At 67.3% G+C, this 52217-nt stretch carries 32 protein-coding genes and 3 pseudogenes; 23 read left to right on the forward strand and 12 right to left on the reverse strand.

Translation table 11 applies throughout. The features are described 5' to 3' along the window. The 4 genes from EJK91_RS13300 to EJK91_RS13315 form a co-directional block, all read left to right on the forward strand. Positions 1-3493, forward strand: a 3493-nt coding sequence (locus EJK91_RS13300; protein WP_125079172.1) for an SDR family NAD(P)-dependent oxidoreductase, incomplete at its 5' end; no start/stop codon positions are given. Continuing rightward, a complete protein-coding gene (locus EJK91_RS13305; protein ID WP_125079173.1) occupies positions 3493-8919 on the forward strand; it encodes a type I polyketide synthase in 5427 nt (1808 codons plus the stop codon). The genes EJK91_RS13300 and EJK91_RS13305, both read left to right, overlap by 1 nt. Beyond that, a complete protein-coding gene (locus EJK91_RS13310; protein ID WP_277424727.1) occupies positions 8916-13319 on the forward strand; it encodes a type I polyketide synthase in 4404 nt (1467 codons plus the stop codon). Before EJK91_RS13305 ends, EJK91_RS13310 begins: the two co-directional genes overlap by 4 nt. A 26-nt stretch (positions 13320-13345) precedes the next feature. Then, positions 13346-14602 carry a phthiocerol/phthiodiolone dimycocerosyl transferase family protein gene (locus EJK91_RS13315; protein WP_024440374.1) on the forward strand — a complete coding sequence of 419 codons (1257 nt, stop codon included), beginning with the start codon at positions 13346-13348 and terminating at the stop codon, positions 14600-14602. Here EJK91_RS13315 and EJK91_RS13320 read toward each other — a convergent pair. Then, positions 14595-15425, reverse strand: a complete 831-nt coding sequence (locus EJK91_RS13320) for a class I SAM-dependent methyltransferase (RefSeq protein ID WP_024440375.1) — start codon at positions 15423-15425, stop codon at positions 14595-14597. The genes EJK91_RS13315 and EJK91_RS13320 overlap by 8 nt on opposite strands. A 274-nt stretch (positions 15426-15699) precedes the next feature. Between EJK91_RS13320 and EJK91_RS13330 the strand changes: the two genes are divergently transcribed. The 5 genes from EJK91_RS13330 to EJK91_RS13350 all read left to right on the forward strand — a co-directional run bounded on the left by EJK91_RS13330 (position 15700) and on the right by EJK91_RS13350 (position 21180). Then, positions 15700-16398, forward strand: coding sequence for a flavodoxin family protein (locus EJK91_RS13330; RefSeq protein ID WP_125079174.1), 699 nt, complete (start codon positions 15700-15702; stop codon positions 16396-16398). 13 nt (positions 16399-16411) lie between these two features. Next, complete coding sequence (locus EJK91_RS13335) at positions 16412-16915, forward strand: DUF2505 domain-containing protein (protein WP_024440377.1); 504 nt, start codon at positions 16412-16414, stop codon at positions 16913-16915. Further along, positions 16908-17627, forward strand: coding sequence for a nitroreductase family protein (locus EJK91_RS13340; RefSeq protein WP_024440378.1), 720 nt, complete (start codon positions 16908-16910; stop codon positions 17625-17627). Before EJK91_RS13335 ends, EJK91_RS13340 begins: the two co-directional genes overlap by 8 nt. 426 nt (positions 17628-18053) lie before the next feature. Beyond that, complete coding sequence (locus EJK91_RS13345) at positions 18054-19589, forward strand: hypothetical protein (protein ID WP_125079175.1); 1536 nt, start codon at positions 18054-18056, stop codon at positions 19587-19589. Positions 19590-19830: 241 nt separating this feature from the next. Beyond that, on the forward strand, positions 19831-21180 hold the full coding sequence (locus EJK91_RS13350; protein WP_125079176.1) for a hypothetical protein: 1350 nt from the start codon (positions 19831-19833) through the stop codon (positions 21178-21180). 122 nt (positions 21181-21302) lie between these two features. Here EJK91_RS13350 and EJK91_RS13355 read toward each other — a convergent pair whose 3' ends face one another. Beyond that, positions 21303-22385, reverse strand: coding sequence for a PE-PPE domain-containing protein (locus tag EJK91_RS13355; protein ID WP_241178696.1), 1083 nt, complete (start codon positions 22383-22385; stop codon positions 21303-21305). 142 nt (positions 22386-22527) lie between these two features. On the opposite strand from EJK91_RS13355, the pseudogene EJK91_RS13360 reads away from it, so the two are divergent. Continuing rightward, a pseudogene (locus tag EJK91_RS13360) lies at positions 22528-23328 on the forward strand (SDR family NAD(P)-dependent oxidoreductase); the annotation flags it as partial. A gap of 87 nt (positions 23329-23415) precedes the next feature. Beyond that, positions 23416-24201 carry an alpha/beta hydrolase gene (locus EJK91_RS13365; RefSeq protein WP_024440390.1) on the forward strand — a complete coding sequence of 262 codons (786 nt, stop codon included), beginning with the start codon at positions 23416-23418 and terminating at the stop codon, positions 24199-24201. Between the two features lie 37 nt (positions 24202-24238). Here EJK91_RS13365 and EJK91_RS13370 read toward each other — a convergent pair whose 3' ends face one another. The 5 genes from EJK91_RS13370 to EJK91_RS13390 form a co-directional block, all read right to left on the reverse strand. After that, positions 24239-25051: a phthiotriol/phenolphthiotriol dimycocerosates methyltransferase gene (locus EJK91_RS13370; protein ID WP_024440382.1), complete on the reverse strand. Its 813-nt coding sequence runs from the start codon at positions 25049-25051 to the stop codon at positions 24239-24241. Between the two features lie 71 nt (positions 25052-25122). Further along, a complete protein-coding gene (locus tag EJK91_RS13375) occupies positions 25123-25947 on the reverse strand; it encodes an SDR family NAD(P)-dependent oxidoreductase (protein ID WP_024440383.1) in 825 nt (274 codons plus the stop codon). Continuing rightward, entirely contained in the window at positions 25944-27302 is a 1359-nt protein-coding gene (locus EJK91_RS13380; protein WP_125079178.1) for a cytochrome P450, read from the reverse strand. Before EJK91_RS13380 ends, EJK91_RS13375 begins: the two co-directional genes overlap by 4 nt. Before the next feature lie 184 nt (positions 27303-27486). After that, positions 27487-28254, reverse strand: coding sequence for a phthiotriol/phenolphthiotriol dimycocerosates methyltransferase (locus EJK91_RS13385; protein ID WP_046300145.1), 768 nt, complete (start codon positions 28252-28254; stop codon positions 27487-27489). A 97-nt stretch (positions 28255-28351) separates the two neighbouring features. Continuing rightward, positions 28352-29338, reverse strand: coding sequence for an AurF N-oxygenase family protein (locus EJK91_RS13390; RefSeq protein ID WP_024440386.1), 987 nt, complete (start codon positions 29336-29338; stop codon positions 28352-28354). A gap of 336 nt (positions 29339-29674) precedes the next feature. Here EJK91_RS13390 and EJK91_RS13395 point away from each other — a divergent pair, with 336 nt between their 5' ends. From EJK91_RS13395 to EJK91_RS13405, 3 genes and pseudogenes are all read left to right on the forward strand, one after another. Then, a complete protein-coding gene (locus tag EJK91_RS13395; RefSeq protein ID WP_046300133.1) occupies positions 29675-31162 on the forward strand; it encodes a flavin-containing monooxygenase in 1488 nt (495 codons plus the stop codon). Between the two features lie 75 nt (positions 31163-31237). After that, a pseudogene (locus EJK91_RS13400) lies at positions 31238-34075 on the forward strand (MMPL/RND family transporter); the annotation flags it as partial. A 327-nt stretch (positions 34076-34402) separates the two neighbouring features. Next, positions 34403-34876: a hemerythrin domain-containing protein gene (locus EJK91_RS13405; protein ID WP_024440389.1), complete on the forward strand. Its 474-nt coding sequence runs from the start codon at positions 34403-34405 to the stop codon at positions 34874-34876. A 135-nt stretch (positions 34877-35011) separates the two neighbouring features. Here the strand turns inward: EJK91_RS13405 and EJK91_RS13415 are convergent, their stop codons facing one another. Beyond that, entirely contained in the window at positions 35012-35770 is a 759-nt protein-coding gene (locus tag EJK91_RS13415; RefSeq protein WP_024443150.1) for a lipase family protein, read from the reverse strand. A 281-nt stretch (positions 35771-36051) separates the two neighbouring features. On the opposite strand from EJK91_RS13415, the gene ileS reads away from it, so the two are divergent. The 4 genes from ileS to EJK91_RS13435 all read left to right on the forward strand — a co-directional run bounded on the left by ileS (position 36052) and on the right by EJK91_RS13435 (position 42623). Next, positions 36052-39216: an isoleucine--tRNA ligase gene (gene ileS, locus EJK91_RS13420; RefSeq protein WP_125079180.1), complete on the forward strand. Its 3165-nt coding sequence runs from the start codon at positions 36052-36054 to the stop codon at positions 39214-39216. 391 nt (positions 39217-39607) lie between these two features. Continuing rightward, the gene (locus EJK91_RS13425) at positions 39608-40870 is read left to right on the forward strand and encodes a PPE family protein (protein WP_125079181.1); all 1263 of its coding nucleotides are present in this window, start codon (positions 39608-39610) and stop codon (positions 40868-40870) included. An 18-nt stretch (positions 40871-40888) separates the two neighbouring features. Then, positions 40889-42232, forward strand: coding sequence for a PPE family protein (locus tag EJK91_RS13430; RefSeq protein ID WP_024443147.1), 1344 nt, complete (start codon positions 40889-40891; stop codon positions 42230-42232). A 46-nt stretch (positions 42233-42278) separates the two neighbouring features. Then, the gene (locus tag EJK91_RS13435) at positions 42279-42623 is read left to right on the forward strand and encodes a DUF732 domain-containing protein (RefSeq protein ID WP_024443146.1); all 345 of its coding nucleotides are present in this window, start codon (positions 42279-42281) and stop codon (positions 42621-42623) included. 7 nt (positions 42624-42630) lie between these two features. On the opposite strand, the gene EJK91_RS13440 is transcribed toward EJK91_RS13435, so the two are convergent. Then, a complete protein-coding gene (locus EJK91_RS13440; protein WP_125079182.1) occupies positions 42631-43197 on the reverse strand; it encodes a class I SAM-dependent methyltransferase in 567 nt (188 codons plus the stop codon). A gap of 57 nt (positions 43198-43254) precedes the next feature. On the opposite strand from EJK91_RS13440, the gene EJK91_RS13445 reads away from it, so the two are divergent. Continuing rightward, positions 43255-44610, forward strand: a complete 1356-nt coding sequence (locus EJK91_RS13445) for a DNA polymerase IV (RefSeq protein WP_046300128.1) — start codon at positions 43255-43257, stop codon at positions 44608-44610. Between the two features lie 85 nt (positions 44611-44695). On the opposite strand, the gene EJK91_RS13450 is transcribed toward EJK91_RS13445, so the two are convergent. Then, positions 44696-45634 (reverse strand): asparaginase, encoded by a 939-nt coding sequence (locus tag EJK91_RS13450; protein ID WP_082105628.1) that lies wholly within the window; start codon positions 45632-45634, stop codon positions 44696-44698. Between the two features lie 33 nt (positions 45635-45667). On the opposite strand from EJK91_RS13450, the gene lspA reads away from it, so the two are divergent. Both lspA and EJK91_RS13460 read left to right on the forward strand, forming a co-directional pair. Further along, entirely contained in the window at positions 45668-46315 is a 648-nt protein-coding gene (gene lspA, locus EJK91_RS13455; RefSeq protein WP_125079183.1) for a signal peptidase II, read from the forward strand. A gap of 7 nt (positions 46316-46322) precedes the next feature. After that, entirely contained in the window at positions 46323-47243 is a 921-nt protein-coding gene (locus EJK91_RS13460) for an RluA family pseudouridine synthase (protein ID WP_046300143.1), read from the forward strand. A 1-nt stretch (position 47244) separates the two neighbouring features. Here EJK91_RS13460 and EJK91_RS13465 read toward each other — a convergent pair whose 3' ends face one another. Both EJK91_RS13465 and EJK91_RS13470 read right to left on the reverse strand, forming a co-directional pair. Beyond that, the gene (locus tag EJK91_RS13465; protein WP_024443140.1) at positions 47245-48006 is read right to left on the reverse strand and encodes a class I SAM-dependent methyltransferase; all 762 of its coding nucleotides are present in this window, start codon (positions 48004-48006) and stop codon (positions 47245-47247) included. 8 nt (positions 48007-48014) lie between these two features. Then, the gene (locus EJK91_RS13470) at positions 48015-48251 is read right to left on the reverse strand and encodes a dodecin family protein (RefSeq protein ID WP_024443139.1); all 237 of its coding nucleotides are present in this window, start codon (positions 48249-48251) and stop codon (positions 48015-48017) included. A 138-nt stretch (positions 48252-48389) separates the two neighbouring features. Here EJK91_RS13470 and dnaE point away from each other — a divergent pair, with 138 nt between their 5' ends. Both dnaE and EJK91_RS13480 read left to right on the forward strand, forming a co-directional pair. Beyond that, entirely contained in the window at positions 48390-51941 is a 3552-nt protein-coding gene (gene dnaE, locus EJK91_RS13475) for a DNA polymerase III subunit alpha (RefSeq protein ID WP_024443138.1), read from the forward strand. A 142-nt stretch (positions 51942-52083) separates the two neighbouring features. Next, a pseudogene (locus EJK91_RS13480) lies at positions 52084-52217 on the forward strand (leucine zipper domain-containing protein); the annotation flags it as partial.

Below are 52217 nucleotides of genomic sequence, written 5' to 3' on the forward strand. Positions count from 1 at the left end.
GGATGCGGATGCGGTGATCGGGCATTCGATGGGGGAGGTGTCTGCGGCGGTGGTGGCCGGGGCGCTGACGCCGGAGCAGGGTTTGACGGTGATCGGGGTGCGGTCGCGGTTGATGTCGCGGCAGGCCGGTCAGGGTGCGGTGGCGTTGTTGGAGTTGGATGCCGTTGCTGCCGGTGAGTTGCTGGCGGGTTATCCCGGTGTTGAGGTGGCGGGGTATTTGTCGCCGCGGCAGACGGTGGTGGCCGGTGCGCCCGCGGATGTGGATGCGGTGATCGCTGCGGTGGCTGCTGCGGAGCGGTTTGCGCGGCGGGTGAACATGGAGGTGGCCTCGCATACCGCGTTCATGGATCCGATCCTTGATGAACTGCGCGCCGAACTGGCCGACATCACCCCCCAAACACCACAGATCCCGTTCATTTCGACGGCGGTGGATCCCGCGGGGCCCACACCGCGACTGGACGCCGACTACTGGGTGGCCAATGTGCGCAAGCCCGCGCTGGTCAGCCAGGCCGTGACGGTGGCAACGGCGGACCACGACACATTCATCGAGATCAGCCCCCACCCGCTGTTGACGCACTCCATCATCGAGACGGCCGAGGCCGCCGACACGCCAGTGACAGTGGCCTCAACCCTGCGTCGGGGCGACGACGAAACGCTGAGCTTCCACGTTTCGCTCACCGAACTCGGTGGGCAGCACAGCGGCACCGGGGGCGCCAGGGCCGGCGGATTCGCCGAACTGCCCACCACCCCCTGGCAGCACAGCCGGCATTGGCTCTCCGGGCCCGGACGGGCCGGCCAGGCACCGGACGTGCACCCGCTGCTCGGCGTACACGTCGAGCAGCTCACCGGCGACCACCTCTGGCAGAACGGCCTTCTTGCCGAGGCCATGCCGTGGCTGGCCGAGCAGCCGGCGCACGGTCAGGCCATTGGGTCGGTGGCGGCACTGATCGAGATGGCGGTGGCGGCAGGCAGCCAGGCCCTCGGCAAGCCCGCCGAGTCGATCGTGGTGACCGGCCTGCAGAGCGAACAGCCGCTGGTACTCCACAACGGAATGCAGGTCACCACCCAGTTCAGCGGGGCGGATGGCCAGAGCAGAGTTGAGATCCACGCCCGCACGGCCGGCGGGGCCTGGACCCGGTATGCGGTCGCAGACATCGCAGCGGCGCCGGCGGATCAGGCGGCCTCGGAGCCTGACGAGGGGACCGAGCACGGTGTGCTCACCCTGCCCGACACCGTGGCCACTCACCCCGCCTACCGCCTGCACCCGGCATTGCTCGATGCCGGGCTGCGGCAGCTGGCGGCGGGCATCGGTGCCGATGACGCGGAGCACAGCGGTTACGTGCCGGTGGCGGTGGCCGGGGTGCGGGTGTTCGCACCGGCCGGACGTCAGGTGCGCTGCCACACCGAGGTGAGCCGTCCCGAAGACAAGATGGCCCTCGGCCGGGTCGTTCTGAGCGATGACACCGGCACCGCCATCGCTGAACTCACCGGTGTCGAGCTGCGGCCGCTGGATCCCCGCGCGCTGCGGGTGCCGCTGGACCAGAAGCTGTTCGCCACCGAGTGGACGCCCACGGAACTCGTCCCGACGTCCGAGGGCACCGGTGCGGCCGCCGGCAGCTGGCTGCTGCTCACCGAAACCGACCCCGAGGGTGTGGCCGCGCAGTTCGCCGCACGGCTGTCCGCGCAGAACCGCACGGTGCTCACCGGCCCGTTCGCCGATGGCCCTGCCCTGATCGACACGGTGCGGCAGGCCGGCGCCGACCCGGCGCATCCGCCGGCCGGCATCGTCGTCTTCCTGGACCGGGTCGGGTTCGACAGCTCGGACCCCGACGCCGCATTGGCCCGCGCCCGCGAACTCGTCTGGACAGCGTCGTCGACGGCCCGCGCCGCGGTCGACGGTTGGTCCGGCGTATCTGGGGCAACCAAACCGCGACTTTGGCTGGTCAGCCGGGGCGGTCTGGCGTTCGGCAGCGATGAGCCCGGCGACCCGGCTGTCGGTGCGCTCAAGGGCGTGGTCCGCACCTGGCGGTTCCCCGGCGAACTCGCCCGGGTGCTGGCCGATGAACCGGACCTGGGCGCCACCCTGGTCGACCTGGAGGCCTCGGCCGACGCCGCAGCCCTGGCCGACGACCTGATGGCCGAACTGGGCGCCCCGCTGCGCGACGACGTGGTCGCCTGGCGCGGTGGACGGCGCTACACCGAACGCCTCACCCGGGCCACCCTCGACGGTGCCGCTGACGCAGCCCAGGCTCCCCGGGCCAAGGTCCGCGCCGACGGCTCCTATCTGCTCACCGGAGGTCTGGGCGGATTGGGCATCGTGGTGGCCCGCTGGCTGGTGGCCCGCGGCGCGGGGCGAATCGTGCTCAACGGCCGCAGCGAGCCCGCCGAACAGCAGCGCGCCGTCCTCGACGAGCTGGCCGCCGGCACCGAAGTGGTCTTTGTCGCCGGCGACATCAGCTCGCCGGGGGTCGCCGACCGTCTGGTGGCTGCCGCCCAGGAGACCGGCAAGCCGCTGCGCGGCGTGGTGCACGCCGCCGGTGTGCTGGGCGACGGCCTGGTGACGGCGGTGACGCGGGAGAGCCTGGAGGGCGTCTGGTCGGCCAAGGCCCTCGGCGCCGCCCGGCTGCATGCGGCCACCGCAGCCTCCCAGCTCGACTGGTGGGTGGGCTTCTCCTCGATGGCCGCACTGCTGGGCCTGCCCGGCCAGCTCGGATACGCCACCTCCAACGCCTGGCTGGACGCACTGATGGCTTGGCGGCACGCTTCGGGCCTGCCCGCGACCGCCATCAACTGGGGTCAGTGGTCTGACGTGGGTCTGGGCCGGTCGATGACGCTGAGCGTTCTCGACCCGATCAGCCCCGACGAAGGCGTCGAGGCGCTGGACGCCGTGCTTGGTGCGGACTCCGGGCTGATCGGCGCTCGGATCGGGGTGGGACGACTGCGCATCGACCGTGCGGTCGCCACCTCGCCGGAGTTCCGGGATCTGACCTTCTTCGAAGACCTCGTCGGTGAGGCCTCTGAAGCCGGAGCGACGCTCGGGGCCGCGGGCACTGGTGAGCAGGCAAGCACCGGCGCGTCGGCGGCAGGCGCGCCGGACTGGGCGACCATCCCCGCCGATCAGCGGCGCGAGGAGCTGGTGGTCCGGCTGCAAGCTATCCTGGCCCGCGAACTTCGGACATCTGCGTCAGCGGTCGATGTGGATCAGCCCTTCCCGGAGATGGGGCTCGATTCCATGATCGCGATGACGGTTCTGAAAGAGACACAACAGTTAGTGGGGGTGGATTTGTCGGCGTCAATGCTGTGGAATCACCCCAGCATCTCAGCGTTGACGACGCACCTGGTGGGACTGCTGGCGTCGCGTTATGCCGAGCCGGACAGCACCGCGGGGCAAGACGACGATGATTTGGAGTTCGGCTCATCCGGCGGCGTGCTGGATGAGTTGTTCGATCAGGTCGAGTCGGCTTCGACCGGTAGCGAGAGCGGTATTTATTGATGACGGGAATCTCGACGACGTCGATCTTCAACAGGATGTCGGCGATGGGTGCCGACAAACGGGGGGCGCTGACCGAGCAGTTCGACAAGGCGTCGCGGATCGCCGCCGCCGAACCGATCGCGGTCGTCGGGATCGGCTGCCGCTTCCCGGGTGGCGCTTCGGGCCCGGACGCCTACTGGGAGCTGTTGGAGACAGGCCGCGACGCCATCACCGAGATCCCCTCGGATCGCTGGGACGCCGACGAGTACTACGACCCGGACCCGCTGGCCCCGGGCCGGATGTCGTCGAAGTGGGGCGGGTTCATCTCCGACGTCGCCGGATTCGACGCCGACTTCTTCGGGATCTCGCCGCGCGAAGCCGAGGCCATGGACCCGCAGCAGCGGCTGATGCTCGAGGTCGCCTGGGAGGCCCTCGAACACGCCGGCCTGTCGCCGGAAACCCTGACGGGCATCCGCTCCGCGGTGATGATGGGTGTGTATTACACCGAATACCAAGGGATTTCGGCGGCCAACCCGGACGCTATCGACGGCTACTCGGCCACCGGTAACGCTCATGCCGTCGCCGTCGGCCGGATCGCCTATCTGCTGGGTCTGCGCGGTCCCGCGGTCGCGATGGACTCGGCCTGCTCGTCGTCGCTGGTCACCATCCACATGGCCTGCCAGAGCCTGCGCATGCGCGAAAGCGACCTGGCCCTGGCCGGCGGCGTCAGCCTCATCCTGCGGCCGGAAACCCAGATCGCCATGGCCAAGTGGGGCATGCTGTCTCCGCGCGGCCGCTGCCACACCTTCGACGCCGGAGCGGACGGATTCGTGCGCGGCGAGGGCGCCGGGATCGTCGTGCTCAAGCGCCTCACCGACGCCATCCGCGACGGCGACCGGGTGCTGGCGGTGGTGCGCGGTTCGGCGATCAATTCCGACGGCAAGTCCAACGGACTCACCGCCCCGAACACCATTGCCCAGATCGACGCGATCAGCCGGGCGCTGCGCAGCGCCGACGTCGCGGCGAATTCGGTGAACCTGATCGAAACTCACGGCACCGGAACAGCTTTGGGTGACCCGATCGAATTCGAGGCGCTCGCCGACGTCTACGGGCGCGGCGCTGACAAGTGTGCGCTGGGCGCGGTCAAGACCAATATCGGCCACCTTGAGGCGGCCGCCGGGATCGCCGGCTTCATCAAGGCTGCGTTGTCTGTGCAACGCGGAAAGATCCCGCCGAATCTGCACTTCACCAAGTGGAACCCGGCGATCGACCCGTCCCCGACGCGGCTGTTCGTCCCCACCGAGGTGACGCCGTGGCCGGCGGCCGAGGGACCGCGGCGTGCCGCGGTGTCATCGTTCGGGCTGGGCGGAACCAACGCGCACGTGGTGCTCGAACAGGGTCCTGACCCGGTTCCCGCGCCGGCATCGGCCGAGCCGGTCGCAACCCTGGTGATCTCGGGCAAAACCGAGCAGCGAGTGGCGGATTGGGCTGCCACCCTGGCCGACTGGATCGCCGGGCCGGGCGCCGCTGTACCGCTGACCGACATCGCGCACACCCTCAACCACCACCGCAGCCGCTACGCCAAGTTCGCCACCGTCTGCGCACGCGACACCGAGCAGGCGTTGACCGGGCTGCGGGCGGTCGCCGGCGGGTACCCGGCCCCCGGCGTGGTCGGCACACGCGCCGCGTTGCGTGGCAAAGGAACCGTCTTCCTGTACTCGGGCCAGGGCTCCCAGTGGGCCGGCATGGGCCGCCAACTGCTGGTCGATGAGCCGGCGTTCGCCGCCGCCGTCGACGAACTGGAGCCCGATTTCGTTGCGCAGGTCGGGTTCTCGCTGCGTCAGGTCCTCGAATCCGGCGAGCCGGTGGTCGGCATCGACCGCATCCAGCCGGTGCTGGTGGGCATGCAGCTGGCATTGACCGCGCTGTGGCGATCCCACGGCGTCGAGCCGGACGCAGTGATCGGGCACTCGATGGGGGAGGTGGCCGCGGCCGTGGTCGCCGGCGCGCTGAGCCCCGCGGACGGCCTGAAGGTGATCGCCACCCGGTCCAAGCTGATGGCCCGACTGAGCGGCCAAGGCGCGATGGCACTGCTGGAACTGGATGCCGACGCCGCCGAGAAGCTGGTCGCCGAGCACCCCGACATCACCGTGGCGGTGTACGCGGCACCGCAGCAGACCGTGATCGCGGGCCCGCCCGACCAGGTCGATGCCGTGGTCGCGATCGTCGACGCCCAGGGCAAGCTGGCCCGCCGCGTCGAGGTGGACGTGGCCTCGCATCACCCGACCGTCGACCCGATCCTGGGCGAACTGCGGACCGCGCTCGCCGGGCTGCAGCCGTCGGCGCCGAAGATCCCGCTGATCAGCACTGTCGGCCAGACACCGTCGGCATTCGACGCGGACTACTGGGTACACAACCTGCGCAACCCGGTGCGGTTCGCCCAAGCCGTGACCGCGGCCGCCGCCGGGCACGCGACCTTCATCGAGGTCAGCCCGCATCCGCTGCTCAGTCACGCCATCAACGGCAACCTGGAAACCGCGCGGCCCGCCGGTGACAGCGTGGTGACCGGCACCCTGCTGCGCGACCAGGCCGAAGCGCTGAGCTTCCACACCAATCTGGCTACCGTGGCGCCGCCGTCGGCGGAGGCGCCGCAACCCGACGGTGGGATCGGCCGCGCCGACCTGCCGCCACGGCCGTGGCAGCACGTCCGGTACTGGGCTGCCCCGGTCGCCGCGAACCGCCACAGCGCCGACGCGCATCCGCTGCTGGGTATCCACGTCGAGCTGCCGTCGGGTCACGGCCACGTCTGGCAGGCCGACGTGGGCACCGACCTCGTCGCGTGGATGGCCCACCACAAGGTGCACGGCCAGGTCGTGATGCCCGCCACCGGCTTCGCCGAGATGGCGTTGGCCGCGGCCGGCGAGGCGTTGGGGCTGCCGCCCTCGGCTGTTGCTGTGGACCGGGTCGAAGTCGAGCAGATGCTGCGCGTCGACGAACGCACCGAGGTCACCACCCGGCTGCTGCACGACGCGGACGGATCCGATGAACTGCGCATCGAGATCCATTCCCGCCCGGCCGGCGGCAATTGGTCCCGGCATGCGGTGGCCCGCGCGGCCGCGGCACAGCCCGCTGCCGCGGCGCAACGCCCGGCCCCCAGCGGCGGCGGAACCGCGCTGTCGCCGACGGACCTGTACACCGCACTGCGCCGCACCGGTCTGCAGCACGGGCCGGCGTTCGCCGCTCTGACCCGTATCGTCCGCAAGCCCGGCGGCGCCTCGGAGGCCGAGATCGTGCTGCCCGACGAGGCGACCGCGCACCGCGGCTACCGCATCCACCCGGTGATGCTCGACGCCGCCCTGCAGTGCCTGGCCGCGGCGCTGCCCGACGAGTCGTTGATGGGCTCGGCCGGGATGGAAGAGGCGACCTATCTGCCGGTCGCGGTCGAGAACATCCGGATCTTCGGCGACGTCGGCCGCCGGGCCCGCGGGCACGCCGAACTGGTCAGCCACGACGACGGCGGAATCCTGGGCCGGGTCACCCTGACCGACGACGCCGGCACGGTCACCGCCGAACTGTCCGGAATCTATCTGCAGCGGGTGCAGCGCCGTACCGTGCCGCTGCCGTTGACGCAGAAGATCTTCGACACCGAGTGGGTCGACGCTGCCGCTCCCGCGCAGCCTCCGGCCGCCGCCGACGGCAGCTGGCTGGTGCTGACCGAGCCTGGCGAAACCGAGTCGCTGGCAGCCGATTTCGCCGCCCGCTTCGGCTCGGACAACCGCCGGGTGATCACCGCGGACCTGACCAGCGAACCCGCGGTGCGGGAGGCGTTCGCGCAGACCGCCGACGACCCGGACCGGCCCCCGGTCGGGGTGATCGTGTTGGCCGCCCACAGTGCCTTCGACGGGACCGAGACCGGTGACGCGCCGGCCCGCGGTCGCGACCTGGCCTGGTCGGTGGCCTCCACGGTGCGCACCATCGTCGGCGGCTGGCACGGCACCGCGCCGCGGCTGTGGCTGGTGGGCCGCAACGGCCTGACGGTGGGGGACGAAGCGGGCGACCCGTCGATCAGCGCCCTCAAGGGGCTGGTGCGGGTGCTGGCCTACGAGCACCCGGACCTGCGCACCGGCGTGGTCGACCTGGACGCTTCGGCAGACCCGGCGGCGGCCTTGATCACCGAGTTGGGGCTGGCGAGCACCGACGACGTCGTCGCCTGGCGCGGGGAGAACCGCTACGCCGAACGGCTCAAGCGCGCGACCCTGACCCCCACCGGCGCCCCGGCCGTGCGATCCGACGGCGCCTATGTGCTGACCGGCGGCCTGGGCGGTATCGGGCTGGTCGTCGCCCGGTGGCTGATCGAGCACGGTGCCGCGCGGATCGTGCTCAACAGCCGGTCACAGCCGTCGCAGGAGCAGCGCGCTGTGCTGGCCGAGCTCGAGGCTCGAGCCCAGATCGCGGTCGTCTCGGGTGATCTCGCTACACCCGGTGTGGCCGAAAGCCTGGTGGCCGCCGCGGAACAGACCGGCTTGACGCTGCGCGGTGTCATCCACGGCGCCGCGGTCATCGATGACCAGATCGTGGTCGGCATCGACAAAGAGACCCTGGGCCGGGTGTGGGCGCCCAAGGCGGCGGCGGCGCTGCGACTGCACGTCGCAACCGTCGGCAAAGAGCTGGACTGGTGGGTCGGCTTCTCTTCGACCTCGTCGCTGCTGGGGGCACCCGGTCAGGCGTCCTACGCCGCGGCCAGTGCCTGGCTGGACGGCCTGGTGGCGTGGCGGCGGGCGGCCGGACTGCCGGCCATCACCATCAACTGGGGCCAATGGTCGGGTGTCGGTGTCGCCCAGGAGCTCAAGTTCAGTGCGCTGGACCCGATCAACCCCGATGAAGGCATGGAGGCGCTGGAGGCCATCCTCAGCGGTGACCTTTCCCGGGTCGGCGTCGCGCGACTGCGCCTGGACCGGGTGGCCGCGGCCTTCCCCGAACTGCAGCAGCTGGGGTACTTCGCGACGCTGGCCGAAGAGCTCGACCTCGACGACGAGGACGACGACTGGCCCGGTCCAGAAGGACTGAAGCAGCTCAGCGCCGCCGAAGCCACCAAAGCCGTTGTCGCACGGTTGGGTTCGCGGATCATGGCCATCATGGGCTACCCCAAGGGCAGCGTCATCGACCCGGCTCGGCCGTTGACCGAGCTGGGTATGGACTCACTGATGGCGGTGCGCATCCGCAACACCGTTCGGGGCGACTTCGGCGCGGAGCCCCCGGTGGCACTGCTGCTGCAGGGTGCCTCACTGACCGACCTGGCCGCCGACCTGGCCCGCCAACTCGGCCTCGCCGGACTGGAGGGGGCGGACGGCGCGGGCGACGTCGGCGGTGTTCGGAGCCGAGCCCAGCAGCGTGCCGCGGCACGTCAGCGGGCCGCGGCACGGCGAAAAGTAGGAGATCGTTCGTGACCAACAATGAAGTGCCGCCTAACGCGATCGCGATCGTCGGCATGGCGGGGCGCTTTCCGGGCGCCCGCACGCTGACCGGATTCTGGAACAACCTGCGCAACGGCGTCGAATCCATCGTCACGCTGTCCGAAGACGAGCTGCGTGCCAGTGGTGTGAGCGACCAGGCGCTGGCGAACCACAACTATGTGCGGCGCGCTGGATTGCTGGAGGGCATCGACGAGTTCGATGCAAGCTTCTTCGGCTTCACCCCGCTGGCTGCTCGGACCATGGACCCGCAGCACCGGCTGTTCCTGCAGACCGCCTGGCACGCGTTGGAGGACGCCGGATACCGGCCCGGGGAGATCGAGGGATCGGTCGGCGTCTACGGCACCAGCACCACCAGTGGCTACCTGCTGCACAACCTGATGTCGCACTACGACCCGAACCTGATCATCGGGCAGGGCGTCAGCTTCGAGATGGTCAACCTGTCGTTGCAGAACGACAAGGACTATCTGGCCACCCGGGTGGCCCACCAGCTCGACCTGCACGGCCCGGCGCTGTCGGTGCAGACGGCCTGCTCGTCGGCGTTGGTCGCACTGCACCTGGCCTGCCAGAGCATCCTCAACGGGGAATGCGACATGGCGCTGGCCGGTGGGGCGTCCCTGCGGGTACCGCATCACGTCGGATACTGGCACGAGCCCGGCTCGATGGTCTCGGCGAGCGGGCACTGCCGGCCCTTCGACGTGCGCGCCGACGGCACCATCTTCTCCAGCGGTGTCGGTGTCGTGGTGCTCAAGTCGCTGGACGCGGCCGTCGATGACGGTGACCAGATCCATGCGGTGATCCGGGGTTCGGCGCTGAACAACGACGGCGGCACCAAGATGACCTACGCCGCGCCCACCGCTGCCGGCCAGGCCGACGTGATCGCCGAGGCCCACGCGGTCGCCGAGGTCGATGCGTCCACCATCAGCTACATCGAGTCGCACGGCACCGCCACCCCGCTGGGTGACCCCATCGAGATCGAAGGCCTGCGACAGGCTTTCGCCGTCTCCGACGAACAGCGTTCCGGCCCCTGCTATGTGGGCTCGGTCAAGTCCAACATCGGGCACCTGGAGTCGGCGGCCGGTATTGCCAGCCTGATCAAGACCATCCTGTGCCTCAAGCACCGGGCGATTCCCGGCACGCTGCACTACACCAGCCCGAACCCCGAGTTGCACCTCGAGGACGGGCCGTTCCGCATCCGCGGCGAGTACGGGCCGTGGGAAGCCGACGGCATCCGCCGCGCCGGGGTCAGCTCGTTCGGCGTCGGCGGCACCAACGCCCACGTCATCGTCGAGGAATGGCCCGAGGAAGACGCTGTGGCGGCGACGCCCAAACCCGGCCCCGAGGTGCTGCTGCTGTCGGCACGCACCGCCGAGGCGCTGGCGCAGGGCCGCCTCGATCTGGCTGCTGAGCTCGCCGGCGGAGGCGACGCCGAGGCGCCCAGCCTCCCCGACGTCGCCTACACACTGGCCAACCGGCCCCCGCACAACCTGCGGCTGGCCGCGGTCGTCGCCGATCGCGCGGACGCAGCGGCAGTGTTAGGCGCCGAGGAGAGCGAGAACGTCTTCATCGGCGAGGGCATCGACCTGAATGACGTGGGCGAGGACGCCGCCGACCGGGTGGTGTTCCTGTTCCCGGGCCAGGGCGCTCAGCACATCGGGATGGCCCGCGGGCTCTATGACAGCGAGCCGGTGTTCGCCGAGTACTTCGACCGCTGCGTCGCCGGTTTCGAGGCGGAGTTGGGCTACGACCTGCGCGCGATGATCTTCGAGGGCACCTCGCGTGACCTCGAGCGCACAGACCGCACCCAGCCGGCCCTGTTCACCGTGGAATACGCACTGGCGAAGCTGGTCGAGAGCTACGGCGTGCGTCCGGCGGCGCTGGTCGGTCACAGCATCGGCGAATACGCCGCGGCCACCGTCGCCGGCGTCTTCGACCTCGACACCGCGATCACGGTGGTGGCGATGCGCGCCCGGCTGATGCATGCCGCGCCACGCGGCGTCATGGTGGCCGTCCCGATCAGTGCCGACGCGGTCGCTGCTTACCTGACCGGTGATGTGGACCTGGCCGCGGTCAACGACCCGGACGGCTGCGTGGTCGCCGGGACCGAAGCCGACATCCGCGAGTTCTCCGATGCGCTCAAGCAGGCCGGCATCAACGCGCGCCGGGTGCGGACCTCGCATGCGTTCCACTCCCGCCTGATGGACTCGATGATCTCGGAGTTCACCGCATTTTTGTCTCGGCAGACGCTCAACGAACCGCAGATCCCACTGCTGTCGAATCTGACCGGCACCTGGCTGGCGCCCAGCGAGGCGACCAACCCGGCGACGTGGGCGCGCAGTGTGCGGGCCACTGTACGTTTCGCCGACGAGATCGACACCGTGCTGGCCGACCCGCACCGGGTCCTGGTCGAGGTCGGGCCGGGCGCCACGCTGACCGCGTCGGCGGCCCGCAACCCCAAGTTCGCCAGTGGACATCGGGCCGTCCGACTGATGCGCCACCACGCCCAGAACCGCGACGACCGCGACACCTTCCTGCTGGCGCTCGGCCAACTGTGGGCGGCCGGCGTCGAAGTGGACTGGTCTGCGCTCCGCGGCGACTACCAGCCCAAGCGCGTCACTGTCCCCGGCTACCCCTTTGAACGCCAACGGCATTGGCTTGAGCACAATGCCGGTGCTACCTGGGTGTCCGGCTCGGGCACCGGTGGTGGCGGTGCAGCGGACGGGCAGCGCAACGGACAGGCGGCCGGCGGCGGCGAGTCCATGGAAGCGACGCTGCAACGGATCTGGGCGGTCTGCCTGGGGGTCGGCTCGGTGGACCGCACCGCCAACTTCTTCGACGTCGGCGGCGACTCACTGGTGGCGATCAGCGTCGCCATGGCCGCCTCGCACGAGGGCCTGGACCTCACCCCGCAGGACCTCTACGACAACCCGACCGTCGCGGCCCTGGCCAAGGCGCTGACCGCCCGCTACGCCGCCGGCGGGCTGGGCCGCCAGTCGCTCGGTGAGGTCGAGCACCCGCCGATTCCGCCGAACATCACCTACTTCCTGGAGAACGGCGTCCGCGAACACGGTCGCTGGCGCATCCCGTTGATCCTGCGGCTGCGGCCCGACGTCTCGGTCGACGACGTCGCCGCCGTGCTGACCGCCGTGGTCAATCACCACGAAGCGCTGCGGGTGCGCATCACCGAGCGGGCCGGTACCTGGGAGCAGCGGATCGCCGAACCCGGCGAGTTCGGGGAGATCAGCACCCACTCGCTGCCCGAGGGGCTGACCGCCGAACATGACGCGGTGCGCACGTTGCTGACCGAGCACATCCGTGACCAGGATCTGTCCAGCCCACCACTGACGGCGCTCTACATCCGCGGCGCGGCGGGGGACCTGTGCTACCTGGCGCTGAGTCTGCACGCAGGGGTCGGCGACGAGGCCTCCCGCGACATCCTGGTCACCGACATCTTCACCGCGTTCGGCCAGCAGCTGGGCGGCAACGACATCGAGCTGCAGCCGGTCGGGGCCGGATGGACCGAGTGGTCGCAGCGTTGCGCCGGGCTTGCGACCCACCCGGCGGTGCTGGAAAGCCGCGAATACTGGCTGAAGACAACGAAATCGGCGACGCTGCGGCTGGCCGCAGATGCCGCCGAGCCTCCTGCTGCGGCCGATCTGTCCAAGCTCACCACGACGTTGCCCGCCGCCGACACCAGCGAGATCGACGATGCCCGTCGGCGGCTGCGGCTGCCGATCAACGAGATCCTGCTGGCCGGGCTGAGCCGGGCGGTGGCATCGGTGGTCGGCGAGGGCACTCTGGCCGTCGAGATGGGGGGAGCGGGCCGTTCGGTGCTCAAGCCGGAGGTCGACCTGCGCCGTACCGTGGGCTGGTTCACCACGCTCTACCCGGTCGCGCTGGGCTGCTCCGCCGACGGCCAGCAAAGCGCCCGGCAGCTGTTGGACTCGATCCACGAAACATTGGACGGCGTGCCGCATTACGGGATCGGCTACGGCCTGCTGCGTTACCTGTACGCACCGACTGCGCGCCTGTTCGGCGCGGTCGCTCCCGCTGATGTGCACTTCTCCTACGTCGGGGCGATTCCCGAGCCGCCGGCGCTCGGCGATTCTCCGGTGCAGTTCGACCCCGATACCGCGATGCCGGTGCGCGAGGCGATCCCGGGGCTGGGGCATGCACTGGAGCTGCGGGCCTACCGCACCGGCGGTGTGCTGTACCTGGATTGGTGGCATGACAGCCGCCGGATCGAGGAGTCTGTGGTGCGCGCGATAGCCGACGGGTTCTCCGCGGCGGTGATGGATCTGGTCCGCGCGGCCCTCGCCGAAGAGGACATGGCCTCGCAGGGCGAGGACGAAATGACCTTGGTCGAGCTGTCGTAGTCCGTTGATTTAGGAGAGAGCCGAAAGTGTTTGCCACGTCGGTCATTCGGAAGCTGGCGATCAGTGAGGAGATGCTGGCCGAGACCCACAATTTCGTGGGTTTGGCCGCGCACGTCACCGGTCCGGTCGACATCGACCTGCTCTCGGAGGCCTACGAGGCGCTGCTGGAGGCGCATCCGATCCTCACCGGCCGGCTGGAGCGACTGCCCGACGGGCGGCATCAGTTCGTCACCGACGACCTGATGCCCGACGGCATCGAGGTGATCGAACTCGACGGGCCCGACGCGCAGCCGCCTGCTCCGCGCTTCGACCAGGCGGAGTCGTTGGTGGCGATGCGGGTGATCATCCGCGACGGGCAGGCTCAGCCGACCCTGTACGTGCACCATGCCGTGGCCGACGGTCACCACATGTATGCGCTGATCGAGGAGATGCTGTCCTTCTACACCGACCTGGTCACCACCGGCCGGATCGGTGCGATCAACGTTGAGCCCGCTCCGCTGTCCATTGAGGCGGTGCTGGCCGATCGGGGGATCGAGAAGCAGCAGCGCTCCGGGATCGAGCGGTTCATGCCGGCGCTGTTCGCCTACGACCTGCCGCCGACCCGGCGGGCCGTCGGGCAGGAGACGCCGGAATCGCCGATGCTGGTGCCGATGGCGTCGACCCGGTTGACCGAAAGCCAGACCGACAACGTGGTCGCGTTCGGCCGGGCCCACGACCTGAGCCTGCACGCGGTGCTCTCGGCAGCGGTGCTGATGGCCGAATGGCAGCTGCGCGGCAAGCTGAGTATTCCGGTGCCCTACGTCTACACCGTCGACTTGAGATACTTTCTGTCACCGCCCGTTTCGGCCACCGGATGCACCAACCCGATCGGGCTGGCCACCTACCTGGCCGAGGTTGATGCCAAGACGGACCTGGTCGAGATCGCTCGGGACATCGCCGCGAACTTCCAGAAGGACCTCGACGAAGGTGTCATCCAGCAGTCCCGGTTGCACTTCAGCCCGCAATACGTCGGAAACCCGCCAGGACTGCCCGACGTCGTCGTGCTGAGCAACAACGGTCTGGTTCCGCCGGTGCGGACGCCGCCGGGTGTCGAGGTGACCACAACACATGGCGAGCTGTACTTCGCCGTGAGCGCGGGCATCGACATCTACTTCACCCAGATCTTCTCCGGGCAGCTCAACATCGAGTACCACTCCCACGGACCGGCGCCGGAGCGCTCGGTGGAGACGATTCGCGCGCTGCTGTGCGATATCGCCGATCGGCACGCCGCCGGCGTCAGCTGACCGGGCCGAAGGCGTAGCGGTGGTACTGCAGCATTTCGCGCAGCGGCCGCACCGCCCGGGCCAGCCGACTGGATCGCCGGAACCCGGCCGGGACCCGACTGAAGGTCTCGGCGTCGAAGAGATTGGCGGCCGCCAGCAACCGAATGCCGGTGACCTTCTCCAGAATGTCGGAGGGATCGTTGACCGCCCAATGCAGCGTTGCGCCGGACTGACGCTGCAACCGGTGGGTCTTCTGGGTCTTGATGCCGAACCAGTTGTAGAAGTCGATCTGCAGTTCGCCCGCCGGGAACTTCTCGACGATGCTCTGCAGCAATGCCACACCATCGTCTTCGGACAGGTACATGCTGATGCCCTCGGCCAACAGCAGGACCGGGCGGTCGGTGGGAATCTCGTCCAGCCACGACGGGTCGGTCGCCAACGTCGCCACCAGGTGGTAACCCGGGCGGTCGGGGTACACCTGCTTGCGCAGCGCGATCACCGGCGGCTGATCCACGTCGTACCAGGCGACTTCGGGGCCGGGATCGATCCGGAAGACGCGGGCGTCCAATCCGCAGCCGAGGTGAATGACGGTCGCGTTCGGGTGGGCGGCCAAGAACTGACGCGCCCAGATGTCGTACTGGGCGGTGCGTACCGTCACCAAGGGCGCCCAGCGGCCGGGAGCCTTGAGTGCGTCCCAGTCGAAGTCGATACGGTCGACCGCCTCTCTGGCGTACCGATCGCCCAGCACCGGCTGGTCGAAATCGGCGTCAAGTGCCTTGAGGTAGAGCGTCGTCAGCATGGTTGCCGCGGCGCCGTGCAGGTCGACGGGGATCTTGTCTGCCACGTCGGCGAGCCTAATACGCTGAACGGGCAGTCGATGCACCGCACGGTCGGACCCGGCGGTTCAGCGAGGCTCGACGTAGGAGAGCCGAAGCTGGGACCGCCGCATGAAACCGGCGGTTCAGCGAGGCTCGACGTAGGAGAGCCGAAGCTGGGACCGCCGCATGAAACCGGCGGTTCAGCGAGGCTCGACGTAGGAGAGCCGAAGCTGGGACCGCCGCATGAAACCGGCGGTTCAGCGAGGCTCGACGCAGGAGAGCCGAAGCTGGGACCGCCGCATGAAACAGGAGGAACAGATGGCGATTCAGGCCAGCGATCGCAACGGACGAGCGCCGCGGATCCTGTTGTTGTACTACAGCTTCTCCGGGCAGTCGCTGAAGGTGCTCGAGGCCGCCGGGGAGGTGTTCGCGCAGCGTGGCTGCGAGGTAGTCAAGGCCGGTATCGAGTTCACCGACCCGCGCTACTCGCAGCGTTTCGCGCAGTTCCCGCTGCGGCGGGTCTGGCCGGACATGCTCAGCGTGCTCAAGGCGCAGCAGCGGGGCGAGACGGGGGAGATCCGCACGCCCGACGCGGTGCGCGATGGTGAGTACGACTTGATCTGCATCGGCTCGCCGACCTGGTGGAAGGCGCCCGCCATGCCGATCAGGTCGTTTCTCCAGACCGATGAGGCCCGAAAGCTTCTGGACGGCAAGCCGTTTGTGGTGTTCACCGTGTGCCGCGAGTTCTGGCAGGAGAACTACGCTGAGGTCTGTCGGCTCGCCGAGGGGTGCGGTGGTCGCTACCAGGACGAGATTCACCTCAGCTACCCCGGCGACCCGCTGCGCTCGATGCTTGCGCTGACCAGTTACCTGGGCAGCGGCCGCTACCGGGAGCGCTACCTGGGCCTGCGCCTGCCACCCACCAACGTTCAGCCCGAGCAGCTCGACCGGGTCCGCAAGTTCGCCGCGGGCCTGGTGAGCCGGTTGTTCGGCAAGTGAGAGGTCAGCGGTAATGCCTCGTTCCTTTGAGGTGACATTCTCCTCACCTGCCTCGGTCGAAGAGGTCCACCGTGCCTTCGGTGACCGGTCCTACTGGCAGGCCCGGCTGGAGGCCTTCGGCGGAAGCAAGACCCTCGACTCCCTGGATGTCGATGCCGATGGCCGCATTCGGGTCGCTGTGACCGAGGACCTGCGCCACGGCGCATTGCCCGGCATGTTGGCCAAGGTGTACCGCGGCGACCTCAACATCGTCACCACCGAGGTGTGGACGCCGGCCGGCGACGGACGGGTCAACGGTGAGATCGCGGTCGCGGTGACCGGTGCCCCGGGGTCGGGGAGCGGCATCGCGGTGCTCGAACGTGACGGCGCCGGATCGAAGCTGGCGCTCAATGGCACGATCCGGTTCAAGGTGCCATTGGTGGGTGGCCCGATCGAGAGCTTCCTTGCCCGGGAATTCTCGCAAGGAATTCCGGAAATTCAACGATTCACCACGACCTGGCTGGGAAAGAATGCCTGAATCCGAGTTCACTTACAGTCACGTGCCGACCACGGCCGAGGCGTTGTCCCGGTTGGAGATGCCGCTGGCCGAGGCCATGATGACCCAGCGCGCGATCCGGCGGGTGTACTCCGACCCGGTCGACGACACGGTGGTGCTCAAGTGCATCGAGTTGGCGCTGCGTGCGCCGACTGGTAATGACGGGCAGAACTGGGAATTCATCGTTGTGAAGGATCGCCGCGTCAAAGAAGAATTGGCCAAACGTTATCGGCAGGCTTGGAAAATTCAGCGCGGCGTGGTGTTGCGGAGAAAAATCAAGACCGACGAAGCTATCGCCGGTATCGCGCGGGCGATGGAGTGGCAGATCGACCATTTCGCCGAACTTCCGGTGCTCGTGGTGGCCTGCCTGCGCCTGGGTGCGCGGGAGGGCCGGTTGCCGGTGGTGCGCATGCCGCATATCGCCGAATCCGCCTACTGGGGGTCCATCTATCCCAGCGTTCAGAACCTGCTGCTGGCTGCCCGCGCCATGGGCTTGGGCGCATCGCTGATCACGCTTCCGCTGTGGAATCAGCGCGCCGTGCGGCGCGTCCTGCGCCTGCCGCACGAGGTCACGCCGTGTTGCATCGTGCCGCTCGGTTGGCCCCGGGGGCGCTACGGTCCCACCACCCGCAAGCCGGTCGGAGAGGTGGCTCATCTCGATGCCTATGGCGATCTCGCGTGGCTGGATAACTGAATGGCACCCTGGGATCCAGCTTTGCCGAAGTTTACGTGGAACTTAGCGGAAAACATTCCTCCAGTGATGTAAGTTAATCACCACTCGCTTAGACACTCGGCTGTAACACCTATATGCTGTCACGGTTCGTGGGGGACACAAGGGGGATTTGTGATTGGTGGGGGGGCGCGTCAGCGTCGGTATACAACTGGGGGAGCGCATCGAGCGGTTCCGGGGCGTCGGTTTGCCATTGCTGGGGGGCCGGTAGCCGTCCCGCAGGGCCGGTCTGCGACTTCCGGTGCACACCGTGCAGCGCCACAGCGTCGCGCTGCGAACGCTGGTACGCGCCTTACGGCGTCGCAGCGGCGGTACACCACAGCCAGCGCCGCCGTCGCCGCCGCGACAGCCGTCGCGGCCGTCAGCCCGGTCTCTCCGGTCGCCCCGTGGGTGCCGGAGCTGACCGCTGCCGAGCGCGCGGTACAGCTGGCGGCCGAGGCGTCATTCCTCAACATCCCGTTCAACCTGTTCCAGGACTTCGTCAACATCCCGTTCAACGAGGTGTCGGCCACCAATGTCCTGGCCAACTCGTTCTTCTTCACCGGCAACTGGTTCACCCCGAGTGCCACCAATATCTGGGGTGAGGACCCGGGCGACCCGGGCCACTTCATGGCCGTGATGGATTACATGCTGCCGTTCGCCCCGCAGCTCTCCGGCCTGTACGACCCCACGATCGACCCGGATGCGTTGGCCAACGGCACGGCGGGCTGGGGTCAGCAGTTCGCGATGTTCGCCGCGGCCCTGTTGCCGATCAGCGCGTCGTGTGACTCGATCCAGTGCTATCCGATGTCTCCGGTCGAGCCGATCACCGGGATCACCGGCTTGGACGCGACGCTGAACTTCTTCATGAAATTCAGCAACTTTCCGAACGACGACAATCAGCTGGACCTGTTCAAGTACTGGCTCAAGGTGCCGATCCAGGACATGTTGGACGGTTACAAGTTCCCGGACAGCCCGTGGAGTGATCCCGACAACCCGACCTCCGGCGGCATCGCCAACCCGGACGCCGGCGTCGGCCCGGGTGGGGCGGTGCCGGGCGGACCCATGTACGGCGGGCAGCCATGGTCCGGTGAAGCTCAGCCCGGGTTCGGCTACCCGGGCACCCACCCGCTCCTCAATCCCGACGGCAGCATCTACCTCGACGAGTACGGCAATCAAGTCAACCTGATGCCGTGGGCGGGACTGACCTTCAAGCTGGACCCGTTCGGCCCCATGCGGCGATGGTTCGACAGCCTGATGCAGCCGGTCGACTGGAGCGTCAACGGCGACGACCCGCTCACCGGCTTCCACTTCGCCGGCCCGGAGGAGGTCTTCCAGGCCATGAAGGCCCTGATCGCCGGGATGGTCGTCGACTTCAACCCGTACGTCGCCGGCAGCCCGATGTGCCCGGGGCTGTGCAACATGCCGCCGGTCTCCCCGCCGTGGGGCGTGACCAGCCTGGACCTGGTCAAGTCGATCCAGGGCATCGGCGCCCCGAACCCACTGATCCAGCAGTGGATCGACCTGACCGAGCAGGAAGGCGAGAATGCCGTGGGCAACGCCAACGGCGGGACCGACGAGCAGCTCCTCGCCGGTATCTCTGCTCTGCAGACCGGGATGTTCACCTTCGACGCGGACACCCACAACCAGATCATCGACATGCTCGCCGATATCAACCCCTACCTGCCCGCCCTGGCCGTCAACGGCGGGATCTTGACCGACCCGGGCCTGCTGGGGCCGTGGCCGATCAACCCCGAGACCGGCTACTACATGCCGCCGTCCTGGAACCCCGACCTGCCACTGGACGAGCAGGAGATCGGCGACTTCGGCGGCAAGAACTCGCTGCTGCTCTGGGACGATTTCCTGCGGTTCCTCGACCCGAGCGGCGGACTCGTCACCGATCTCGACGCGTGGTGGACCGACATCGCGGGCTGGTTCACCTTCTAGATCCAGTTCGCGCCCAAGCGACGTCGCGGCAGCCCGGCCATTCCTACGGTCGGGCTGCCGTGTGTTTCGGGGGGCAGGCGCCAATGTCGCGGCGTCTTGATCTCATGCCAAATTCAGCGTCTACATCGGTTGTCAACATGTGACTCTCGATTTGCGCTCAGGTAACACTTTGGTAGATTGCATGAACCGGACGCGGTGGCGCCTCGTTCGCACTCACTTTAGCTTGTTGGAGGTAATCGGGATGGTTGCAGCCTTGCGTTCGTACTTTTCCGCGGGGCTGGCCGTCACCACCGCCGGACTCATCGCCGTCGTTCCGCCGACGCCCGCGATGCCCGAACTGGCCACGGTTCAGCTGGACTCGCAGCTCACCGCCGGCGAGTCATGGCTCAACGTTCCGCTGAACCTGTTCCAGGCATTGGTGAACATTCCGGCGAACGAGATCCACGGGCTGGACACCCTGGCGAAGTCGCTGTTCTACAGCGGCCCCTGGATGGCCGGAAGTCCGACGAACGCCTGGGGTGAGGACCCCGGCGACATGGGGCACTTCGAGGGCATCCTTCAGATGATGTTCCCGTTCCCCTTGATCTCCGGCGCCGGTCATGAGGGGGACCGAGACTTCCCCGGCCTCGGACAGCAGCTGTCCATGCTGGCCAATGTTCAGATTCCGATCGATCTGAGCTGTGCGGGCCTGGACTGCCTGCCGGTCATGCCGACCAGCCCGATCACCGGTTTCACCTGGATCGACCAGTCCATCTGGAGCGTGCTGATCGCTCTGGGCCTGCAGTATTTCCCGCTGATCCAGAACTGGTTCCAGGTCCCGTTCTCGGACATGATGGACGGCAACCAGTTCTACTTCGACCCGAACGGACCAGGCATGGTCAACATCGGGTACGCCAACGACATGTACTACTGGGAGGGCACTCGCACCCTCGCGGAATTGGGGCTGAACCCCGAGGACTACCCCAACATCGACCCGGACGCCCCATTGCAGCCATGGGCGGGCAGCTACTACGCGATGGACTTCACCACGCCGTTCACCAACTTCTTCGACAGCCTGATGCAGCCGTTCGACGTCAACAAGTTCGAACTGCCGGACCTGCTCGAATTCGCCCGCGCAGTGCAGTCGTTCATCGCCTCATCCCTGCTGGCCTTCAACCCGTTCATTCCGGGCAGCCCGCTGTGCCCCGGCCCGTGCCTGCTTCCCGGGCCCGGCGGCGACATCTTCAACCCTGACGACTGGAACACGCCCAGCTACTACTGGCTGGTGAAGATCATGGACGACCTGTGGCCGGGCAACCCCGTCATCGGTGAGTGGATGGACGCTTACGACGCGGGCACCGCGAATGTCTCCAACCCGGAGATGATCGAGACCCAAGCGTGGTTGTGGCGCCTGGGCACCGTGCTGCTCGACATCAAGAACCCGCTACCGCCGGACCCGTACATCGACACCACCGGCTTCCTGCCCAGTCCTGAGCAGCTGCAGGCATTCTTCGGTGACTACTGGTACAACATCTTCGACAACTCCGGGATCATCGGGCCGTTCGACGTTCAGGGCCTGTGGGACGCGATCTTCAACATCACGCCGGAGTAGCGGCTCGCCGCGCCCGCGTGCCGGTCACCTCCGGCGTGCGGGACGGCGGCACATCAGCGGATCGTCGAACACCGTTGGGCGGCTCAGCATTGCGCCGCCCGACGTTAAGGGCTGTGGGGCTGCTACGCGCCGATCAGGCCCGACAGGTCGGGCAGGTAGGGGTAGAGGTCCGGCAGCGCGGACTGCGGCAGTAATCCCAGATCGACCTGGGCGGCCGTCCAGCCCTGCTCGACACCGAGTTGGATATTCTGCGACACCAGATCCCAGTCGATACCCGGCATGCCCCACGACACCGGGGTGGCGATGTCGGCGGGATCAGAACGGTCGTAGCCCAGATCGATCAACACCCGCAACGCGGGCTGGATGAAGTCGGCCATCGCCGGCCCGAACAGCGGAAACATCCGCAGCGATTCGAGCAGCGGCAGATTCATAGTGGGGATCAAGTAGATGGAGGTGTCGCCGTCGTACCCCTCTGACATGGGCAGCTTCACCGCGTCCGCCATCGCACTCGGGTCCCAAGAACTGGGATAGCCGGTAATCAGGTACGGATGCAGATAGACGTAACCCGCCATCGAATTCGCCAGCGCCAGCAGGTTCAGCGGATATTTGGGGAAGTCGGTCGCGCCGCTGTACTCGAAGTTGTAGATGTCGATGGTGTAGGGCGTATCGACGGGCGTGGGCGGAAGACTCCCGAAGTCCAGCGGAAAGCGCGTGAAGATTCCGCCGTTGGGCGTGTTGAGATCCTCGACCAGCACGAAATGCAGATTCGCGGGGTCGGGCGCCGATGCACCGGCCTGGGCGAGGTCGATCATCGCCTGCGTGGCGATCGATGTGGTCGAGGAGACGCCGAACACCGTCACCGGTCCGTCTTCCAGATGCCGCGCGATGTCCTGGTTCAGGGTCTTGGCGGCGTCGAGAAGGCTCTGCTGGTAATCCGAGGGATTCAGCGGCTCAACGACCGGGGTGTAGCCCGAATAAATCGACTGGCCCGGAAAAGGATTGGCGGGGTTGATGAACAAGTCCATCACCCGTTGTTGGTAGACCGCACCGGGATCTGGCGTCAGGACATACCCCATGATCAACGCCGTGCCGTTGCTCTCCCCGAAAGCGAACGATGCGTTGAACATCGAGGTCAGCCCCATCAGTCCGGCGCAGCCCCCCGCCAAGACACCGGCCGTCAACCATCGATAGCTGGAATGCGTCATCTGATCCCCCATTTATCTCAGACACATGCTCGCGTCAGCCTACACAGGCTTTGGACCCAGCGCGCGCCGAGGCGGCCAACACTGTCTCGGGCGGCGAAAGCGCGTCTGCTGTCGCGAATATCGCGGGAGATAAGGTGAGCGCGTGGTTCTACCAGGTCCGGGCGACGAAAGCGCAGCGATCGTCACCGGCGCGTCCTCCGGGATCGGTGCCGCGATGGCCCGCGAGCTCGCGCGGCGTGGCCACCAGCTGATCCTGGTCGCCCGCAGCGCCGATCGGTTGCACGCGCTGGCCGGCGAGTTGAGTGCGCTTCGACTGCGACCGGTGCACGTGCTGCCGACCGATCTGCGCAGTGCTGCCGAACGAGCCGCGCTGCCCGGCCGGATCGCCGAGCTGGGCGTGGTGCCGGATGTTCTGATCAACAACGCCGGGGTGGCGAGGGTGGGGCTGATCGCGCAATCCGGGCCGGAAGATCAGCTGGGACTGATCGAGGTGGACGTGGCCGCTGTCGTCGACCTGTGCACCCGGTTTCTGCCCGGCATGGTGGCGCGGGGGCGTGGCGCGGTGCTGAACGTGTCCTCGATCGCCGCGTTCGGCCCGCTGCCCGGCCAGGCCAGCTACGGCGCCGCCAAGGCGTTCGTCGCGTCATACACCGAAAGTTTGCGGAGTGAGCTGCGCGGGACCGGCGTCACGGCCACCGTGCTGTGCCCGGGGCCGGTCGACACCGGTCTGGATGTGGCTGCGGGATTCCGGAAGGGCGAGCGCCGGCGAGTGCTGCCGGGCGTGATGTGGAAGTCGGTGGACCACGTTGCTAGGGCAGCCGTCGACGGCGTGGCCGCGGGCAAGGGCAGGGTGACCCCGGGCTGGGCGAATCGCCTGATCGTGGGCATATGCTGTGCTGTTCCCCATGGCCCACTGCTACCGTTGCTGGCACGGCGCACGCCACTGTCGACGCGCAACGCCGGGACGGGAAAGGTCGGGCCATCGTCGAAGTCAATCAGGGGCAGGTCGCTGGACAGGGGGAGCAGTGTCGTGCTTGAGGTGATCGATAAGGGCTGCGTCAGTGAGGCACATCCGGCGCCTTTGCTGTTCGTGCACGGAGCATGGCACGCCGCGTGGTGCTGGGACGAGAATTTCCTCGGCTACTTCGCCGATCTGGGTTACCGTGCCCTGGCTGTCAGTTTCCGTGGCCACGGCAGCAGCTCCAACGACAAGCCGCTGCGACACTGCAGCGTCGAGGACTACGTCCAAGACGTCCGCTCGGTCGCCGATGAGCTGCCGGTCTCGCCCGTGGTGATCGGCCACTCGATGGGCGGGCTGATCGTGCAGAAGTACCTCGAGAGCCGGCCGGCGCCTGCCGGAGTACTGATGGCCTCGATTCCCCCGCAGGGCAACTACGGATCGAGTCTGCGCTGGCTACGCCATCGGCCGTGGCAGGCCATCAAGATGGCGGTGACCGGAAAGTCGCTGCCCTATATCAACACACCGGAGCTGGCCCGCGAGAAGTTCTTCTCGCCGGCGACCCCGGAGCACACCGTGTTGGAATGCGCGGCGCGGCTGCAGGAGGACAGCGCGCGGGTCAGTGTCGACTGCTTGATGCTTAAACTGCCGCATCCGAAGCGGGTAACCACACCACTGCTGGTGCTGGGTGCCGAGCAGGACGGCGCGCACACCTGCAAAGAGGTGCGGGCCACCGCGCGTGCCTACGGCACCGAAGCCGAATTCTTTCCGCGTATGGGCCACAACATGATGCTTGAACCGGGCTGGGAGGCCGTGGCCGAGCGCATTCACACCTGGCTCGGTTCCCGCGGCCTGTAAACGCCCCAGCTGTTCGGGCCAGATTCGGCCCGCCCTCTCAGTCCTTGGTGAAGTGGTACAGGCGGTAGACGAACTCGCCGTTCTTCAGGGCGCCGTTGAAGGTCCAGTCGGTTGCGGCGCTGGCGAAGCGGGCCAGACCACCGTGGTGGGCGATCATGTCCTGCTTGCGGGCCAGATTCTTCTCGTTTCCGCGCAGCACGTCCATGCTGATGTCCTCCTGCGACACCAGCCGCAGACCGGTGTCGGCCAGCTCGGCATCCCAGCGGGCCAGCTCGCTGCGCCGACGGAAATCGGTGTAGAGGAAGTGACCGCCCGGGGCCAGCACCCGTGCCGCGCCGTTGAAGAACTTGGCCGGGTGCGGATACAGGTGCGATGCCTCCACTTGGAACACCACGTCGAACGAGCCGTCTTCGAAGGGCAGGTTCTCCGCGTCACCCTGCACGAAGTCCATCCCGGGCAGCTGGTGGCGTTCCCGGCAGAACTCGATGGCGGTCTCGTTGAGGTCCAGGCCGGTGTAGGAGGCGGGCTTGAAAGTGCGGGCGACATACGACGCGCCGCCGCCGTGGCCACAGCTCACCTCGAGCACCTTCTTGCCGGCCAGATCAGTCAGGGCGGCGGTGCGGTGGTACTGCTGGATGAAGAACCGGTTGGGTTCGTCGGACGCCTCCAGGGGCACCGCCATCGGCGGGTCCTCTTCATAGCCGTAGTTGAGGAACAACCAGTCGTCGCCGCTGAGCATCTTGGTCTGGGTGGAGAACCGCTTGGTCACGAAAGACGTGAACAACAGGTGGTAGACGAACGGGTTCGTCATGACGCGGTGGGATACCGGATTGAAGATCAGGCGGTTCATCGTGACCATCGAAAAAGTATCTCACGATTCTGGAGGGCCCGCCGTGGCCGGGTCCCAGGACAGCGACATCCTCAGTCGCGTAGACCGCGCATCAGAATTCGTTCCCACATCCGATCGGTCAACATCGCTCGCGCCAGCACGGTCGCCTTGCCGGAGAGCCCGACCACATAGCGCGGCTTGGGATTCTTGGCCCGGACCACGCGTAACACGGCACGCGCGACCACGTCGGGTTCGATCATCACGCCGCTCTTATTGGAGAGTTCACGAGTGTTGTCCGCGTAGCGGATCTTGAAGCTGCCGTAGGGATCATCCTCGGCGTACGACGGTCGTGCCTCTTGTTGCGAGGTGACGAACGGAGTCCGCACCGCTGTCGGGTCCAGCAGCACCACTCGCACTCCGAACGGCGCGACTTCGGCGCGCAGCGAGAGCGACAGCGCCTCCATGCCGTACTTGACCACGTGGTAGCCGCCGGCCCCCGGACTGGCGAAACGTCCGCCGGTGCTGCCGATGTTGACGATCACGCCGGCCCCGCGCTGGCGCATTCTCGGCAGGACCGCTTGAGCTAAGTGAAGTGTCGCAACGACATTGGTTTCGAACAATCTGCGCAGGTCATCGAGAGCCACTTGTTCGAGCGGACACGTCAGGGGAAATCCGGCGCTGTTGACCAGAACATCGACCCCGCCGTGTTCGGCGGTGATCTCCGCGATGAGCTGGTCGACCGCAACCTCATCGGTGACGTCCAGGGCGCGGGCGATCAGCCCGCGTTGCGAAAGACGTTGCAGCGCTTCGGGGTTACGGCCCACCGCGAAAACGCGGTAGCCGGCGGACTGTAGTCGATCTGCGGTCGCCTCGCCGATCCCGCTCGTCGCCCCGGTGACCAGCGCTACCGGGGTCATCGGGTGCCGGTGTTCCCGGAGTGCACGGGCGCGGGGTCCGCGCCGGACTCGGCAGGCACCAACTCGATGGGCAGGTGCTCCAGACCGCGCATGGTCGCATTGACCAGGTAGCGATACTCCCCGGCCAGTCGGATGGCCTTGACGTGGGGGATCAGCTGCGTCAGCACCCGGCTGACTTCGATGCGGGTCAGGTGGGTGCCCAGGCAATAGTGCGCGCCGCCGCCGAACGCCAGGTGATCGGTCGGATTGCGGTCCAGGTCGAAGGTGTCAGGATCTGGGTAGTGCGCCGGGTCCCGATTGGCGGCCGCGTACAGGATCAGCACTCGCGCGCCGGCCGGAATGGTGTGGTCGCCGACCCGGTAGTCGCGGGTTGCGGTCCGGTAGAAACCCTGGACCGGGGAGACCAGTCGCAGTTGCTCTTCGATCGCGGCGGGGATCAGCTCAGGGTGTTCGCGTAGCCGGGTGTAGACGTCCGGACGCTGCGCCAGCGTCAGAAACAGACCCGAGATCAGGTTCGTCGTGGTCTCACTACCGGCGCCGACCAGCATGGACGCCGTCCAGAAGACCTCGTCGTCGGAGAGCGTGTCCACACCGCTGGGCGCCGCCAGCATCGAGATCAGGTCGTCGCCGGATTCCGCGCGGCGCGCCTTGATCATCGGATCGAGGCTGCGGTGCATCGCGATGACCGCCTGGCTCGAGCGCATGTTCATCGCCATCCCACGCAGGTTCAGCGGTGCGAACGCGGCCTCATTGATGGTGTCCGCCCATTCCAGGAACTGGTGCCGGTCTTCCTGCGGTATTGCCAGCATCATGGTGATCAGCCGGTTGGGCAGCGGCTTGGCCAGATCGGCCACGATCTCGACGCGTCCGCGCTTGATCATCGCGGCGACGAGCTCGTCGGCGGCACGATTAATGTTGATCTCCCACGACTTCATCGCGCGGGGGGTGAAGGCACGAGACACCGACCGGCGCAGCCGGGTGTGCACCGGCGGGTCGGTGGCGTTCATGGTCTGCAGGCGGACCCGGAAGCGGGCCTGGCTCTCCGCCGACGACAGCGCCTCGTCGTCGCGCAACGCCTGGCGGACCTCGTCGTAGCCCGGGATGATCCAGATGCCGCGCTTGCGGCTGTACCAGACCTTCGGACCGGACAGCAGCGTGCGATATCCCGGGTAGGGATCGTGCATCGTCTCGGGGGCGAACGGGTCGAAGTCGGTCAGCGGCGCGGTTTCGCGTCGGGTCAGCACATACCGGTAGGCGGTTGCCCGGTCGCGAGCCACCCCGATGAGCCCGTCGGTGCCGATCTTGAGCAGGCTGGCGCGAAAGCGAAGCCGACGCGTCAGTTCCTTCTGGTCCATCTGGCGAGCCCCTCCTCAGGATCGTCGGGTGTGGAGCGCGATTGGCCCGCGCCTGGCCCGCGGGTGGCTAGCCGCCACCCTAGCCCGGTGGCCGCCGTCGCCTGCAGGGACGTCGGTCACGAAAGAAGCGCCGGAGCGCGGGGACCTCAGTCCCGACTCGCTCCGGCGCTTCGACGCGGTGTCCTCAGTCTTTGACGAGGTCGAAAATGCGGTAGGTGATCTCGCCGCGGTCCAGATCGCGGTAGAACAGCGAACCCTCCACCACGGCGAACTCCCGGGCGAAGCGGCGCAGGAAGAACGGCATCCGCTCGTTGATCAGGTCGTTGGAGCGGGGCGAGTTGGCCGCCAGGCCGCGAACGACCTCGCGGCTGATGTCGCGCTCGTTGACCAACCGCAGCGGCGGGGTGGCCAGGGTCTGCTGCCAGGACTCGATGTCTTCCTTGGCGCGGAAGTCGGTGTGCAGGAAGTGCCCACCGGGACGCAGCACCCGTCCCACTTCGCGGACGAACTGGGCGAAGTCGGGGTAGATGTGCGACGCCTCGACGTTGACCACCGCGTCGAACGAGTTGTCCGGGAACGGCAGGTTAAGTGCGTCACCCTGCACGAAGTCCAGCCCCGGCACCTGGTGGCGCTGCTGACAGAAGGCGACACCGTCCGGGTTGAAGTCCAGGCCGGTGTAAGAGGCGGGCTTGAGGGTGCGGGCTAGAAAGGAGGCGCCGCCGCCGTGGCCGGAGCTGACTTCGAGCACGTTCTTGCCGGCCAGGTCGATCTGGGTGGCGGTCTGGTGGTAGAGCTGGATTGAGTACCGGTTCTCTTCGTCGGCCTCGTCGAGCTTCAGGCCCAGCGGCGGGTCCTGCTCATAGCCCCAGTTGAGGAAGACGACGTCGTCGTGTCCCATGCGCTTGGTCATGAACGGGTACCAGTACTTGAAGGCCTTCTTGTACAGCGGCATCGCCGAGATGCGGTACACCAGATCGGCGCCGACTTTTTCCAAGGTCTCAGATGGGGAACGCACCATACCGAAAGTATGGCACAGCGCAGACGGAGCTTCAGACCTCGGTGAGCTGCGCCGGCAACTGCGCGCGTTGCGGCTCGCCGCGGTACCGCGACGGCGCACCGTCAATCTTGCAGATGCGCCACATCAACCGCGCCGCGGGATTCATCAGTCCGAGTTCATGGCAGACCATCCGCACATCGGCGAACATGTCCCGCCAGGTCTGGCGTGCGTCCGGGTTGCCGAAGAACCACTTCTTGCGCGCCGACTTGGGAACATCGAACTCGCGGAAGAATTTGCGGGGCGGCACCACCATCGCCTGCCCGAGCATGCGCATGACGACGGGCACATAGAGCGAGAGCATGAACCGGCTGCTCCACCACAGCCGTGGCACCCGCCGCTGCAGGTACTGGTGGGCGAACGAGATGTGCCGGGCCTCTTCGGCGACGTGGATTCCGATCATCCTCCGGACGATCTCCGGGACACTGTCCTCTTCCCGAAGGGCAAGGGTCTGCAGGTAATCGAACGGGACCTCGCCCGCCAGGACCCCGAAGAAGAACGAGTTGGGCAACGGTCCGGCGTACAGCGGCACGATCGGGGAGAGCAGGCGCAGCCACCGCGGCATGCCCGGGACATCGACGCCGATGCGGTTCACCAGCTCCTGGAACATCAGCGTGTGGTTGCATTCCTCGATGCACTCGTGCAGGCAGTAGCGGTACTCCGGCGAGCCGTTGGGAACCCAGAACGTGTAGTGCATCAGGCCGCGCACCAGAATGCCCTCGAACTGCACGCCGACCTTGGCCATGTTGGCCTGACGCCACATGCCGATCGCGATCTTCTTTTCCAGGGGCTGCGCCTGGTACCACGGGTGGCGGCCCAGCGGGTCCGCTCCTGACAGCACCCAACGGGAGTCGTCCGTCTTGACCGCGAGTTCGGGATCATTCCAGTCGATGTCCACGTACGGGTTGAAATTGCGTCGCACCGAACTTTCGGACAGCGTCGCCAAGGTTTCGCCGTAAGCCGCGTCGCCCCCGACGTACATGGCGTTCTTCAGCCGTCGAACGAAGTAGAAAAGGGCATAGGGCACCGACGCGACGGCAATCGAGCCGGCCAGCAACCAGCAGATGTCGATCACGACGGTCGGCATACGGACCCATTCCCCTTTTCCTGGCACGCACCTCATGGGGCGTAGCCGAGCCGAAGCTTACCGTCAAGTTTGGCAAAACAGTAAGGTTTAACCGTCCACTTGAGTGTGATCGGCATCATGTTGGTACCAGCCGGCAGCCATTACTTTATCTTCCGGTCGAGGGCCGCCGGAAATCGGGCTGACCTGCACGTACAGCGATATATTGCGGCGTTGGGGTAGCGTGTTCTCCTTATGGGGACCCAGCAATATGACGCCGTCATCGTGGGCGCGGGCTTCGGCGGCATCGGTGCGGCCATCCAACTCAACAAGCTGGGCTACGACAACATCGTGATCGTCGACCGGCTGGATGGGCTCGGCGGAACATGGCGGGTCAACCACTACCCGGGGCTCTCCGTCGATCAGCCCTCTACTACTTATTCCTACTGGTTCGAACCCAACCCCTACTGGTCGCGACTGTTTGCCCCCGGCAATGAGGTCCAGGCCTACGCCGAGCATGTGGCCGACAAGTATGACGTCACGCGTTTCATGCGCTTCAACACGACCGTCGACGGCGCCCAGTGGGATGAGGACGCCAAACTGTGGCGGACCTCGCTGGCCGGCGGTGAGACGCTGACCTCGCAGTTCCTCATCGTTGCCACCGGCTTCCTGTGCCAGCCCAAGATCCCGGAGATCCCCGGCATCGAGTCGTTCGCCGGCCATATCGTCCACACCGCGCAGTGGGACCACGAGTACTCGATGGCGGGCCGTCGGGCGGCCGTCATCGGAACCGGGTCCACCGGGATCCAGGTGATCCCCGAGTTGGCCAAAGAGGTCGCCGACCTGACGGTGTATCAGCGCACCCCGATCCTGGTGACCCCCAAGTCCGACGTGGTGTTCCCGCCCGTGGTGCAGCGGATGTTCGCCCGGGTGCCGTTCACTCAGCGCATCGTGCGGTGGCTGACCGACAACACCACGGATTTCATGATGGTCCTGACCATGTGGCGCTACCGGCGCTTCAAGTTCCTCAACAAGGCGATGGCGGCCCAATCGGCGCGGCATCGGCGCCGGGCGGTGCGGGATCGTGAACTCGCCGAGAAGATGCGGCCCGATTTCGACTTCGGCTGTAAGCGTCCGTCGATCTCCAACGACTACTACCCGACGTTCGCCAGGCCGAATGTGCACCTCGTGACCGAGGGGATCGAGCGGATCGAACCCGACGGCATCGTGGCGCGGGACGGCACCAAGCGCGAGATCGACACCTTGGTGCTGGCGACGGGATACGACGTCTGGGAGGGTAACCTGCCGGCGATCGAGGTGATCGGTCGCGGCGGGCGCAACCTGGGCAAATGGTGGCGTGAGACCCGTTTCCAGGCCTATCAGGGCATGACGGCCCCACAGTTCCCGAACTTCATCAACATGGCCAGCCCGTTCTCCTGGGTCGGGTTGTCCTGGTTCAACACCGTGGAGTACCAGACCCGGCACATGAATCGGCTGTTCGGTGAGGTGCGGCGGCGTCAGGCGCAGACGTTCGAGGTCACCGAGGAGGCCAACACCCGCTTCTACGAGCGGATGATGAGCCTGCTGGACAACTCGGTGTTCCACCTGGGCAACTGCGCGACATCGAATTCCTACTGGTTCAACCAGACCACCGGGGAGGCGCCACTCTTCCGTCCGACCTCGGTGCGCAGCGCCGTGAAGGAGCAGGATCACTTCCCGCTCTCGGACTACCAGATCGGATAATTTCCGCTGCTACGGTCCTGAACAGGGGGTTACAGTGATCGTTTGGGCAAAATGTCGGATGAGGGGCATCAGACAATGACGCCTACACATCACCTGATCCAGGGGGGCGGGTCGTCCGTGGCCGCATTCGTTCGTCGCTTCGCCTTGCCGATAATCCTGGGCTGGGTGGCCCTCACCGTATTGGTGAGCGTCGCCGTGCCGCCGCTGGAGCAGGTCGCCAAGGAACATCCGGTGTCGTTGAGCGCCAAAGACTCACCGTCGATTCAGGCGATGGCACGGCTGGGGCATGTCTTCGCGGAGTCCAACACCGACAGCGCGGCGATGATCGTCATCGAAGGCGACGAGCCGCTCGGCGACGCCGCTCACCACTACTACAACGAGCTGATCGCCCAGCTCAACGCCGACACCACACACGTGCAACACATTCAGGACTTCTGGGGTGACCCGCTGACCGCGGGTGGCGCCCAAAGTTCGGATGGCAAAGCCGCGTTGGTGCAGCTGAACCTCGCCGGAAACCAGGGCGAGGCGCTGGCCAACGATTCGGTCGAGGCGGTCCGCGACGTCGTGGCCCGCACACCCGCTCCGCCCGGGGTCCGGGCATACGTCACCGGCCCGGCGCCGATGGTCACCGACATGAACACCAGCGGCGACCGAGCGGTGCTCAAGATCCTGGTGGCCACCGTCTCGGTGATTTCGCTGATGCTGTTGCTGCTCTACCGATCATTCAGCACCGTCGCGCTGTTGTTGGCCGTGGTCGGGATCGAGCTGGCCGCGGCGCGCGGAATCGTCGCCGTCCTGGGGCATTACGGCCTGATCGGTCTGTCCACATTCGCGATCAACATCCTGGTCACCTTGGCGATCGCCGCCGGCACCGACTACGGCATCTTCTTCATCGGCCGCTATCACGAAGCCCGCCATGCCGGCGAAGACCCGGAGACCGCGTACTTCACCACCTATCGCGGGGTCGCCCACGTGGTGCTCGCTTCGGGCCTGACCATCGCCGGCGCCACATTCTGTCTGAGCTTCACCCGATTGCCGGTCTTCCAAACCATGGGCGCGCCCTGCGCGGTCGGCATGCTGGTCGCGGTGGCGATCGCGCTGACGCTGGTTCCGGCGGTCCTGGCCATCGCCACGCGTCACGGTCTGCTCGAACCCCGCCGCAAGATGTCCGATCGCGGCTGGCGCAAGGTGGGCACCGCGATCGTGCGCTGGCCGGCTCCGATCTTCTTGGCCGCCTGCTCGATCGCGCTTATTGGCCTGCTCGCGCTGCCGGGCTACAAAGTCAGTTACAAAGACCCGTCGTTCATCCCGCAGGACACTCCCGCCAACCTTGGCTGGGCCGCTGCGGCGCGACACTTCCCGGAATCGCGCCTGCTCCCCGAGGTGGTGTTGGTCGAGTCCGATCACGACATGCGCAACTCCGCGGACTTCCTGGTGCTCAACAAGCTGGCCAAGAGCATCTTTGCCGTCGAGGGCGTTGCCATGGTGCAGGGCGTGACCCGCCCGGAGGGCACCCCGCTCGGTCACACCTCGATTCCGTTCCTGCTCAGCATGCAGAACGCCGGGCAGATGCAGAACCTTGACTTCGTCAAGAGCCGGGTGGCCGACATGCGCCAGCAGGCCGACGACCTCGAGGGAACCATCGCCTCGCTACAGCGGATGTACGCGCTGATGCAGCAGTTGGGCACCAGCACCCAGCACGCGACCGGTGTCTCGCGCGAGGCGATGGACCTGGCTCAGCAGGTGCGCGGCGACATCACCGACCTGAACCAGAATTCCAAGGCGCTTCGGGAATCGGTTGAGAAGCAACAGAATTGCGGCAGCGACTCGACCTGCTTGTCGCTGCGCGCGGCGTATGCGTCGATGGACGGCACCCTGCTGCTCACCGACAAGATCAATGAGCTGGCGCCGGACATGAGCAACATCGATGTGGTGACGCCCCAGCTACTGGAGATGATGCCGGCGCAGATCGCGGCACTTCGCAGCCTGCAGACGATGATGCTGACGTTGCACAGCACCATGTCGGGCATCATGGCGCAGATCGAGGAGGTCGGCGGCGACTCCGCAGCGATGGGCCAGGACTTCGACGCGGCGAAGAGCGACGACTCGTTCTATCTCCCGCGGGAAGCCTTCGACAACCCGGACTTCAAGCGCGTGATCCAGCTGTTCCTGTCGCCGGACGGACACGCCGCGCGGTTCTTCGTCACGCACGATGGCTACCCGGCGACCCCGGAGGGCATGGCGCGGGTCAATCTGATCAAGAAGGCCGCCACCGAGTCGTTGAAGGGCACCCCGCTGTCTGGCGCCAAGGTCTACGTGGCGGGCACCGCAGCGCTCTTCAACGACTTGCAGGGCACCGCCGACTACGACCTGCTGATCGCCGGAATCACCTCGCTGGCAATCATTTTCATCATCATGTTGCTGATCACTCGAAGCTTCATCGCCTCCGTGGTGATCGTCGGGACGGTGCTGGCCTCGCTGGGGGCGTCGTTCGGGTTGTCGGTACTGCTGTGGCAGTACATCTTCGGCATCAACCTGCACTGGCTCGTGCTGGTGATGTCGGTGATCATCTTGTTGGCGGTGGGCTGTGACTACAACCTGCTGCTCGTCGCTCGGTTCAAAGAGGAGATGGGCGCCGGACTCAAGACCGGCATCATCCGCACCATGGGTGGTACCGGCAAGGTCGTCACAGCGGCCGGGCTGGTGTTCGCCTTCACCATGGCGTCCATGCTCGTCAGTGATCTGCGGGTGGTGGGTCAGGTGGGCACCACCATCGGGCTCGGTCTGCTGTTCGACACCCTGGTGGTGCGCTCATTCATGATGCCGTCGATGGCGGCGCTGCTGGGGCGATGGTTCTGGTGGCCACTGAACGTGCGAGAGCACCCCCCGCGGGCGCTGCCGGTCGCGGTGCCGGCCGCGGCCGCCGCCACCCAAGGCAAATCCGTAGCGCATGATCGGACATTCGAGGACATGGTCGCCACGGCGTTCCCGGAGCTGTCCGGCCGGCCGACGGACGAAGAGCGGCCCACTGAAGATCGATCCACCGAGGTGCTGGCCTCGATCCAGCCGCCGGAGGAAGAGACCGACCACTGAGCCGGAGCCGAACCGGCTCTGGTCAGCGCGGCACCGCGTGGGCTAGATTTGCACGAGCCCCGATTGTAGAAATGATTCGCGGGGTCTGATGGGGTGCTCGACGATGCCCACCGGCGTCTGTTGAACCGCTCGGAGGGAGCGCCAGATATGTCCGATGCAGCCCTTTCTGCGGCGTTGGAGCGTGAGCATCTGCAGATCGACGCCGGGATCAGAGCCTTCCTGGAGGACCTGGAGGCCGGCAGGGTCGACGTCGACGGCCTCAGCGCCACTTTGGCTGTGCTGCGACGCCACATCTACCTGGAGGAACAGTTGCTGTTCCCGCCGATCAGCAGCGGAGCCCACATGATGGCGGTCTTCGGGATGATCCGAGGCCATGGCGAGATCTGGCGCACTATGAACGCTCTCGACGATCTGACGCGTGCCGGCGCCGATCATGCCACCCTGCGCGGCGCCTGTTGCCGGCTGCTGGACCAGTTGGCCGACCACAACAAGGTGGAGGAGCCGGTGATCTACCCGGCCGCCGACACCGGGCTGGCACCGGAAGTGGCCGCCGAAGTGGCCGAATTTCTTGCCGCCGGCCGGATGCCCGACGGGTGGACCTGCGCACGAGGGGCGGCCTGAGCCGCATCTAAGCCCGGCGGTTCAGCGAGGCTCGACGAAGGAGAGGCGAAGCTGGGACCGCCGAATCGGCCCGGCGGTTCAGCGAGGCTCGACGAAGGAGAGGCGAAGCTGGGACCGCCGAATCGGCCCCGCGGTTCAGGCTTCGCGAGCGATGAGCGCCGAGAGGCCGGCGTGATAGGCGGCCAGGCTGTGCCGCCATCCGATGTCGATCGCACCACCGCTATCCACGGCTACCTCCGCGCCTACGTGCACATACGGCGCGGGCGGCACCAGCGGGACGATGTCGAGGAAATTCACCACGCGGTAACAGCATTCGATGGCGGCATCGAACGCGGCCTTGAAATCGGGCACGCCGACGCGTGGGCCACCGAAGGTGGTCAGCCGCGGCTCGACGGTGTTCGGGGGCATCCCCTGAGCGACGTCCGGTGCGGCCAGCACGGCCAACGCGCCTCCGAGGCTGTGCCCGGTGATCAGGATCTGGCTGCACCCGCTGGTCGCTGCGGGCAGCTTGGCGGCAATGGAGGCACGGACGCAGCCGTAGATGTCCTGGAAGCCGGCGTGCACCTGGCCGAATCCCACCACCGGCGTGTAGGGGGCCGGGACGAAGTCGAAATCGGCGATCCAGTCGGCCACGTCGGCGCTGCCGCGAAACGCGATGAACGCGGTACCACTGGCAGTGTCGTGGCCCATCAGTCCAAAGATGTTGGTGTCCTTGGCCATCGCCGTCGCGGGATGCTGCGCGGGCAGCGCGGCCAGGTGAGCCCGGTCGGCCTTGATCAGGGCGGTCTGGTTGAAGCCGGGCGGCAGCGTAGGCGCTGCGCCGGACATCACGGTGTTGGCCGCCGACGCCAGCGGCAGCACCACGTCGCGGGCGTACGACGGGCTGAAGGCCACGTTGAACAGTGTAGAAGCCCCAGCCCTGCCAGAGTGGGTGCCGGCGGCAGGATTTAGACTCCTCACCAACGGCATTGAACCGGCAATCACCGGGGAGCCTTCGGAAGAACAGCTACACCGCCCAGCGGCAGGCTCAGTAGAACCGAACGGGACGGCCCGTCACAGCCTTACATCGAGCGGTCGCGCCCCGGCACGGGAGCGCGGCAAGCGGGGTGGTACCGCGGCGCTCGCGCAACCGCGCGGCGTCGTCCCCGGGCCGGGCCCTTGGGAGACAACACACCGTGAGCGAACGCAGCTATCCGAAGCCGGCCGCCGGCGCCCCCGACTTCCCGGCGGCTGAAGCCGCCGTCCTGGACTACTGGGCCGCCGACGACACCTTCCGAGCCAGCATCGCCAACCGCGACGGGGCGCAAGAATATGTGTTCTACGACGGGCCACCGTTCGCCAACGGCCTGCCGCACTATGGGCATCTGCTGACCGGCTACGTCAAGGACATCGTGCCCCGCTACCGCACCATGCGCGGCTACAAGGTGGAGCGCCGCTTCGGCTGGGACACCCACGGGCTCCCGGCCGAGCTGGAGGTGGAGCGCCAACTCGGTATCACCGACAAGTCCCAGATCGACGCCATGGGCATCGCCGCGTTCAACCAGGCCTGCCGGGAGTCGGTGCTGCGCTACACGTCCGAGTGGCAGGCCTACGTCACCCGCCAGGCGCGCTGGGTGGACTTCGACAACGACTACAAGACCCTCGACCTGCCGTTCATGGAGTCGGTGCTGTGGGCCTTCAAGCAGCTCTGGGACAAGGGCTTGGCCTACGAGGGCTACCGGGTGCTGCCGTACTGCTGGCGCGACGAGACCCCACTGTCCAACCACGAGCTGCGGATGGACGACGACGTCTATAAGAGCCGCCAGGACCCGGCGCTGACGGTCGGGTTCCAGATCGTCGGCGGGGGAGCTGCCGGTGAACTCGAGGGTGCTCACCTGTTGGTGTGGACCACCACTCCGTGGACCTTGCCGTCGAACCAGGCGGTGGCGGTCAACCCGGATGTGACCTATGTGCTGGTGGCGGCAGGGGAGCGGCGCTACCTGCTGGCCGAGGCGCGGCTGGGGTCCTACGCACGCGAGCTCGGGTTGGGCGAGGGGGAACAGCCGCACGTGCTGAGCAGCTACCGCGGGTCGGACCTGCTCGGGGTGCGCTATGCGCCGCCGTTCCCGTATTTCTACGATCGCAGCGATCAGGGGCCTGGCTTCCGGGTGCTCGCCGCCGACTTCGTGTCCACCGAGGACGGCACCGGCATCGTGCACCTGGCGCCCGCCTACGGCGAGGACGACAAGAACACCACCGACCCGGCCGGCATCACCCCGGTCACTCCGGTGGACGCCAAGGGCCGCTTCGATGCCACCGTTGCCGACTACGCCGGTCAGCATGTCTTCGACGCCAACAAGGCGATCATCGCCGACCTCAAGAACGGCACCGGGCCGGCCGCGGCCAACGGCGCGGTGCTGGTCCGCCACGAGACCTACGAGCACCCGTACCCGCACTGCTGGCGCTGCCGCAACCCGCTGATCTACAAGGCGGTGTCGTCGTGGTTCGTCCGGGTCACGCAGTTCCGGGACCGGATGGTCGAACTCAACGAGCAGATCACCTGGTACCCCGAGCACATCAAGGATGGGATCTTCGGCAACTGGCTGCGCGGTGCCCGCGACTGGTCGATCTCTCGAAACCGCTACTGGGGCACGCCGATCCCGGTGTGGAAGTCCGACGACCCGGCCTACCCGCGGATCGACGTCTATGGCAGCCTCGATGAGCTGGAGCGCGACTTCGGGGTGCGACCGGACAACCTGCATCGCCCCTACATCGATGAACTGACCCGGCCCAACCCCGACGACCCGACCGGCCGCTCGACGATGCGGCGCATCCCTGACGTCCTCGACGTCTGGTTCGACTCCGGCTCGATGCCCTACGCCCAGGTGCACTACCCGTTCGAGAACTCCGAATGGTTCGACGGCGGTGCGGGGCAGACTGCCCACTACCCCGGTGACTTCATCGTCGAGTACATCGGTCAGACCCGCGGCTGGTTCTACATGATGCATGTCCTGGCTACCGCGCTTTTCGACCGTCCAGCGTTCAAAACCTGTGTGGCGCACGGCATCGTGCTGGGCAGCGACGGACAGAAGATGAGCAAGTCGTTGCGCAACTACCCGGACGTGAGTGAGGTGTTCGACCGCGACGGCTCCGACGCCATGCGCTGGTTCCTGATGGCCTCGCCGATTCTGCGCGGCGGAAACCTGATCGTCACCGAGGCCGGCATTCGCGAGGGTGTACGCCAGGTGATGTTGCCGCTGACCAACGCCTACACCTTCTTGACCCTGTACGCCCCCAAACCCGGGATCTGGCGCACCGATTCGCAGCACGTCCTGGACCGCTACATCCTGGCCAAGCTGGCGTCGCTGCGCGACGACCTGACCCGGGCCCTGGATGTCTGTGACATCTCTGGGGCGTGTGAACAACTTCGGCTGTTCACCGAGGCGCTGACCAACTGGTATGTCCGCCGGTCCCGGCAGCGGTTCTGGGACGAGGATGCCGACGCGATCGACACCTTGCACACCGTGCTGGAGATCACCGCACGACTGGCGGCGCCGTTGCTGCCGCTGACCACCGAAGTGATCTGGCGCGGTGTCACCGGGGAACGCTCGGTGCACCTGACCGACTGGCCGCAGGCCGGCGATCTGCCCGCCGACGCGGCCCTGGTGGCGGCGATGGACCAGGTCCGCGAGGTCTGTTCGGCGGCGTCGTCGGTGCGCAAGGCGCACCAACTGCGGGTGCGGCTGCCACTGCCCAAACTCACTGTCGCAGTCGACGACCCGCAGCGGTTGGCACCGTTCACCGACCTGATCGCCGACGAGCTCAACGTCAAGTCCGTCGAGCTCACCGACGACATCGCGCACTATGGGCGCTTCGACCTGGCGGTCAACGCGAAGGTGGCCGGTCCCCGGCTGGGCAAAGACGTCCAGGCCGCGATCAAAGCGGTCAAGGCCGGCGAGGGCGTCGTCAACGCGGACGGCAGCCTGAGCGCGGGACCGGTGGTGCTGCTCGAGAGCGAGTACACGTCCAAACTGGTGGCCGCTGACCCCGAATACACCGTCGCGTTGCCCGACGGTGCCGGCCTGGTGGTGCTCGACAGCGCCGTGACACCCGAACTGGAAGCCGAGGGCTGGGCAAAGGACCGGATCCGGGAACTGCAGGAGTTGCGCAAAAGCAGCGGACTGGAGGTATCCGATCGGATCGTCGTGGTGATCTCGGTGCCCGAGCAGCGGCTGGAATGGGCACGCAATCATGCCGAGTTGATCGCCGGAGAAATCTTGGCGACCAGTTTCGAATTCGGTGACCCGATCGATGCCACCGAAATCGGCGACGGCGTGCGGGTGTCCATCGCCAAGATCTGAGAAGTGCGGCGCCGGAAAAGTCCGTCCGGCCAGGGCGGACTTTCTCGCGGCGAGATTCTTAAGGTCGCCGGTGCCGGCTACGCGGGCTCGGTGCGATGTCCCCGGCTCCGCCGGGTGGTGACATTTGTGCAGATCGAGATAGGAAAAATACCCCCGCCGCGGCCTCGCCATCCGCCTGCACGCGGCCGGTCACCGGGCAGTGTCCAGACCCGGACGGGGCACTGACTCTTTTCCGGCGACCATTGGTCCGCGATTAACCTCCAAGCCATACGAACAGTTGTTCGCGGTTGGTACTGGCCCACCCGAATTGCGCCGAATCCCGGGGCAAATCGTCGCATGAGGCGACTCGGGTGGGCCGGTTCGTTACTCGGCTTAGAGGGGCAGGGGATTCATGGATTTCGGGGCGCTGCCGCCGGAAGTCAATTCCGCGAGAATGTATACCGGGCCCGGGTCTGCCCCGTTGCTGGCCGCCGCGGCGAGCTGGTCGGCGTTGGCGGCCGAGCTGGACTACACGGCGACGTCGTTCGCCTCGGTGATCGCCGACCTGACCGGCTCGGCCTGGAAGGGGCCCTCGGCCGCCTCGATGACGGCAGCCGCGGCTCCGTACGCAGCGTGGTTGAAGGCCACCGCGGTGGGTGCCGAAGAAACCGCGCTGAAAGCCTCGGCCGCAGCCGGCGCCTACGAAGCAGCCTTCGCCGCCACGGTGCCTCCGCCGGTGATCGCCGCCAACCGCACCCTGCTGGCCACGCTGGTGGCGACCAACTTCCTGGGCCAGAACGCGCCGGCCATCGCCGCCACCGAGGCGCAGTACGGGGAGATGTGGGCGCAGGACGCGGCCGCGATGTACGGCTATGCGGGCTCGTCTGCAACCGCCAGTCAGCTCAGCGCGTTCAACACTCCACCGGAGACCACAAATGCCGGCGGGCAGGCCGGTCAGTCGGCGGCGGTCAACAACGCGGCGCAGTCCGCAGCGGCGTCTAGCGCAGAGTCGACTCGGTCGGACTTCCTCACCCAGATCCCGAATGCGCTGCAGGATCTGGTCACCAATCCGATGGGGCTGCCGACCCAGGTCTTCCAGGATTACCAGGCGGTCGTGAAGACGCTGTCGTCGGTGCTGAGCACCTTCAACGGTCCGTACGCATCGGGCATCGTCAACTCGGCCCGCAGCATCTACCAGATGTCGATCAGCATCCCGGCCGTGGCCAACTCCCTGGGGAACCTGACCAGCACGCTGAGCCCCAAGCCGATCGTCGGCGCACTGTCGCCGTTGCTGTCCAGTCCGCTGCTCACCGGTGCACAGGCCATCCCGGCGTCGGTGTCGAGTGCGGTGGGCCGGGCCGGACTGATCGGGTCACTGTCGGTGCCCGCGAGTTGGGCCAGCGCGGTTCCGACCGTCAAGACCGCCGCCGTGGCCCTGCAGGCCAGTGTGCTCGAGGCGGCTCCGGCTCTGGCCGCCAACGGCGAGGGCCTGCTGGCGGGCCAGATGGCACTGTCGAGTTTGGCCGGCCGGGCCATCGGTACTCCGATCCGTCAGGCCGCCGGAGCCGGCGCCACTCGGGCGATCAGTGCGATCAGCCACGTCACCAACACCCAGACGGGACCGGACATCGCCACCACCGCCACCGTCATCGTCATCCCCCCGATCGCGAAATAGCGGAAGTAGGTCGCGTTCATGGTTTTTTACAGCTTCGCAGCGCAGCCGCCGGAGATCATCTCCGGGCAGTTGTACTCGGGACCGGGTGCGGACCCACTTTTCGCCGCCGCGGCGGCCTGGACGGGACTGGGCGCCGAGTTGAGCGCCACTGCCTCGTCGTACCAGGCGGTATTGGCGAGTCTCAGCGGCGGGTGGCAGGGGCCGGCGGCGGCGGCGATGGCGGCCGCCGCAGCACCGTACGTGACCTGGCTACAGACCACGGCGGCGCAGGCCGAACAGACCGCAGCCCAGGCATCGGCTGCTGCCGCCGCCTATGAATCTGCCTTCGCGGGGATCGTGCCGCCGCCGGCGATCGCCGCCAACCGCAGCCAGCTGGCCTCGCTGGTGGCCACCAATATCCTTGGTCAGAACAGCACGGCGATCGCGGCGGTCGAAGCCGAATACGGTCGGATGTGGGCGCAGGACGTCAGCGCGATGGTCGGCTATGCCGGCGCTTCGACCGCGGCCACCGACCTCGCCGCGTTCACCGAGCCGCCGCAGACCACCAACGGCACGGCGGGAAGTGCCGAGTCCGACGGTCTGGTGACGCCGCACGACATCCTGCAGGACGTCCTCGCCGAGATCAACAAGATGACCTCGGGCTACACCAAGGGATGGCAGGACCTGATCGACGGCGTGACCGGGGGCCCGGAGGTGCGCTCCTACCTGGAGTCACACCTGGCTCTGCTGTCGGGCACCAGCAGCCAGACCGCATGGGTCAACACCGTTCACGCCTCGACCAACATGTCGATCACCCAGTTCCGCAGCGGTTACAAGGCGGTGCTACCGGTGATTCCCAAGTCGGCGCTCGGCGGGTTGCACAGCTCGGGAGTGGCTACCGGCGCCGGCCTGGCGAAGTCCGCCGGGGCCGCAGCGGGCAGTGCGATGCGGGTGGGAGCGCTGTCGGTGCCGCCGAACTGGGCCAGTGCCACTTCGGCGATCCAGTTGGCCTCCACATCGCTGCCCGAGTCGGCACTGAGTGCCGCACCCGCCGCGGGTTCGGTGCCGGGCATGCTCGCCCCGGCGGCCATGGGCAGCGCGGCCGGTGGTGCGCTGGGTGCACCGGCGGCCCGCACCCGCACAGTGGCGCCGGCGGCGCGTGTGGTGTCGACCAACATCGCCGACCGCGAGGCGCCGGTGCCACTCGATCAGGTGATCGCGCAATTGCAGCAGACGCCGGATGTGGTGCAGCATTGGAACGTCGATCAGGCCGGCCTCGACGAGCTCGTCGCCAAGCTGTCCCTGAAGCCGGGAATCCATGCGGTGCATGTCCTCGACGAGGCTGACAGTGCCCTCACCGGATCGCAGTCCGCACTCGGCTGACATAGCCCAGATGCCTTACGCTTCCGGTCGTCGCAGGAGGACCCCTATGAAACTGTTGCTGGCCCCGCTGGTCATCCTGGCCGGGCTTGCTCTGGCCGCACCCGGGCACGCCGAACCCGCTGAAGGAGAGGCGAAGACGGTCGACAGCGCCGAATTCATCGCATCACTGCAGCAGGTCGGGATCATCTTCGATGACACCGAACACGCCGTGGCCGCCGCCGAGGCGCTGTGTGGCCTGGCTGCCAACGGCGAGTCGGCGATGGAACTGCTCAACGACGTCACCGAGGCCAACCCCGATCTCACTGTCGCCGACGCGGCCAGGTTCGCCGCGATTGCGGCGAAGACGTACTGCCCTCACCAGCTCAAGAAGGGTGGCGGCGGGTCGAAGTGACCTTCAGTCAGGGTTTGACGGCCCGCCACCGCTGTTGACCGTTCGCAATCTCCATCTCTATGTCGTGGAACCCTGCGCTGTCTAGGCGGTCCGGCAAGGTGTCGGGGCTGACCGGGTTGTAGGTGTCGCGGTAGTGCATCAGCTGAAAAATCGTCGAGTGCACCCCATCGCTGCCAGCGAAGACGGCCCCGGGCCGCAGTACCCGAAACGCTTCGGCGAACAGCCGGTCCTGCAACTCCGGCGTCGGAACGTGGTGCAGCATGGTGAAACACACCACGGAATTGAACTCCTCGGACGGCAGCCCGGTATCGGTGCCGTCGCCGTTGATGATGCGGGCCCGCGAGCCGTATCTCGACTGGAGGCGCTCGGTCATCGGGGGGTCGATCTCGACGGCGGTCAGCCGGGGCGTCATGTCCACCAGACACCGCATGTTGGCGCCGTAGCCCGGCCCGATCTCCAGGGTGTTCTCGCCGAGGTCGACGTCTGCCAGGGCCCACGGTAGGAGCTCACGTTCGACGCTGCGTGCCCAGTACCGGGAGCTGCAACACAGCCGGTGTAGCAGATTCATCGCCATCGTTTCGACACTAGTCGGGTGCGGCCAGGCGTCGTAGCTCCCAATAGGCTGAACATCGTGGACGCCCGCTGGGTCCTGCACCTGGATATGGACGCGTTCTTCGCGTCCGTTGAGCAATTGACCCGCCCGACGCTGCGGGGACGACCGGTGCTGGTCGGCGGGCTCGGGGGCCGCGGTGTGGTGGCCGGCGCCAGCTATGAGGCGCGGGTGTTCGGCGCCCGCTCGGCGATGCCGATGCACCAGGCGCGCCGACTGGTGGGGGCGCCGGCCGTGGTGCTTCCGCCGCGCGGCGCGGTGTACGGCATGGCCAGCCGACGGGTGTTCGAGACCGTGCGCGCGGTGATCCCGGTGGTCGAGCAACTCTCCTTCGACGAGGCGTTCGGCGAACCGGCCGAGCTGGCGGGAGCCGACGATGCGGAGGTGCTCCGATTCTGCGAACGGTTGCGCGGGCGGGTGCTCGAGGAGACCGGCTTGGTGGCATCCGTCGGGGCGGGATCGGGGAAGCAGATCGCCAAGATCGCGTCCGATCTGGCAAAGCCCAACGGTGTGCGTGTCGTTGGCCGCTCCGAAGAACGGCTGCTGCTGGACGGACTTCCGGTGCGCCGCCTGTGGGGGATCGGTCCGGTCGCCGAGGAGAAGTTGCACCGATTAGGCATCGCCACGATCGGCCAGCTAGCCGCACTGACCGACAGCGAGGTCGCCGATATCCTGGGTGCCACTATTGGTCCTGCCCTGCACCGGTTGGCCCGGGGAATCGACGACCGGCGGGTCGCCGAACGCGCTGAGGCCAAACAGATCAGCGCCGAGTCGACCTTCGCCGTCGATCTGACCACTCTGGAACAGTTGCGGGCGCAGATCGGTCCGATCGGGGAGCACGCCCACCGCAGGCTGCTTCGCGATGGACGCGGCGCCCGCACCGTGACGGTGAAACTCAAGAAGGCCGACATGAGCGTGCTCACCCGCTCGGCCACCTTGCCCTATGCCACCACCGACGTCGCCGCACTGACGTCGGCGGCCGCACGGCTACTGCTCGATCCGCAGGAGATCGGGCCGATCCGGCTGCTCGGCGTGGGGTTCTCCGGGTTGACCGATGTTCGTCAGGAGTCGCTGTTCCCGGATCTGGAGCTTCCAGATATGGGCGCGACAGCACCGGAAATCCCTGCGCGAGAACCACCTTCCGCGATAGCGGCGACGTCATGGCGAGTCGGTGACGACGTCAGTCACCCGGATCTGGGCCACGGTTGGATTCAGGGGGCCGGGCACGGGGTGATGACGATTCGCTTCGAAACGCGCGGCTCGGGCCCCGGCCCGGTGCGTACGTTCCCCCATGACGAGCCAGGGATCAGCCGCGCCGACCCGGTGGCGAGCCTGGACTGGCCGGACTACATTGCCCGCCCGGAGGAACCCAGCTAGTTGGTCGGGGGAGGGCCTGCGCTACCGGATCGTGTCGCGTCGGAAGTTCACGGTATTGGAGAAGTACACCCGGAGAAGCCGGTCGTCAGCCCCACCGGTCGATGACGTCGCCGACGGGCTGCCCGGCCGCGAGCGCCGCCATCAACAGGATCCGTGCCTGCGGCGGGCGCAGCAGCGGGACCATCACCGCGCCGGCTTGCACCAGGGCCCGGCCGGGGCCGTAATCCGCACCGATGCGCCCCTGCGGAACCCGGCTGGACACCACGATCTCGACGCCGGCCGCACAGTGCCGGCGCACCCCGTCGATCACCGCCGTGGTGGCGTTGCCCGACCCCAACGCGGACAACACCACCCCGCGCGCACCGGCGGCCACGCAGGCGTCCAATGCGACGGTGTCGGCGCCCGCATACAGCGCCACCACATCCACCCGCGGCACCGTGGCCGGTGCACCGAGGTAGGGCCGAGTCTTGTCGCCGGCCAGCGTGACGTGACCGTCGGTGACGCTGCCCAGCAGCGGACCGGTGAAACCGGTCAGCCCGGTGATGGTCGTCTTCTGCAGGCCCAGCGGGGCCAGTACCCGGCCGGCGAAGCACATCAGCACCCCCAGCCCCCGGGCCGCCGGATCGGCGGCCACCGCCAGGGCGTCGCGCAGGTTGCCCGGCCCGTCGGCGTCGGGCGCGTCCGCACCGCGCTGAGCCCCGGTCAGCACGACCGGCGCATCCCCGCGATAGCCGAGTTCCAGCCAGAGCGCACCCTCTTCGCAGGTGTCGGTGCCGTGGGTGACCACAACGCCGTCGGCGCCGCCGTCCACCGCGGCGTTGACCGCGGCGAGAAGCTGCGACCAGTCGGCCGGGCCCAGCTCCGAGCTGTCTCGCGCCATCAGATCCACCACGGTGACATCGGCGGCGCCGGTGTCCGCGAGCAGGTCCGAGCCGCTGCGGGCGGGCCGCAGCGCCCCGTCGCCTCCGGTGCTGCAGGAGATGGTGCCCCCGGTGGTGATGACGGTGAGACGCTTGGACAGCATGCCGCGATCATGCCGCACCCGGGTTAAGGGATGATGGAGAGCGTGACTGACGAGACAACCGACTCCACCGCGACGGAGGTGGACCCGGTCGCGGCAGCTGAGACGGAATCCGCTGCCCCGCCCCGCCGGCTGGGGCTGCTGCTGTCCGTGGCCGCGGTGGTGCTGCTGGCCGACGTCGTCACCAAGGTGCTCGCGGTGAAGATGCTGACCCCCGGCCAGCCGGTGTCGATCATCGGCGACACCGTCACCTGGACGCTGGTCCGCAACTCCGGCGCCGCGTTCTCGATGGCCACCAGCTACACCTGGGTGTTGACACTGATCGCCAGCTCAGTGGTGCTTGGCATCATCTGGATGTCGCGCCGCCTGGTGTCGCCGTGGTGGGCGATCGGGCTGGGGATGATCCTCGGCGGCGCGTTGGGCAACCTGGTGGACCGGTTCTTCCGGGCGCCCGGGCATCTGCAGGGCCACGTGGTCGACTTCCTGTCGATCGGCTGGTGGCCGGTGTTCAATGTCGCCGACCCCGCCGTGGTGGGCGGTGCGATCCTGCTGGTGGCGCTGTCGGTGTTCGGCTTCGACTTCGACGCGGTGGGTCGCCGCCGCGCCGGCGACGATGCTGAGCAGCCGCGTCCAGTGGGTGCTGCCGACGACGACGACGGCGACGGCGACGGCGAGCAACCCTGATGCGGCTGTGACCGAACGATCCATGCCGGTCCCCGAGGGGCTGGCCGGCATGCGCGTGGACGCCGGGCTGGCCCGCCTGCTGGGCCTGTCGCGCAACGTGGTGGCCACCCTGGCCGAGAACGGCGATGTGGAACTGGACGGCGCAGCCGCCGGCAAGTCCGACCGGCTCGTCGCCGGCGCGTGGTTACAGGTGCGACTGCCCGAAGCGCCGCCACCGCTGGAGAACACCCCGGCCGAGGTCGAGGGCATGACGATCCTGTACTCCGATGCCGACATCGTCGCCGTGGACAAGCCCGCCGGGGTGGCCGCGCACGCCTCCGTGGGCTGGAGCGGGCCGACCGTGCTCGGGGGCTTGGCGGCGGCCGGCTACCGGATCACCACGTCGGGCGTCCCCGAGCGCCAGGGCATCGTGCACCGGCTGGATGTCGGGACTTCGGGGGTGATGGTGGTGGCGATCTCCGAACGCGCCTACACCGCGCTCAAACGCGCGTTCAAGGCGCGCACCGTGGAAAAGCGCTATCACGCCCTGGTGCAGGGCCATCCGGATCCGTCCAGCGGCACCATCGACGCGCCGATCGGGCGGCATCACGGACCGGACTGGAAGTTCACCGTGACCGCCGACGGGCGGCACAGCATCACCCACTACGACACCGTGGAGGCGTTCGTCGCCGCGAGCCTGCTCGACGTGCACCTGGAAACCGGCCGTACCCACCAAATCCGGGTGCACTTCTCGGCCCTGCGGCATCCCTGCTGCGGCGACCTCACCTACGGCGCCGACCCCACGCTGGCGCGCAAGCTCGGGCTGGAACGGCAGTGGCTGCACGCGCGCGCTCTGGCATTCGCGCATCCAGGCGACGGGCGGCGCATCGAGATCACCAGCGAATACCCGGCCGATCTGCAGCACGCTTTGGAGGTGTTGCGGCGCTGAGTCAGCGCTCCGGCTTTTTGGCGTCGATCAGCACGCGGGTAGCGTGCGCGACGAACGGGCCGTCGGTTGCGATCCGGTCGTGCAACGCACGCAGTCGGTCCAGGTAGCCTTCGGCGGTGAAGCCCGGCACGATCCAGATCACCTTGCGCAGGAAGTAGATCACCGACCCGACGTCGAAGAACTCGACTCGCAGCCGCTCCATGCGGGCGTCCACCGGCTGCAGGCCGGCGGCCTGCGCCTCGGCGACCTGGCCCGCCACGTCCAACGCGGCATGCCGGGCCGCGGGCGGCGCGTCGAAGTAGTCGGCCAGCTCACCGACCGTGCCCGGCCCGATGTGCTGGGCCAGATAGCTGCCGCCCGGCTTGAGCACCCGGGCGATCTCCGACCACCACACCACGATGGGGTGCCGACTGGTGACCAGGTCGAACGCTTCATCGGCGAACGGCAGCGGCGGGTGATCCGGTGTGGCTATCACCACGACGCCCCGCTGATGCAGCAACTGGGTGGCGCGCGCCGCGTTGGGCGGCCACGACTCGGTGGCGGCCATGGCCGGCGGGAACACCTCGGCGCCGGCCAGCACTTCGCCGCCGCCGGTCTGCAGGTCCAGACCGGCCGAGGCGGCCGCGAGACGCTGACTCATGAGGCGCTGATAGCCCCAGGAGGGGCGCTGCTCGGTGGCGCGGCCGTCAAGCCAGGAGAAGTCCCAGCCGTCGACGGGTGCGGCGGCGGCCTCGGCCACCAAATCGTCGAAGCTACGTGACATCGAGGTCGTTAGCTCGATTCGTCAGCCGGCTTGGATGACTTCGGCGGGCGGATCTTGAAGGAGATGCGCAGTTTGGTGCGGTAGATGATCCCGCCTTTGTCGTCGAGGGTGAGGTCCTGCTCGACGACCTGGGCGACGCGGATGTCGTCGATGGTCTGCTTGGCCCGGTGCACCGCTTCGGCCGCGGCGTTCTCCCAGGATGACGGACTGGTCCCGATGATGTCGATCACCCGGTACACGCTCATGTATGACTCTCCTCCGCTTCAGCCGAACCTCAACGTAGTGCACGGCGGCGGCCGCTGTCCCGGGAAATGACCGCCGAAGAGACACGGGCGACGACACGCCCGAGAAGCGTCGGTGCTGCGCCATAGACTGGCGGTCCTATGGACAGTTCATCGTCGCGGTCCTTCGTGCACCTGCATAACCACACCGAGTACTCGATGCTCGACGGCGCGGCGAAGATCGCCCCGATGCTGGCTGAGGCGCAGCGCTTGGGGATGCCCGCGATCGGGATGACCGACCACGGAAACATGTTCGGCGCCAGCGAGTTCTACAACGCGGCGACCAAGGCCGGCATCAAGCCGATCATCGGGGTGGAGGCCTATATCGCCCCGGGTTCGCGGTTCGACACCCGCCGGGTCCACTGGGGCGACCCGAGCCAGAAGAGCGACGACGTCTCCGGCAGCGGCTCCTACACCCACCTGACCATGGTGGCCGAAAACGCCACCGGGTTGCGCAACCTGTTCAAGCTGTCATCGCTGGCCTCCTTCGAGGGCCAGCTCGGCAAGTGGTCGCGGATGGACGCCGAGATCATCGCCGAGCACGCCGAGGGCATCATCGCCACCACCGGGTGCCCCTCGGGGGAGGTACAGACCCGGCTGCGGCTGGGTCATGAGCGCGAGGCGCTGGAGTCGGCCGCCAAATGGCGGGAGATCTTCGGCCCGGAGAACTACTTCCTGGAGGTGATGGACCACGGGCTGGCCATCGAGCGCCGGGTCCGCGACGGACTGTTGGACGTCGGGCGCAAGCTCGGCATCCCGACGCTGGCCACCAACGACTGCCACTACGTCACCCGCGACGCCTCCTCGAACCACGAGGCGCTGCTGTGTGTGCAGACCGGCAAGACGCTGTCGGATCCCACCCGGTTCAAGTTCGACGGCGACGGCTACTACCTGAAGTCGGCCGCCGAGATGCGCGCGCTCTGGGACGACCAGCTGCCCGAGGCCTGCGATTCCACCCTGTTGATCGCCGAGCGGGTGCAGTCCTATGCCGACGTGTGGGCCCCGCGCGACCGGATGCCGGTGTTTCCCGTCCCCGAGGGCCACGACCAGGGCTCCTGGCTGCGCCACGAGGTGCAGGCCGGGCTGGAGCGGCGCTTTCCGGCCGGCGTGCCGAGCGAGTACACCGACCGCGCCTCCTACGAGATCGATGTCATCTGCGGCAAGGGATTTCCGTCGTACTTCCTGATCGTCGCGGACCTGATCAACTACGCCCGCTCGATCAACATCCGGGTGGGCCCCGGCCGCGGGTCGGCTGCCGGATCGCTGGTGGCCTACGCGCTGGGCATCACCAACATCGACCCGATACCGCACGGTCTGCTGTTCGAGCGCTTCCTCAACCCGGAACGGCCGTCGGCACCCGATATCGACATCGACTTCGATGACCGTCGCCGCGGCGAGATGGTCCGCTACGCCGCCGAGCGGTGGGGCAGTGACCGGGTAGCCCAGGTGATCACCTTCGGCACCATTAAAACCAAAGCGGCGCTGAAGGATTCAGCTCGCGTGAACTATGGCCAGCCCGGCTATGCCATCGCCGACCGCATCACCAAGGCGTTGCCGCCGCCGATCATGGCCAAGGACATCCCGCTGTCGGGCATCACCGACCCCAACCACGAGCGGTACAAGGAGGCCGCCGAGGTTCGCGCGTTGATCGACACCGACCCCGATGTACGCACCATCTACGAAACCGCGCGTGGACTGGAGGGCCTGGTCCGCAACGCCGGCGTGCACGCCTGCGCGGTGATCATGAGCTCTGAGCCGCTGATCGACGCGATCCCGTTGTGGAAGCGCCCGCAGGACGGCGCCATCATCACCGGCTGGGACTACCCGTCGTGTGAAGAAATCGGCCTGCTGAAGATGGACTTCCTGGGCCTGCGCAACCTGACGATCATCGGCGACTGCCTGGAGAACATCAAAGCCAACCGGGGCATCGACCTGGATCTGGACACGCTGCCCTTCGATGACCCGGCCACCTACGAACTGCTGGGCCGCGGCGACACCCTGGGCGTGTTCCAGCTCGACGGCGGCCCCATGCGCGACCTGCTGCGCCGCATGCAGCCCACCGAGTTCAACGACATCGTCGCAGTGCTGGCGCTGTATCGGCCCGGTCCGATGGGCATGAACGCCCACAACGACTACGCCGACCGCAAGAACGAGCGACAGGCCATCAAACCGATCCATCCCGAACTCGAAGAGCCGCTGCGCGACATCCTCTCGGAGACCTACGGACTGATCGTCTACCAAGAGCAGATCATGTTCATCGCCCAGAAGGTGGCCTCCTACACCATGGGCAAGGCCGACGCGCTGCGTAAGGCCATGGGCAAGAAGAAACTTGAAGTGCTCGAAGCCGAATACAAGGGCTTCTATGAGGGGATGACGGCCAACGGGTTCTCCGAAAAGGCCGTGAAAGCGTTGTGGGACACCATCTTGCCGTTCGCCGGCTATGCGTTCAACAAGTCGCACGCGGCCGGCTACGGTCTGGTGTCGTACTGGACGGCTTACCTCAAGGCCAATTACCCGGCCGAATACATGGCCGGGCTGTTGACGTCGGTCGGTGACGACAAAGACAAGGCCGCGGTCTATCTGGCCGACTGCCGCCGGCTGGGGATCACCGTGCTGCCGCCGGACGTCAACGAATCCGGGCTGAACTTCGCTTCGGTGGGCGAGGACATCCGCTACGGGCTGGGTGCGGTACGCAACGTCGGCGCCAATGTCGTCGGCTCGCTGATCAACACCCGGACGCACAAGGGCCGTTTCACCGACTTCTCCGACTACCTCAACAAGATCGATATCGCCGCCTGCAACAAGAAGGTCACCGAGTCTCTGATCAAGGCGGGTGCCTTCGACTCGCTGGGACATCCGCGCAAGGGGCTGTTCCTGGTACACACCGACGCGGTCGACTCGGTGTTGGGCACCAAGAAGGCCGAGGCGGTGGGGCAGTTCGACCTGTTCGGCGGGGGAGACGGCGAAAGCGCCGCAACCGATGCCGTATTCGGCATCAAGGTGCCCGACGAGGAGTGGGCCGACAAGCACAAGCTGGCCCTGGAACGAGAGATGCTCGGTCTCTATGTGTCCGGGCACCCGCTCAACGGCATTGCACACCTGCTGGCCGCCCAGGTCGACACCCAGATCCCAGCGATCCTGGAAGGTGACGTCGCCGCCGACACCCAGGTAAAGGTCGGCGGCATCCTGGCCTCGGTGAACCGCCGGGTCAACAAGAACGGACTGCCCTGGGCCTCGGCGCAATTGGAGGATCTCACCGGCGGCATCGAGGTGATGTTCTTTCCACAGACCTACTCCGCCTATGGTGCCGACGTCGCCGACGACGCCGTGGTGCTGGTCAGTGCCAAGGTCAACATCCGCGACGACCGGATCTCGTTGATCGCCAACGAACTGGTGGTGCCGGATTTCTCCGCCAATGCCCCGGATCGTCCGCTGGCGGTGAGCCTTCCTACCCGCCAATGCACCATGGACAAAGTCAGTGCGCTCAAGCAGGTGCTGACCCGTCATCCCGGTACCGCACAGGTGCAGCTGCGGCTGATCAGCGGGGAGCGCATCACCGTCCTGGAGCTGGACCCCTCGCTGCGGGTGACGCCGTCCTCGGCGCTGATGGGGGACTTGAAGGCCTTGCTCGGCCCCGGCTGCTTGGGCGGGTAACCGACGGCGGCGCTGTCCGGCCAGGAGTGCGGTCTAGCTGTAATGGCCAGGGACGTTGTGAACGGCGTGGTGCGCGGAAGTAGGTGAGGACCTCCGGTATCGGTGTGGTTACCACACGCACGCCGATCACCAGGAGGTCCTCGTGTCCCACGCTAATGCTTCGCTGACTCCGAAGGGGCGATTGAAACTCGCCAGGCTGATCGTCGATGACGGGTGGCCGATCCGACGGGCCGCTGAGCGGTTCCAGTGCTCATCGGCGACGGCGAAGAAGTGGGC

Source organism: Mycobacterium sp. P7213, assembly GCF_900604305.1.
Classification (GTDB): Bacteria; Actinomycetota; Actinomycetes; order Mycobacteriales; family Mycobacteriaceae; genus Mycobacterium.

Coding starts and splice junctions, on each gene's coding strand:
- EJK91_RS13375 (WP_024440383.1), bottom strand. CDS start 25,947: ATGACCCCGGTAGCGCTGGTCACCGGGGCGACGAGCGGGATCGGCGAG.
- EJK91_RS13470 (WP_024443139.1), bottom strand. CDS start 48,251: ATGAGCGTGTACCGGGTGATCGACATCATCGGGACCAGTCCGTCATCC.
- EJK91_RS13340 (WP_024440378.1), top strand. CDS start 16,908: ATGCCTGAATCCGAGTTCACTTACAGTCACGTGCCGACCACGGCCGAG.
- EJK91_RS13395 (WP_046300133.1), top strand. CDS start 29,675: ATGGGGACCCAGCAATATGACGCCGTCATCGTGGGCGCGGGCTTCGGC.
- EJK91_RS13430 (WP_024443147.1), top strand. CDS start 40,889: ATGGTTTTTTACAGCTTCGCAGCGCAGCCGCCGGAGATCATCTCCGGG.
- EJK91_RS13370 (WP_024440382.1), bottom strand. CDS start 25,051: ATGAACCGCCTGATCTTCAATCCGGTATCCCACCGCGTCATGACGAAC.
- EJK91_RS13390 (WP_024440386.1), bottom strand. CDS start 29,338: ATGTACGTCGGGGGCGACGCGGCTTACGGCGAAACCTTGGCGACGCTG.
- lspA (WP_125079183.1), top strand. CDS start 45,668: ATGGAGAGCGTGACTGACGAGACAACCGACTCCACCGCGACGGAGGTG.
- EJK91_RS13465 (WP_024443140.1), bottom strand. CDS start 48,006: ATGTCACGTAGCTTCGACGATTTGGTGGCCGAGGCCGCCGCCGCACCC.
- EJK91_RS13305 (WP_125079173.1), top strand. CDS start 3,493: ATGACGGGAATCTCGACGACGTCGATCTTCAACAGGATGTCGGCGATG.
- EJK91_RS13350 (WP_125079176.1), top strand. CDS start 19,831: ATGGTTGCAGCCTTGCGTTCGTACTTTTCCGCGGGGCTGGCCGTCACC.
- EJK91_RS13450 (WP_082105628.1), bottom strand. CDS start 45,634: ATGCTGTCCAAGCGTCTCACCGTCATCACCACCGGGGGCACCATCTCC.
- EJK91_RS13405 (WP_024440389.1), top strand. CDS start 34,403: ATGTCCGATGCAGCCCTTTCTGCGGCGTTGGAGCGTGAGCATCTGCAG.
- EJK91_RS13385 (WP_046300145.1), bottom strand. CDS start 28,254: ATGCCGCTGTACAAGAAGGCCTTCAAGTACTGGTACCCGTTCATGACC.
- EJK91_RS13355 (WP_241178696.1), bottom strand. CDS start 22,385: ATGACGCATTCCAGCTATCGATGGTTGACGGCCGGTGTCTTGGCGGGG.
- EJK91_RS13335 (WP_024440377.1), top strand. CDS start 16,412: ATGCCTCGTTCCTTTGAGGTGACATTCTCCTCACCTGCCTCGGTCGAA.
- EJK91_RS13380 (WP_125079178.1), bottom strand. CDS start 27,302: ATGGACCAGAAGGAACTGACGCGTCGGCTTCGCTTTCGCGCCAGCCTG.
- dnaE (WP_024443138.1), top strand. CDS start 48,390: ATGGACAGTTCATCGTCGCGGTCCTTCGTGCACCTGCATAACCACACC.
- EJK91_RS13425 (WP_125079181.1), top strand. CDS start 39,608: ATGGATTTCGGGGCGCTGCCGCCGGAAGTCAATTCCGCGAGAATGTAT.
- EJK91_RS13435 (WP_024443146.1), top strand. CDS start 42,279: ATGAAACTGTTGCTGGCCCCGCTGGTCATCCTGGCCGGGCTTGCTCTG.
- EJK91_RS13440 (WP_125079182.1), bottom strand. CDS start 43,197: ATGGCGATGAATCTGCTACACCGGCTGTGTTGCAGCTCCCGGTACTGG.
- EJK91_RS13330 (WP_125079174.1), top strand. CDS start 15,700: ATGAAACAGGAGGAACAGATGGCGATTCAGGCCAGCGATCGCAACGGA.